The sequence below is a fragment of the Actinomadura geliboluensis genome (assembly GCF_043197915.1).
Taxonomy (GTDB): Bacteria; Actinomycetota; Actinomycetes; order Streptosporangiales; family Streptosporangiaceae; genus Spirillospora; species Spirillospora geliboluensis.
This window is the reverse complement of sequence record NZ_JBICUA010000005.1, coordinates 342,578-398,846: the sequence shown is the minus strand read 5'-3', so window position 1 is coordinate 398,846 and position 56,269 is coordinate 342,578. Positions and strand designations below refer to the sequence as shown.

Sequence of the window (56,269 nt, the reverse complement as noted above, 5' to 3'; positions counted from 1 at the left end):
TCCGCGGGTCGGCCTGCGGGACGCGGCGCGACAGGTCCCCGGCCGCGATCGCGCCCGCCGTCTCCTCGACCGCGGCGAGCGGCCGCAGGCTGGCCCGCACCACCCACACGCCGAGCGCGACCAGGACGCCGAGCACCAGCAGCCCCACGATCGCGTCGATCACCACGAGCCGCTGCACCGTGCGGTCGACCTCGTCCATGCTGAACGCGAGGACGATGATCCCGCCCGGGATCGGCTCGGCGAGGATCCGCCACTGCGAACCGCCGGTGCCGCGTACCGTGAACGGCCGGTCGATGTGCTCGCGCAGGTCCGCGGGCAGCTTCGGGTGGCCGGTCTCGCTCCACGCCGGGTTCTGCCCGAGGGCGTGGCCGTCGTCGGTGCGGACCTGCCCGTACATCTCGCTCGGGATGCGGACGTCGATGTTGACCTCGCCGCGCCGCAGCTGCGGGACGACCTGCTCGACCGCCCGCCCCACCGAGCTGCGCAGCTGGTCGTCGGCCCGGCCCACCAGGTACTGGCGCAGCACCGACGCGCCCGCCGCGCTCATCACCGTCATCCCGAACGTGACGAGCACGAGCATCCCGGCGATCAGCTTGACGCGCAGCGACGTCCGCCCCCACAGCCGCCCCAGGGCGCGGCGCGGCGACCGCGACATCAGCCCGATCTCGACGGCTCGCGCAGGACGTACCCCACACCGCGCAGCGTGTGGATGAGGCGCGGTTCGGCGTTGTCCACCTTGCGGCGCAGCGCGGACACGTACGACTCCACGATCCCCGCGTCGCCGCGGAAGTCGTAGTTCCACACGTGGTCGAGGATCTGCGCCTTCGACACGACGCGGCCCGCGTTGGCCATGAAGTAGCGCAGCAGCTTGAACTCGGTCGGGGACAGCTGGATGGGCCTGCCGCGCCGCCACACCTCGTGGCTGTCCTCGTCCAGCTCCACGTCCGCGAACACCAGCCGGGGCGGCGGCTCGGCCGCGCCGCCGCGGAACCGGCGCAGCACCGCCCGGATGCGGGCGATGACCTCCTCCAGGCTGAACGGCTTGGTGACGTAGTCGTCGCCGCCGATCGTCAGCCCCTTGATGCGGTCCTGGACGGCGTCGCGCGCCGTCAGGAACAGCACCGGGGTGTGGTCGCCGCCGGACCGCAGCCGCCGCGCGACGTCGAACCCGTCGATGTCGGGCAGCATCACGTCCAGCACGATCAGGTCGGGGCGGTGCCGCCGCGCCGACTGCACCGCGTCCGCCCCGTTCGTGGCCGTGACCACGTCGAACCCGGTGAAGCGCAGGCTGCCGGCGAGCAGCTCCAGGATGTTGGGCTCGTCCTCGACGACGAGCAGGGTCGCCTCCGCCGCCGCCTTGCCGCCGCCGTTCGCCGTCCGTTCAGACAATTGCCCAGTCCCCCTCCACATCATCGCCGAGGATTCCAGCCGAACCTGAACGTCCCCTGAATGGCGGCCGAGGATACGTTGAGCGCCGCCCCCGGTCCGACTGGAAGCGCGACTGGACAGGGTAGGCGAGTCCGCGCGGGCGGGGGTCAGCGCTGGAGGGCGCGGATGGCCCGCATCGCCTCGCGGCGGGCGTCGCCGGACAGGACGTCGATGTAGACGCGGCCGTCCAGGTGGCCGCACTCGTGCTGGAGGCAGCGGGCGAAGTAGCCGGTGCCCTCGACGCGGACGGGCCTGCCCTTCACGTCCACGCCCTCGACGACGGCGTGCGCGTACCGCGGCGTCTCGAACCGCAGGCCGGGGACCGACAGGCAGCCCTCCGACTCGACGAGCTGCTCGCCGTCGGCGGCGACCAGCACCGGGTTGGCGACGTGGCCGATGTGGCGGCGCCCCTTGTCGTCCTCGCAGTCGTACACGAACAGGCGCAGGCCGACGCCGATCTGGTTCGCGGCCAGGCCGGCGCCCTCCTCCTCGTACATGGTGACGAACATGTCGTCGACGAGGCGCTCCAGAGAGGCGTCGAACGTCCGGACCGGGTCGCATTCGGTGCGCAGTACAGGGTCGCCGAGAAGCCTGACCGGGCGGGCGGTCCCGCCCCGCGGATGGGTCCTTTTCCTCACGGCGAAGATCCTACAAAGCGGGCGGGGGGGGGGGGGGGGGGGGGGGGGGGGGGGGGGGGGCGCCCCCCCCCCCCCCCCCCGCCCCCGCCCCCCCCCCCCCCCCCCCCCCCCCCCCCCCCCCCCCCCCCCCGGACGGACGGGCCGGTGCCGCGGCCCGGCTCCGCTACAGCTCGATCGGGCCGCGGGGCTGCTGCGGCGGGACCGGGGGGTGCACCGGGGCGGCGTCCTCGACCGGGCGCGGGGCGGGCTTGGCCTGCGGCGGCGCGGCGGAGGCGGACGGCGCGGACGACCCGGACGGCGCGGACGGCGCGGACGGCCCCGCGGGCTCGGCCGACGTCGGCTCGGGCTTCTTGATCGACGGCGCGGCGGGCGGGGCGGCGGCCGACGCCGGCTTGGGCGCCGGGCTCGGGGCCGGGGCGGGGGCCGACGCGGGCTTCGGCGACGCGGGCGCCGGAGCCGTGGCCGGCTTGGCCGTCGCGACCGGTGCCGGCTTGGCGGCGGGCGCGGGCTGCGCGGGCGGGGCCTGCTTGCGCGGGCTGCTCTGCCGGACGGCGTCCTCGACCATCTTCTCCAGCGGGCCGGCCTCGTTCTCGGCGGTCAGCAGCCGGTGCAGCGTGTCGCTGATCTCGGTGAGCCGCTGCAGGGCCTGGGTGTGGTTCTTGGTGAGCGCGGTGAGCCGCTGCGTGGCGCCCTCGTTGATCACGCTGGCGCGGCGCTCGGACGCGGTGAGGGTGCGCTCGGCCTCCAGCCGCGCGCTCGTCACCGTCTGCTCGGCCTCCTGCTTCGCCGACGACAGGACGCTCTCCGACTCCTTCTTGGCGGAGGCGAGCACGTGGTCGGCCTTCTCCTGCGCCTGGGCGAGGTTCTTGTCGGCGTGCGCGCGCGCCTCGTCGATGATGCGCTTGGACTCGTGCTCGGCGTCCTCGCGGATCTCGGCGCCCTTGGCCTCGGCCTGGGCGACCTTGTCCTGGGCCTCGTCCTCGGCCAGGTTGATGATCTGGCGGAGGCGGTCGCTCAGGTCGTCGCCGGTGGGCTTGCGCGCCTCCCTGAGCTCGGCCATCTCGCGGCGGAGGCGCTCACCGTCGTCCTGGGCGCGGGCGAGGCGCGCCTCCAGTTCGCGGTGCTTCTGCTGGGCGCGGGCGATGTAGTCGTCGACCTGGCGGCGGTTGTAGCCGCGCATGACGATCTCGAACGACTCGTCTTGGAGGAGGTTGGGCAGGATCTCGGCTTCGTTGCTCATGGTGCCTTGGGGGGTCGTTGGCGGGGGTCATCACCCCGTCAGGGTCGGACGCGATAACAAGCCTCACCCGCCTGAGCGGGCCCACAGGATACGGACGTACCACACGGACGCACGGATACGTCAGGACGACTCTTGTCCGGTCCACCCCTTTCGCGCAACCGGAACACGCTTCTTGCTGCCGTTTCTTCTTGCCGACAGGCTCGACAAACTATCCAATCCGGTCAAATCCGATGCCCCCCGGTCCCCGGGCGGGGCGGGCCGCGTCCTAGCATCGGCGGCATGAGCTACCTGGGAGCGTTGGGCGCGGACCGGCCGAAGATCGACCCGTCGGCGTGGGTCGCGCCCGGCGCGGTCGTCGTCGGGCGGGTGACGCTGGGCCGCGCGTCCAGCGTCTGGTACGGCTCGGTGCTGCGCGCCGAGGACGAGGAGATCGTCGTCGGCGACGAGTGCAACATCCAGGACCTCAGCTGCCTGCACTGCGACCCGGGGATGCCCGCCGTCCTGGAAGACCGGGTCAGCCTCGGCCACAAGGCGATGGTGCACGGCGCCCACGTCGAGACCGGCGCGCTCATCGGGATCGGCGCGATCGTGCTGAACGGCGCCCGCGTCGGGGCCGGCACGCTGATCGCGGCGGGCGCGCTGGTGCCGCCCGGCAAGAAGATCCCGGCCGGGGTGCTGGTCGCCGGGACGCCGGGCAAGATCGTCCGGGAGCTGACCGACGACGACCGGCTCGTCCTGGAGCACACCCCCACGGTCTACATGGAGAAGGCCGAGCGGCACCGCGCCGCCGAGTGGCAGTGACGTCAAGCCCCCCTTGATCTCGCGCTGACCTGCGGCGACGCTACTTCCGCGCCGGTCAGGAACCCGCCGGGCGGGTTCTGCTGACTACGATGACCATCGTGGTGTGGGGACCGGGCTATGGCAGCGCTCCGCCGCCCAGCCCGCAGCGGGGGCAGGATCCGTTCACGGAGGCGGAGCGCGACACGCGGGCGATGGTGGCCGCCGCGTGGTGGCCGTCGGCGCCCCCGCAGCAGCGCCACCACGCCATCGGCGGCCGCATGCTCGTGCTCCCCGACGGGACATGGTGGCTGTTCGGCGCGTGGGCCCGCTGGTACCGGCTGCACCCGTCCGACGGCCAGTGGTACCTGTGCCCACCGCCCCGCACGCCCGCCGTCCGGATGGCGGCCAGGCCCGCGCAGCAGGGCGCCGGCCAGGTGCCGAACCTGCCACCGCACGTCGTCCCCGCCGGGCCCGACTTCGGCTACGACCCGCCCAAGGGGCTGCCTTTCGTCGGGCACGGGTTCGCGACGGACCTGACCTCGCGCGTGCGGTCGACGGTCGAGTCCGCCGCCACGCTCGCCGCCCCCGACTACCCGCACTGGTGGCCCGACTTCACCGGCGAGACGCCCTCGACCGTCGCGGCCGCGTGGGGCGTGATGCTGTGGTGCTCGGCCGCCCCGGCGTTCGACGCGCGGCTCGACGCGCAGATGCTCGACCTCTGGAAGCCCTACCGGGCCCGCCCCCTCCCCGACGTGGACGGCCCGCGCTGGCTCACCCCGCCCACCCTGGAGAGCCTCGTCGCGCTGTACGCGGAGCGGCTCCGGGCCAGCCGGGTGGACGCGGCGGTCGTCGTCCTGCGGACGATGTGGGCCGTCGCCAGCGCGCTCCGCGAGGACGTCCGGTTCCAGATGCGGGCGGACGCCCTGCTCGCCATCCTCAGCACCACGCTCGCCAACCCGACCGTCGACTACGGCGCGCTGCCGTACGGCGACCAGGCGATCGTCCAGCAGTGGCTCACCCGCTGCCCGCCGCACCTCGTCCCGTCGCTGCGGAACGAGAGCTCGCCGGGAGACAACTTCCGGCACGCGTTCTACACGCTCAGCGACCTGATCGCCGAGCTGTCCGGCGACCCGGCCGACCCGGCCTACCTGGAGCCGCGCCTGGTCGCGGCGGCGCTGCTCGCCGCCGACCTGAACGTCGTCCGCAAGGACATGGTCGGCACGATCGTCCCGTGGCTGGACCCGGAGATCCGGTACACGGTGCAGGCGGTGGCGGAGCAGAAGGGGCATCCGCTGCGCCGGCTCTGGCCCTCCGACATGCGCCTCCCCGAGCCGCTGCGCTCGGCGGCCGGGTCCGGGCAGGGCGCCGAGTCGCTGCTGGCCGCGATGTACGAGGCCGACCTGGCGTGGTGCCGGCTCGGCGGGATGCCCGCCCGGCCGCGCGGCTTCCCCGTCCCGACCGCGATCATCGCCGGGATCATCGGGCGCAACCGGGCCCGCGCCACGGCCGCGTCCACGATGGCCACGCCGCAGCCGAACCCGGCCCCGGCGCAGCCGTCGCCGCTCGCGATGCAGAGCCAGCCCGGCCTCGCGCCCGGCGCGCCGCCGCAGCCGCAGGGCGCGCCGTCCGAGCCCGACCGGCCGTTCGTGCAGCCGCCCGCGCAGCCGGGCCGGGAGGACGCGCCCGCCGCGCACCAGCAGCCCGGCCCCGGCCAGCAGGCCGCGTTCGCCTCGCCGGATCCGCTGCTCGGCACTCCCTCCGGCCAGGACGAGGCGGAGGCGAGCGCCGCCCCGCCCTACACCGAACTCGGCTTCCAGCGCCCCGGCCCGGCCGCGCCGCCGCCCTCGCCTGTACAGGCGCCTGCGCAGCCGCCCGTGCCCATGCAGAGCCCGGCGCCGCCCCCGCCGGTCCAGAGCCCGGCACCGGTGCAGGCCGCGGCTCCGCAGCCGGACCCGCAGCTCGGCGGCTTCTCCCCGCAGGAGGAGGCGCAGGACGAGGACTTCGTCCCGCCTTACACGCAGCTCGGCTACCAGCCGGCGGACGCAGCACCGGCACCGGCGCCCGCGCCGCTCCAGGCGCAGCCCCCGCCGCCGCCCGTCCGGCAACCGGAACCGCCCGCGCCTCCGGCCCCGCCGGAGCCGCAGGCGACCACGTTCGACGCGTACTCGACGCGCGTCGAGGGCCAGGGGTCGCCGCAGCCCGGCCCGCCCGCGCAGACCCCGACGCCTCCCCCGCCGGCGAACCAGCCGCCCGGGACGCGCATCCTCGGCCCCGGCGACCTCGAAGACGACCCGCCCGCAGCGCCACAGCCCGTCCCCGGCGGTTCCGTGGCGCCCCCGCCGGGGACGAAGGTCATGTCCAAGACGATGGTGGGCGACTTCGACTTCCTGGACGACACACCGTCCCCGGAGCGTCCCGTCGACGAGATCCCGCCGCCGAGCGACCGCAGCACCCGCCGCGTCCTGGAGCGGTTCGGGTTCGGGTTCGTCTACGGGGAGCACGACGCGTCGGTGCTGCTCGGCGACGTCCGCGCGCAGGCCGAGGAGTGGAACAAGCCGACCGGCGACCAGGCCGAGGCGACCCGCGTGGACGGCGCGCCCAGCGCGATCAAGTCGGGCGTGCCCGCGGTGCTGCTCGTCGGCGACCCGCACTCGGGGCAGCGCCGGCTGTCCCGGATGATCGCGCTGACGCTGGCGAACGCGGGCCTCGGCGACGGGTCGATCCGCGCGCACGACGCCGAGGACGTCCGGAACGCGCCGCCGGAGCGGATCGGGCAGCTGCTCGCCCAGCCGGGCCCGGTGATCCTGTTCGAGCGGCTGGACGTCGCGATCGCCGACGCCGCCGACCCGGGCGCCGTCGTCGGGGCGGTGCGCCGCGCCCGCCGCGACCCGGTGAACACCACCCCAGTGATCGCGACGTGCGAGCCGCGCGCGTACCGGCGGCTGCTGCAGGAGCACCCGAAGCTCGTGCAGGCGTTCCGCGTCCACCGGCTGCCCGACTTCGGCGACCTCGACAACCGGATGACGCTGCTGCACCTGCTCGCGGACGAGCGGCGCGTCACGATCGGCGCGGCGGCGCTGGAGGCCGTCCGGGCCGACCTGGAGCGGCTCCGGGGTCCCGGCGACCTGGTCAACGCCCGCCTCGTCGAGGCGTACCTGGACCAGGCGGCGCAGCGGAACATGGAGCGCGCCGGGGCGTCCCACGACCGGCTCGTGCTGACCCCGGACGACCTCGCAGGCGTCGCGGAGGGCATCGAGCCCGCGCTGCGGCCGCCCGGCGACATCGGCGGCTACCTGCGGCAGCTCGACCAGCTCACCGGGCTGGAGGACGTCAAGGCGGCGGTGCACGAGCTGGCCGACGAGGCGGCGCTCGCCGCCGACCGCGCGCGGTACGGCGTGTCCGGCGACGACCCCCGCCATCTGGTGTTCACCGGCCCGCCCGGCACCGGGAAGACGACCGTGGCGGGGCTGGTCGGCGGCGTCTACGCGGCGCTGGGGCTGCTGCAGTCGGGGCACGTGGTGGCGTGCCGTCCCGTCCACCTGGCCGGGCGCGACCAGGTCGACACCCGCAACCGCGTCGGGGCCATGGTCGACCAGGCGCTCGGCGGGGTGCTGCTCATCCAGGAGGCGTACCGGCTCGACCGGGCGCCCGCCGTCGTGGACGAGCTGCTCCGCCGGATGCACCAGTCCGGCGCCCGGTTCATCGTGGTCTGCTCCAGCCCGGCGGCGGAGATGGAGGGCTTCCTCGCGGGCAACCCGGCGTTCCGCGCGGAGTTCGGCCGCGTCATGGAGTTCACCGGGATGGGCGACCGCGACATGGTGCGGCTGTTCCAGAGCTACGCCGAACGCGACCTCTACATGCTGGACGAGGAGCTGCGCGTCGAGCTGCTGTCCCGCTTCGCCGCGATGCGCGAGGACCCCCGGTTCGCCTACGCCCGCACCGTCCGCGCCCTGTTCGAGCAGACGGTGGCCCGCCAGGCGGCCCGCCTCGCCGGCGCCGACGTCAACGCCGCGACCGTCGCCCGCCTCACGGCCCGCGACCTCCCCGAAACCCCCTTGGAGCAGCTGCTCGGCGACTTCCGCGCGGGGTCGTGAGCGGCCGGGCGTCCCCCGTTTGGCGGGACGGTGGCATCAGATGGGCATCACCCGGGAAGACCAGTCGTCAGGGTGGCCCTCGAATGGCCCTCTTGGGTCATGTGCCCGTCGGGGGCGTGCGCGTAGCCTCGACTTGGGTGTGGGGAACGAACGGGAGGTGGACGCGGTGCGCCAGAACCTTGATCTGCGCGTCCACGACCGTGTTGCGCTGGACGAGATCGAACTCTATGCCGAGATGCTCAGTGCGGTGGCGGCGGCAGAGCGGCCGCTGACCATCGCGGAAATCGACATGGTGCTCGGAGTACGGTCCGACGAAGCCGGTCGTCGCGAGCTGACGCCGCAGGACTAGAAGCAGGTCCCGGGCTCGCTGGATCCGGGGACGCCGAGATTCGGGGCGTCCCCGGTTCGTCATTTCCGGCCCCCCGTCACCGCCGTCCCGCCGCAGGTCACGGGCGGGCGATGTAAGGAATCTCACTTCCGGTCGCCCCCGGCCGGCCCGCCGGGTCGCCGGGAGGCCCGCAACCGGCGGGCGTTCCTCCAGATAGCCCGCGGCGGCAAGGGTATGTACCTGCCGATCTAGGGCAATCTTGTAGGTGAGAGGATGGGTGACACCAGCCGAAGCTGGGGCAAAGGTTCTTTTTACGGCGGGTAGCGCCTACGATCCTCTGCGGACTGTTCCAGCACATCAGGAGAACGACGTGCGCTTGCGTCTCACGCCGCGTGAGGACAGCTTCTACGACATGTTCACCGACTCGGCGAACAACCTGGTCACCGGCGCCAGGCTCCTCGTGGAACTCATCAGCGACGGCGCCGACCGGGCGGCCATCGCGGAGAAGATGCGCGCCTGCGAGCACGCGGGCGACGAATGCACCCACGCGATCATGCGCCGCCTGAACGAAACGTTCATCACGCCGTTCGACCGCGAGGACATCTACCAGCTCGCCTCGTCCATAGACGACGTCATGGACGAGATGGAGGAGGCCGCCGACCTCGTCGTCCTCTACAAGATCGAAGAGTTCCCCAAGGGCATCGTCGCCATGGTGGAGGTCCTCGAGCGCGCCGCCGAGCTGACCGCCGAGGCCATGCCGCGGCTGCGCTCGATGAAAGAGCTCAACGAGTACTGGATCGAGATCAACCGGCTCGAGAACCAGGGCGACCAGGTGTACCGCAAGCTGCTGGCACAGCTGTTCAGCGGCGAGTACGACACGCTGACCGTGCTGAAGCTGAAGCAGGTCATCGACCGGCTGGAGGACGCCGCCGACGCGTTCGAGCACGTCGCGAACACGGTCGAGACCATCGCGGTCAAGGAATCATGAGCGCAGCCAAGGATCCCGGCGTGACCGTCACCCGGGACCCGTCCGCGGAGGACGATCCCGCCTCCCTTGGCGAGCAGGCCACGCGCCGGGTCACCGGCCGGGCCTGGCTGCTGCTGCTGGCCGGCATCCTGCTGGTCATGATCGGCGGCGCGCTCGGGCTCCGGTCCGACGCGCAGATGGCCGTCCTCGTCCTCGTCGTGGTCGTGGCGCTGGTCTTCGACTACACCAACGGCTTCCACGACGCCGCCAACGCGATCGCCACCGCCGTCTCGACCCGCGCGCTGACACCGCGCGTCGCGCTCGGCATGGCCGCCGCCATGAACATGATCGGCGCGCTGCTCGGCGTCGGCGTCGCCAAGACCGTCAGCGAGGTCATCACTCCCCCGTCCGGGCTGCACGGCCTCACCGTCGTCGCCGCGGGCGTGCTCGGCGCCATCACCTGGAACCTCATCACCTGGTACTTCGGGCTGCCGTCGTCGTCCTCCCACGCCCTCATCGGCGGCGTGGTCGGCGCCGGTCTGGCCTCGATGTCGTCGGTGAACTGGCACACCGTGGTCGAGAAGGTCGCCGTCCCGATGGTGCTGTCACCGGTCGTCGGGTTCTGCCTCGCCTACCTCGCCATGGTGGCCATCCTGTGGATCTTCCGGCGGGCCAACCCCAGCCGGATAGGCCGCCGGTTCCGCATCGCGCAGACCATGTCCGCCGCGTCCCTCGCGCTCGGGCACGGCCTGCAGGACGCGCAGAAGACCATGGGCATCATCGTCCTCGCGCTCGTCACCACCGGGCACGCGGACGGCAGCACCGTCCCCTGGTGGGTGGTCATCGTCTGCGCGGGCGCCCTGTCCGCCGGAACGTACGCGGGCGGCTGGCGCATCATGCGCACGCTCGGCCGCAAGGTCATCGAAGTCGACCCGCCGAAGGGCTTCGCCGCCGAAGCGACCGCCTCCGTCGTCCTCTACACCACCGCGTTCATCTGGCACGCTCCAATCTCCACCACCCACACGATCACTTCGGCGATCATGGGAGCGGGCGCCACCAAGCGCCTCTCCGCCGTCCGCTGGGGCGTCGCCGGCAACATCCTCGTCGCCTGGGTCCTCACCATGCCGGCGGCCGCACTGGTCGCCGCCGTCGTCTACTACGCGGTCCACTTCTTCGGCGCGTGATCTCCCAGGGGGGCGACCCCCTGGAACCCCCGTCACGAGCCGGTCGATCCTCACGCCACGGTGCGGGTGTGTTGTGACCGTGCAGGTTCGCGGCGTGTCGCTGCGGTCGCCCGGCTCGGCGGGCAGGCCCGCTGCGCTCGCTGGCGCTCGCTCCGCGTGCCTGCCCGCGACCGGTGGCTGAGGCTCCTGAGTGAGGCGGGCGTGGCCCGGGCCGCTGGGCGGTCCGGGCCACGCTGTTTCTTTGGGGTGGGGTTGGTGGCGTCTTACTGGCCGGTGATGCGGTTCAGGGGCGGGGGTGCGATGGTGCCCTGGGTGTTGAAGTAGGCGACGAAGGTGTCCAGGTCTACGGCGCCCAGGGCCTGGTTCTGGCCTTCGGTGAAGACGGTGAAGCCGTCGCCGCCGCCCAGGAGGAAGTTGTTCGCGGCGACCTTGTAGGTGGTGGACGGGTCGATCGGGGTCCCGTCGATGGTGATGGCGGAGACGCGGTCGCCGACGGGCTTGGCGCGGTCGATGGTGAAGCGCAGGTTCGCCGACGGCTGGAGGATCTTCTCGCCGGCGGGCGTCCACTGCTGTTCGAGGAGGGCGTCGAGCTGCGCGCCGGTCAGGGACGTCACGCCCATCACGTTGCTGAACGGCTGGACGGCGAACGCCTCGCCGTAGGTGACGACGCCGTCGCCCTCGGAGCCGCTCTCGGCGTAGGTGAGGTCGGTGCGGACGCCGCCGGGGTTCATCAGCGCGACCTGCGCGCCGAGGTCCTTGGTGCCGGCGAGCTGGGCGTCGGCGATGACGTCGCCGAGCGCGGTCTCGCCCGCCGGGGAGGGGGTGCGGGTCAGGTCCGCGGTGATCTTGCCGATGGGCTTGTCTGCGATGGCGGAGACGCGGTCCTTCCAGGTCTGGACGAACGTCTCCGTCGGCCGGTCCGGCTTGATGTCGCGCGTGACGACGTGGTTGTCGGCCTTCACCGAGGAGCGGACGATGTCGCCGGTGCGCCGGTTCACCTTGAGGTTCACCTCGGTGATGACGCGGCCGAAGGAGGAGCCGGAGGAGAACAGGCGCGGCTGCCCGTTCGGGTCCTTGACCGAGCAGACGTACTGCTGGTGGGTGTGGCCGGAGAGGACCATGTCGATCTCCGGGTCGGCCTGCCGCGCGATGCGCGAGCCGGCGCCGGGGACGATGCCGCACTCGTCGGGGCGGGAGCCGTCCTTCACCTGGTCGCCCTCGTGGACGAGCAGCACCATCGCGCGGACGTGGCGGCGCTTCAGCTCGCGGGCGGCGCGGTTCGCGGCGGCGACCTCGTCGTCGAACGTCAGGCCCTTGACGCCCTCGGGGGTGACGATGCTCGGGGTGGTCTTGGTTACGACGCCGATGAAGCCGACCCGGACGCCGTTGATGCGGCGGATCGTCCACGGCTTCATGGCGGGGCGGCCCTGCTCCTTCAGCACGTTGGCGGCGAGGTAGTCGAACTTCGCGCCGGGCCAGGCGCCTTCGGGCGAGCAGCCGTCGACGGGGTGGCAGCCGCCGTTCTGGATGCGCAGCAGCTCCTGGTAGCCCTCGTCGAACTCGTGGTTGCCGACCGCGGAGGCCGTGACGCCGATGTCGCCGAGGAACTGCACCGAGGGCTCGTCGTGGTAGGCGGCGGAGATCAGCGGTGAGGCGCCGATCAGGTCGCCCTGGGCGACGGTGAGGGTGTCGCGGTTCCGCAACTGCTTGAGGTGGGCCGCGATGTAGGCGGCGCCGCCCGCGAGGACGGTGTTGCCGTCCTCGTCGACGGCCCTGCCCGAGCTCCCGGAGGGCGGCTCCAGGTTGCCGTGGAAGTCGTTGAGCGCGAGGAGCCGCACGGACGCCGTCGGCGCGGGGTGGGCGGCGGCGGGTTGCGCGGCCGGGCCCATGACCGTCAGCCCCGCCGCGGCGCAGGCCAGGATGGTGCGTCGTCGAGTCATTCTGCGGACGGTAGGTTCGCCCGGCATACGGATCCCGGCGGCGCGGTGACGTTTTTGTGACAAATCGATCAGGACCCCCGGACGATCTTCCTCGTGGTCGCGGCGCATAGGGTGGCGGCGTGGGTGAGCTGCGGGCGCGCGGAACGCTGGGTGAGGCCGAGGCCGCGGAGGCGCTGGCGCTGGTCGAGGCGGCGGAGCGGGCCGACGGGGTCGGGCCGCTGTCGGAGCATGCCCTGCTGGCGTTGCGTGGCGGGCGGTCGGGCTTGGCGGTCGTCGAGGGCGGGGCCGTGGTGGCTTACGCGCATTTCGACCCGGCTTCGGAGGACGAGCCCGCGGCGGGCGAGCTGGTCGTCCATCCGGAGTTCCGGCGCCGGGGGCATGGGCGCGTGCTGCTGCGGGCGCTGCGCGATGAGGCCGGTGGGTCGGTGCGGGTGTGGGCGCATGGCGATCTTCCGGCCGCGGCGGCGCTGGCGGGTTCGGAGGGGATGGCGCGGGTCCGTGCGCTGTTCCAGTTGCGGCGTCCGGCGTCCGATCCGCTGCCCGAGGTGCGCGTTGCCGACGGGGTGGGCATTCGCGCCTTCGAGCCCGGGCGGGACGAGGAGGCGTGGCTCGCGGTGAACGCGCGGGCCTTCGCCGACCATCCCGAGCAGGGGGCCTGGACCATGGACGACGTCCAGGCGCGCGAGGCCGAGGGCTGGTTCGATCCCGCCGGGTTCTTCCTCGCCGAGCGGGAGGGGCGGCTCGCCGGGTTCCACTGGACGAAGGTGCACCCCGGCAAGATCGGCGAGGTCTACGTCGTGGGCGTCGATCCCGACGCGCAGGGCCTCGGGCTCGGGCGCACGCTGACCCTGGTGGGTCTGCATCATCTGCGGTCCGTAGGGATGGACCAGATCATGCTGTACGTGGACGAGTCGAACGTCGCGGCCGTCCGCCTGTACGAGTCGCTGGGCTTCACGCGGTACGCCGTCGACGTCATGTACGCCTGACCCCCGGCACCCCCGGCGCCAAACCCGGTTGAGCGAGTCTCGACCGGGTTTTTTGCTGCCTGAGCTGCGCCGTTAACCCGGCGTCCATCCCAAATCGGGGCATTCTTCGTGATCGTGCTCGGCCGCGTTCATCTGCCGTTCACCTGGATCGGGGCGGCTGGTCACCTCGCCTGCTTAGCGTCGCATTCGACGGCGAACCCACCGTCCGACACGCCTCACGACGGTGTGCGAAGACGGCGCGGGCAGACCCGGCCGACGAAATCTAAGAGGAGACCCTCCGGTGAAGAACGGTTCCCGACTCGCCGCCCTGGGCGGTGTGGTCGTCGCGGGCGCGCTGGCCCTGTCCGCCTGCGGGAGCGACAACAACACGACCGCGAGCTCGAGCAGCGCGCCGGCCGGCGACATCGACTGCGCCAAGGCCAGCGTCAACGCGGCCGGGTCGAGCGCGCAGAAGAACGCGATCGAGGAGTGGACGAAGCTCTACGCCAGCAAGTGCGCGGGCGCCAACCTGAACTACAACCCGAGCGGTTCGGGCGCCGGCATCCAGGCGTTCACCAGCGGGCAGGTGTCGTTCGCCGGCTCCGACTCGGCGCTCAAGCCCGAGGAGGCCGCCGCCGCGCAGAAGCGCTGCCAGGGCGGCGCCGCGCTGAACCTGCCGATGGTCGTCGGCCCGGTCGCGGTCGTCTACAACGTGCAGGGCGTGGACGGGCTGAAGCTGTCGCCCGAGAACATCGCCAAGATCTTCTCCGGCAAGATCAAGAAGTGGAACGATCCCGCGATCGCCGGGGAGAACGCGGGCGCCAAGCTGCCCGCCTCCGACATCAAGCCGATCTACCGCTCGGACGAGTCCGGCACGACGGACAACTTCACGAACTACCTGAACACGGTCGTCCCGAACGTCTGGACCTGGGAGAAGGCCAAGAAGTGGCCGAACTCCACCGGCCAGGGCGCGGCCAAGTCCGACGGCGTCACCAGCCAGGTGAAGAACACCCAGGGCGCCATCTCCTACGTGGAGATGTCGTACGCCGAGAACAACAAGCTGCAGACCGCCCACGTGAAGAACGGCGCCGGCGAGTACACCGAGCTGTCGCCGGAGAGCGCGTCCAAGGCCGTCGCCGGGGCGAAGGTCACCGGCACCGGCAACGACGTCGCGCTGGAGATCGACTACACGACCAAGGAGCCGGGCGCCTACCCGATCGTCCTGGTCACCTACGAGATCGCGTGTGAGAAGGGGCTGCCCGCCGAGCAGGCCGGGTTCGTCAAGTCCTTCCTCACCTACACCTCCAGCGCGGACGGTCAGAAGATCCTCACCGACCTCGGGTACGCCCCGCTGCCGCAGAGCGTGCTCACCAAGGTCCAGGCGTCCGTGAAGGCCCTGTCCTGACCGAGCGCGACGGTTCCCGCAGCCCCGCCGCCGACGACCTCGGCGGCGGGGCCGACGTGGGTTCCGACGTCATCCAAGGAGGTTCCCCCATGACCACCGAGACCGGCGTCGAGGCGCGCGCCGGCACCCGGGACCGCGCCGCCGCGGCGATGGGCACCGGACGGGCCGGAGACAAGATCTTCGCCGGGGCCGCCCGCGGCTCCGGCATCGCCGTGCTGGCGATCGTCGCCGCGATCGCGGCGTTCCTCGTCTGGAAGGCGATCCCCGCCCTGCGGGCCAACGAGGCGAACTTCCTCACCAGCGAGGAGTGGAACCCGAACGCGACGCCGCCGGAGTTCGGCATCGCGCAGCTGGCGTTCGGCACGGTGATCTCGTCGCTGCTCGCGATGCTCATGGCGACGCCGGTGGCGATCGGGATCGCGCTGTTCATCTCGTTCTACTCGCCGCGCCGGCTGGCGTCCGGGCTCGGCTACGTCGTCGACCTGCTCGCCGCCGTGCCCAGCATCGTGTACGGCCTGTGGGGCCTCGCGTTCCTGTCCCAGCACATGGAGGGGATCAGCAAGGCGCTCAACGCGGGCCTCGGCTGGATCCCGCTGTTCGGCGGCGACAGCCCCGGCAAGAACTCGATCTTCACCGCCTCGGTGGTGCTGGCGATCATGATCCTGCCGATCATCTCGTCCATCTCCCGGGAGGTGTTCCTCCAGGTCCCGCGGGCCAATGTGGAGGCGGCCCTGGCGATCGGCGCGACCCGCTGGGAGATGATTCGGATGGCGGTGCTGCCCTACGGGCGGTCCGGCATGATCGGCGCCTCGATGCTCGGCCTCGGCCGCGCGATGGGCGAGACGATCGCCGTCGCGATGGTGCTGACGTTCGTCCCCGGGATCAACTGGCACCTCCTGGAGAACGGCGGCGCGACGTTCGCCGCGAACATCGCCAACAGCTTCGCCGAGGCGTCCGTCACCGGGCGCGGCGCGCTGATCGCCTCCGGCCTCGTGCTGTTCGTGATCACCCTGGTCGTCAACATCGCCGCCCGCGCGGTCGTCGCACGGCGGAAGGAGTTCGCGTGACCACCGTCTCCACCCGCAAGGGCGGGAGCCTCACCTCGGTGTCGGCGGGGCGCAAGATCAAGGACCGGCTCGTCCAGGGGCTGGTCTATCTGGCGTTCGCGCTCGCCGTCGTCCCGCTGGTCTCGGTGCTGTGGACGGTCGTCGTCAACGGCGCCAAGCGGCTCGACCCCACGTTCTTCCAGTTCTCGATGAACGCGGTCAGCGGCAGCGACCCCGGCGGCGGCGCCTACCACGCCATCATCGGCACCCTGGAGCAGGTCGCGATCACCACCGTGATCGCCGTGCCGCTCGCCCTGCTCACCGCGATCTACCTGGTCGAGTACGCCGGCAACGGGCGGCTCGGCAAGCTGATCAGCTTCACCGTGGACGTGATGACGGGCATCCCGTCGATCGTCGCGGGCCTGTTCGTGCTGGCGCTGTGGCTGCTCACGATGGGCTTCGGCTTCTCCGGCTTCGCCGGGGCGCTGTCGCTGACGATCCTGATGATCCCGACCGTGGTGCGCGCCGCGGAGGAGATGCTGAAGCTCGTCCCGAACGACCTGCGCGAGGCGTCCTACGCGCTGGGCGTGCCGCGCTGGCGGACGATCTGCTTCGTCGTCCTGCCGACGGCGATGACGGGGATCGTCACCGGCGTGATGCTGGCCGTCGCCCGCGTGATGGGCGAGACCGCGCCGCTGCTGCTCACGATCTTCTTCACCAAGGCGATCAACAACGACCCGTTCACCGGCCCGCAGGCGTCCCTGCCCACCTTCATCTGGGAGCAGGCCGCCGACCCCAACCAGCACTCGATCGACCGGGCCTGGACGGGCGCGCTCGTGCTGATCGGGATCATCATGCTGCTCAACCTGGTCGCCCGCCTCGTCGCCCGGCGCACCGCGCCCACGAGCCGCTGACCCTCAGAAAGGAAAACCCCATGGCCAAGCGGATCGACGTCTCCGGGCTCCACGCCTACTACGGCGGCGTCCACGCCATCGAGGACATCTCGATGACGATCGAGCCGCGCTCGGTGACCGCGTTCATCGGGCCGTCGGGCTGCGGCAAGTCCACCTTCCTGCGCACGCTGAACCGGATGCACGAGGTCATCCCGGGCGCGCGCGTCGAGGGGAAGGTCATGCTGGACGACGAGGACCTGTACGACTCGTCCGTCGACCCCGTCGCGGTGCGCCGCGTCGTCGGCATGGTGTTCCAGCGGCCCAACCCGTTCCCCACCATGTCGATCTACGACAACGTCGCCGCCGGGCTGAAGCTGAACGGCGTGCGGCGCAAGTCCCGGCTGGACGAGATCGTCGAGGAGTCGCTGCGCGGCGCCAACCTGTGGAACGAGGTCAAGGACCGGCTCGGCAAGCCCGGTGCGGGGCTGTCCGGCGGGCAGCAGCAGCGGCTGTGCATCGCCCGCGCGATCGCCGTCCAGCCGCAGGTGCTGCTGATGGACGAGCCGTGCTCCGCGCTCGACCCGATCTCCACGCTCGCGATCGAGGACCTGATCGACAAGCTGAAGACCCAGTACACGATCGTGATCGTCACGCACAACATGCAGCAGGCGGCCCGGGTCAGCGACCGCACGGCGTTCTTCAACATCGCCGGCACCGGCAAGCCGGGCAAGCTCATCGAGATCGACGACACCAGCAAGATCTTCGCGAACCCGGAGCAGAAGGCCACCGAGGACTACATCACCGGCCGCTTCGGCTGATCCCCGGCCGCCGGCCGCTCCGCTCGCGGTGCCCCCGTGGAACCGTCCGCGGGGGCGTCACGCCGTGCCCGGCGGGAGTGCCGCGCGCCCCGCTCCTTTGAGATCATCTGGAGCGACCGCGTACGCGCACGTCCGAGTGGAAGCGGGACGATGGCAGACCCCCTGCGTGAAGGCGACCCGGCCCGGGTCGGCCCCTACCGGCTGTACGGTCGCCTCGGCCAGGGCGGCATGGGCCAGGTGTTCCTGGGCCGCTCGCGCGGCGGCCACGCGGTCGCCGTGAAGGTCGCCCGGCCGGAGCTGGCCGGGGACGCGCAGTTCCGCCGCCGCTTCACCGCCAAGGTCGCCGCCGCCCGGAAGGTGGGCGGCTTCTACACCGCGCACGTCGTGGACGCCGACCCGGATGCCGACCCGCCCTGGCTCGCCAGCGCCTACATCGCCGGGCCGTCCCTGCACCGGGCGGTCGCCGACCACGGCCCGCTTCCCGCGGAGTCGGTCGCGGCGCTGGGCGCCGGGCTGGCCGAGGGGCTGGCGGCGGTCCACGCGTGCGGGCTGGTGCACCGCGATCTCAAGCCCGCCAACGTGATCCTCGCCCAGGACGGGCCCCGGCTGATCGACTTCGGCATCGCCCGCGCCCTGGACGCGACGTCGTACACGCAGACGTCCGCGGTGCTGGGCACCGCGGCGTTCATGTCGCCCGAGCAGGCGACGGCGCGGCCGGCCGGGCCGGAGAGCGACGTGTTCTCGCTCGGCTGCGTCCTCGCGTTCGCCGCGACGGGCCGCAGCCCGTTCGGGGAGGGGCCGGGCCACGCGGTCATCTACCGGATCGTGCACGCCGAACCCGACCTGGCGGGCGTGCCCGGACCGCTGGCGGGCCTGGTGGCGGCCTGCCTGGCCAAGGACCCGGCCGCCCGTCCGTCGACCTCGCGGATCCTGGAGGAGCTCGCCGGGCCACCCCCGCCCGATGGGGACGGCGCCGGGCGGGGGTGGCTGCCGGAGGCCGTCACCGAGGTCGTCACCCGGCACCGGACGCGTGTCGCGACACTGCTGGAACCTCGTCCTCGTCCCGCGGCCGAGACGGCGAAGGCCCGTCCCGCACGTGCGAAGGTGCCCGCTTCCGGGTTCCGGGGTTCGCTGCCGGGGAGCGACGCGGCACCGAAGAAGGCATGGGCGAGCGCGGCGGGCATCCTCGTGCTCGTGGCCACGGTCGCCGTCCTGTACGTCTATCCCCAGCCGTACTCCGTCTGGCTCAGCAGCCTGCTGAGCGGCGGGGCCTCCGGGGTCGATCTGCGGGATTGCGCCACCGACGTCGGCGGCGACCTGGCCGCGGTCCCCTGCTGGTCTCCCGCCGCCGAGTACAAGGCCACCCTCATCGTCCACTGGGGACGGGATCAGCCGGGCGAAACCCATGACCCGGAGGAGGAGTGCGAGAAGGCGGAGGGATGGGTGCGCGCCATCGAGGCCGACAACCAGATGGCGTGCCTGGTGCCCCTCCGCTGAGCCGCGCGGCAGGGGCTCGCGGCCACGGCGCCCCTGGGGAGGGGACGCCGTGGCTCGGAGCGAGCGGTCAGACCTGCTCCCAGAGGGCGGGGACGTTCGGCGGGGTCCAGCCGGGCAGGGCGGTGTGCGCCTGGAGGCACCGGTAGGACGCGCCGTCGTAGGTGACGACGTCGCCCACGTTGTAGGCGGTGCCGACGGTCCACGTCCCGCTCGGGTCGCCGGGGTCGCCGGGGCCCGGGTCGTCCACGCGTCCGCCGACGTTCACGCCGGCCCACGCGTTGGCGGTCGCGGCGTACTCGGCGCTGGTCGCCCCGTACAGGCCGGACGCGGCGGCGAGGGTGGCGCGGCGCGCGTCGGCGTAATCGGTGGTCGGCCGCATCTCCTCGGTGAGGGCCTTGTACCAGATCGCGGCGGCCTTCTCCCGGCCGATGCCGGTGACGGGCTGCCCGTCGGCGGTCGGCGAGTTGTACTGGACGCCGTTGATCACCTTCGAGCCGCTGCCCTCGGACAGCAGGTAGAAGAAGTGGTTCGCGATGCCCGAGGAGTAGTGGACGTCGACGTTCCCGGCGTTCGGCGACCAGTTGTCGAGCGAGCTGCCGTCCTTGCTGGGACGGTCCATGTACCGCAGCGGCGCGCCGTCGCCGCGGATGTTCAGCTTCTCGCCGATGAGGTAGTCGCCCACGTCGCTGGCGTTGTTCGACCAGAACTCCATGGCGGTGGCCATGATGTCGGACGTCGCCTCGTTCAGCCCGCCGGACTCGCCCTGGTAGATGAGGCCCGCCGTGTTGGACGTGACGCCGTGCGTCATCTCGTGCCCGGCGACGTCCAGCTCGGTCAGCGGCCTGCTGTTGCCCTGGCCGTCCCCGTACGTCATGCAGAAGCACGAGTCGTCCCAGAAGGCGTTGACGTAGCCGCTGCTGTAGTGGACGCGCGAGTAGGCGCCCACGCCGTCGCCGCGGATGCCGGACCGTCCGAAGACGTTCTTGTAGAAGTCCCAGGTCTCGCCGGCGCCGTAGGCGGCGTCGACGGCCGCGGTCTGGGGGTTGCTCGGCGAGCCGGTGCCCCAGACGTCGTCGCTGTCGGTGAACAGCGTGCCGCGGCCGGACGTGGCGCCGTTGAGGTTGGTGGTGTCGTGGTTGCCGCGGCCGGTGTCGCGCAGGACGTAGGAGCCGCCGGAGCTGGTGGTGCCGAGCTGGACCGTGCCGGAGTACTGGCTGTTGCCGGTGCCGGTCTGCACGCCCTGCCACTCGATGATCTTCTTGCCGGTGAGGGCGTCGGTGACGACGTGCAGCCGGTTGGGCGTGCCGTCCCGCTGCGTCCCGCCGACGACGGTCTCCCAGGCGAGGACGGGCTCGCCGTCCGCCGTCCAGACGACCTTGCGCGGGGCGACGCTGCCCGCCGCCTCCGGTGTCGCCGGACGGGTGGACGCGAGCGTCTTCGGCGCCGTGTCGACCTTCAGCGGGCGGGTCGCGTCCTGGGTGACGCGCGTGATCGAGCCGGACGGGGCCCGGTGGACGATGAGGTCGCCGCCGAGGACGGGCAGCCCGTCGTAGGTGCGCGTGTAGTGGGTGTGGGTGGTGCCGTCGTTGTCCTTGACGACGGTCTTCGCCTTCAACTCGACCTTGTCGCCGAGCTTCAACTGGGAGGCGGTCGCGTCCTGCTGCGCCTTGGCCTGGCCGACGAGCGCCTTGTACTCCTTGGCGCTCACCTTGGCGGGGAGCTGGCCGGGGTTGCCGGGGCCGGGGGCCTGCACCGGGGCGGCCTGGGCGGGGGCGGCGGTGGCCGTCCCCGCCTGGAGGCCGAGCGCGGCGGTCGCCGCGGCGGTGACGAGCGCGCTGCTCAGGGCGGCGCGCCGCAGGGCCGCGCGCCGGTGGGCGCGCGCGGGGGTGGTGGATCTCACGCGGTGACTCCTTCGGGGCTCGCCCCGGCGCGCGCGGTGGCGCCCGCCGGGGCTCCGGAGTGGTGGGCGGGTTCGCCTCGGGAACGTTCGCATGCATTTCCGGGCAAGTCACCGGATAGTTCGCGACGCTAGGGAAGCCGTAGGGACGCCGTCCGCAACGCAAGGGGAATCCCTACCGGGGCGGGGATGGACTACCGGGTGAGGGTGGCCTCCGGCCCGTCGAGCCCGTCGAGCCCGGCGACCAGCGCGCCGAGTTGCGCGCGCGAGCGGATGCCGAGTTTGCGGTAGATGCGGGTGAGCGACGCCTCGACGGTCTTCACGCTGAGGAACAGCCGGGTCGCCACCTGCTGGTTGGTGGCGCCCTGCCCGACGAGCACCGCGATCCGCCGCTCGCCGTCGCTGAGCGCCGCGTGGCCGGGCGGCGGCGCGGGCCCGTCCCGGAGCCCGGTGTCCAGCCGCGCGAGCCGGTGCCGGGCGCGCTCCACCCAGGGCCGCGCCTCGCAGCGGACGAAGGTCTCCAGCGCCGCCGAGGCGGCCTCCCGGGCGGTGCTCACGCGCCGCCGGCTGCGTTCGACCCGGGCCAGTTCGAGGAGGCAGTGCCCGGCCTCCAGGGGCTGGCCGAGCCGCTCGAACAGCGCCGCCGTGCGGCGCAGCAGCGCGACGGCCGCGTCCGGTTCGCCGCTCGCGGCGAGCAGGCACGCCTCGGCGCGGTCCAGCCGCCCGGTGACGCCGATGCCGCGCGCCCGGTCGGCGACGGCGGCGCGGGTCGCGCGGATCACCTCCGCCGCCCGCTCGGTGTCGCCGAGGGCGACGAGCCCCTGCGCCAGGTCGCCGTGCCTGCGCAGGACGAGCGGCGACAGCGGCCCGCGCCCGTCGCCGAGCACGTCGATGCGCTCCAGCGCCTCGACGCCCTCGCGCACCTCCCCCAGCCGCATCCGCGCCACGCCCAGCACGTGCAGCAGGCGGCTCTGGAAGATGACGTCGTTCTCCTGCTCGGACGCCCGCAGCCCCCGTTCGGCGAGCGCCACCGCGCGCCGGACGCTGCCGCCGGCCAGTTCGGCCAGCGCGCCGTGGTACCAGGCGGGGCCCGGGCTGAGCGCGGCCTCCTCCGTGATGCGCATGGCCCGGTCGGCGAAGTCGAGCGCCTCCCTGCACCGGCCCGTGAGGACGGCGACCTCCGACAGGTTCCGCAGGACGTGCACGACCTCCTCCCCGGACCCGCGTTCGACGAGCGCGAGCATCCGCAGCAGGTCTTCACGGGCCTCGGCCAGCCGGTCCTCGAACACGGCGCAGTACGCGGCCAGGTAGCGCGGCGTCATGTGCAGTTGGCCGTCCAGGGGCGGCTCTGGGAGGCGCCGGGCGCGGCGCAGGTCGGTGGCGTAGTCGTCCCGTCCCTCGATGAGTGCGATGTTGGCCCGGATGGCGAGCACCTTGGCTTCGAGGGCCGTGTCGCCGGTCGCGCGTGCGTGCGCCAGTGCTCCGTTGGCCTCGTGCTCAGCGCGCGCGGGCGCACCGTTCACCAGCGCGCCGAGCGCCATGCGCAGCCGTAGCGGCCCGAGCAGCGCCGGGTCGCCGTCCGCGTCCACCAGTGCGGCGGCGAACACCTCGCCCATCTCTGCGAGGCCCTGCCCGGACAGGTCCAGCAGTGCGAGCCTGACCCGCACCCGCTGCGCGCGGGACGCGTCGGCGGCGAGCACCGCCTCGGCGGCCCGGTGCACCAGGTCGGGCAGGCCGCCGTTGGCGCCCGTCTCGGCCGCCGCGACCAGCCATTCCAGCCGCTCGGCGGCGGGCTCGGCCGGGGACCGGTCGGCGGCCAGCCGGTACAGCTCGGCGGCCATCCGGTGCGACCCCTGCCGGACGGCCCGCTCGGCGGCGGTGACCAGCGAATGGGCCAGTTCGGCGTCCGGGCCGGGGTCGGCGAGGGCGCGGTGCCGGGTCCGGCCCGCCGCGTCCGGCACGGCGGCGGCCAGGGCCCGGTGCACCCGCGCGAGGTGCGGCGCGCCGGCGGACTCGGCGAGGACCGTCCCGACGGCGGGCGGCGTGAACCGGATGCCGCCGCCCTCGGTGATGAGCAGCCCGAGCCCGGCGGCGAGCCGGACGTCCCGGACCGCCCCGGCGCGGCCGGCCCGGCACAGCAGGTCGGTCGTCGGCCGGATCGCGAGCGCCGCCGTCAGCAGCGTCTCGCGGGCCTCGGCGGGCAGCCGCGCCAGCCGCTCCTCGATCACCGACCGGACCCGCTGCGGCAGCGGCGCGGGCCGCCAGTGCCGCGGGATGCGGTCGGTGAACGCGCCGCCGAGCGCGAGCGCGAGGTAGGGGTTGCCGCCGGAGTCGGAGTGCAGCGTGTTCACCACCCGCACCGGCAGCCCGTAGCTGTCGAACATCTCGGCCAGCTCGTCCGGGCCGAGCGGCGGGACGGGCAGGTGGAGGGCGTCGGGGGCCGGGGCCCAGGGCGCGCCGCTCCCCTCGCCCGCGGCGAACCCGTCCGGCCAGCGCCCGGCGGCGACGGCGCGCACGCCCCGCGCCGCGAGCCGTCCCACCGCGTAGCGGACGGCGTCGGCCGACTCGGCGTCCAGCCACTGCGCGTCGTCGACGAGCAGGAGCACGGGGCGCTCCTCGGCGCACCGGGCGAGCAGCCCGCGGAACGACAGCCGGCAGGCCACATGGTCCGCGTCCGGATCGGGACGCGGGTGCGGGGCGGGCTCGGGCAGGCCGGTCAGCCGCTCGCGGGGCAGCGGATCGGTGAGCGGGCCGGGCAGCTGGTCGAGCAGTTCCGCGAGCCCCGAGCAGGGCACCCACCGCTCCGTCTCGGTCCCGGCGGTCCGCAGCACCAGCTCGCCGCGCGCGGCCGCCGCGGCCCCGGCGGCCTCCAGCAGCGCCGTCTTGCCGATGCCGCTGGGGCCGGTCAGCACGACGCTGCCGTTCGCCGCGAGGCGGGACTCCAGGGCCGTGAGCAGTGCGGACCGCCCGGCCGGCGCGGGCGGCATCCCCTGGCGGACCACCGGCGGCGCGGCGCGGACGTCCATTGATCGCTCCCTTCAGGAGAAATCGGACGCCGCCTTGACGATAACCAGCGCGGGACCCCGTCACAACGCCGCCGTTCCACCCAGTGGCCCGTCCCGCCGGGGCGGCGGGACGGGCGGGCGGGTCCGGCTCAGCCGAACTGCTCGATGAACGGCGCCTTCTTGGTGGGCTCGGTCGCGGTGCCGGTGCTCACGACGGCGGCCGTGCCGGGGCGGGCGTCGGCGTCGGACGCCTGGACGGTGCCGGTGCGCGCCGGGCCCTCCAGGGTCGTCCAGGACGAGCCGTCGTAGTGCAGGTACCGGGTCTTGGTGCCGGTCGTGACCGGCAGCACGACCACGCCGCCCTGCCCGTCGGACGACATCCCGGCGCCGGTCGCGTTCAGCGGGAGGTCGACGGTCGTCCACGAGGTGCCGTCGTAGTGCTGGATCGCGTTGGTGATCTGGGCGTTCTGCCGGACGCGCAGCACGTGGACGTTCGTCGGCGAGTCGGCGACGATGCGGTACAGGGTGCCCTGGAAGCCGAGGGCGCCGAGCGAGCCGGGGACGTCGATCCGCTCCCAGGACGTCCCGTCGAAGTGCATGACCAGCCCGGTCGCGGACGTCCCGGACTCAGCGGTCGTCCCGGCGAGCCAGACGTCGTCGGCGGCGCGGACGTCCACGGCCGTGATCGACGAGGAGGGCGGCAGCGGGACCTGCGGGTCGACCCACGCGCTGCCGGTCCAGCGGAGGACGGCGCTCGGGCCGCCGTTGAACTGGTTGAGCCCGGCGATGGAGTAGGCGGCGCCGTCGGGGGCGGCGGACACGGCGTTCGGGAAGCCCACCAGCGGATAGGAGACCTGGCTCCACGCGGTGCCGTTCCAGTAGAGGCCGACCGTTCCACCCAGGTTGTATCCGATGACCCACGCCTTGGACGGCCCGGACACGGCCACATCGACGGGAGTGAAGCCGACCGGGCTCTGCTGGGCGGTCCAGCCGGAGCCCGTCCAGCGGACGATCTTGGCCTCCGGGCCGAAGAGGTTGCCGGCGGCGCCGACGGCCCAGCCGGCGCCCCCGGCGCCGAAGTCGACCCGGTCGAGCGAGCCGTTGTAGGCCGTCGCTCCGGTGGCCGCGTCCGTCCAGCCGGCGGCGTGCGCGGGGGCGGCCGCCGCGACCGTCCCGGCGGCGCAGGCCAGGGCGGTGGCGACCGCCAGTGCCGCGTTGCGTCTCATGGGCTTCCTTTCAAGATCACAGCAAGCCCGGGTCAGCGTACGCGATCACTTACTCGACGCCGAGAGAAACCCCGGCGCCCGGCCGGAACAGGCCGTCCCCGCACACGCGAAGCGCCCGGAACCGCGGTGGGTTCCGGGCGCCTCGGCACGGGAGGGGCGGTTACTCGCCCTTCCAGTTCGGCTTGCGCTTCTCGGCGAACGCCGCCGGGCCCTCCTGGGCGTCCTTGGAGGTGAAGACCGGCAGGGTGATCTCCTGCTGCTTCTTCCACGCCTCCTCGGTCGTCCAGTCCGCGGACTCGACGATGACCTTCTTGGTCGCCGCGAGCGCCAGCGGCGCGTTCTCGGCGACCTTGAGGGCCAGCTCCTTGGCCGCGGCGAGCGCGCCGCCGGACTCGGCGAGCCGGTTGACGAACCCGAGCTCGGCCATCCGCTCCGCCGGGTACTTGTCGCCGGTGAGGGCGATCTCCATGGCGATGTGGTACGGGATGCGCTGCGGCAGCCGCAGCAGCCCGCCGCCCGCCGCGACCAGGCCGCGCTTCGGCTCGGGCAGCCCGAACTGGGCGTCCCGGGCCGCGACGATCATGTCGCAGGACAGCGCGACCTCGCAGCCGCCGGCCAGCGCGTAGCCCTCGATCGCGGCGATCATCGGCTTGGCCGGCGGGCGCTCGGTGAGGCCCGCGAACCCGCGTCCCTCGACGACGGGGTTGTCGCCGGTCAGGAAGCCCTTCAGGTCCATCCCGGCGCAGAACGTCCCGCCCGCGCCGGTGAGGATGCCGATGGACAGGTCCTTGCGGGACTCCAGCTCCTCGACGGCCGCCGCGATGCCCCGCGCCACCTCGCCGTTGACCGCGTTGCGGGCCTCCGGGCGGTTGATGGTGATGACGAGGACGGCGCCGTCTTCCTCCGTCAGAACAGCGTCGGTCATTCAGTGCCTCACTTGGGCTGGAAGCGGATGCCGCCGTCGAAGCGGATCGTCTCGCCGTTCATGTAGTCGTTCTCGATCAGGGACTTGACGAGGTGCGCGAACTCCGACGCCTTGCCCATCCGCTTCGGGAACGGGACGGGCGCGGCGAGCTTGGCCTTGAACGCCTCGGCCTGCTCGCCGGAGCCGTAGATCGGGGTGTCGATGATGCCCGGGCAGATGGTGTTGACCCGGACGCCGATCGCGGCGAGGTCGCGGGCCGCCGGCAGCGTCATGCCGATGATGCCGCCCTTGGACGCGGAGTAGGCGATCTGCCCGGTCTGGCCCTCGAGGCCGGCGATGGACGCGGTGTTGATCACCACGCCGCGCAGGCCGTCGGCGTCGGCGGGCTCGGTCTTGGAGATGGCGGCGGCGCCGATCCGCATCAGGTTGAAGGTGCCGATCAGGTTGACCCGGATGACGGTCTCGTAGGAGGCCAGGTCGTGCGGGGAGCCGTCGCGGTTCACGGTCCGCGACGCCCAGCCGATCCCGGCGCTGTTGACGATGACGCGCAGCGGGGCGCCGGTGTCGACGGCGGCCTGGACGGCGGCCTGCACCTGCTCCTCGCTGGACACGTCGGTCTTGACGAAGACGCCGCCGACCTCGTCGGCGAGGGCCTTGCCCCTGTCCTCGTTCAGGTCGGCGACGACCACCTTGGCGCCTTCGGCGGCCAGCGCGCGGACGGTGGCCTCACCGAGGCCGCTCGCGCCACCGGATACGACGGCGGAAACTCCGTTCAGGTCCATAAGCGACACCTTACGTGAGGGACCGAATGTGGTTCGGGGTGATGCTATCCAGACGTCGGCGCGCGCTCCGCTCACACCCCGGCGGATCGCCGAGCGCGTTATTACTCACGGGTTACAATAGGGCCCGCGTTTGCTCAGCGCAGCTCCGGGCACCCGCGTCATGTGGACGGCGGGGTCGATCCCGGGAGGAACCGAGCATGAGCGAACGTCCGGCACAGAGCCAGTCCTACCCCGGCAGGACCGGGGAGATGGCACCCGAACCGCGCGACGAGATGCGCGACTACCTCGGCAGCGACCTGCTGCACGGGCGGCGCGCGCTGATCACCGGCGGCGACTCGGGGATCGGGCGCGCCACCGCGATCGCGTTCGCCAAGGAGGGCGCCGACGTCGCCATCACCTACCTGGAAGAGGACGACGACGCCCGGCACACCGCGAGCCTGGTCGAGGACGCGGGGCGGCGCTGCGTCATGCTCGGCGGCGACATGGCCGAGGAGCGGCACTGCCGGGAGGTCGTCGAGCACACCGTCAGGCAGCTCGGCGGACTGGACGTGCTCGTCCTGCACCACGGCACGCAGACGCCGGTGAAGGACGTCCGGGAGATCGACGGCGAGCAGCTGCGCCGGACGTTCGAGGTGAACGTGTTCGCGGTGTTCTGGACGATCCAGGAGGCCCTCGACCACATGGGGCCAGGCTCGTCCATCATCATCACCGGGTCCATCAACGGGCTGCGGGGCAACAAGACGCTCATCGACTACTCCGCCAGCAAGGGCGCGGTGATGTCGCTCACCGCGAGCCTCGCCCAGAACCTGATGGACCGCGAGATCCGCGTCAACTGCGTCGCGCCGGGCCCGGTGTGGACGCCGCTGATCCCGGCGACGTTCGACGCCGAGCGCGTGGAGTCCTTCGGTAAGAACGCGCCTATGGGGCGTGCCGCCGATCCCGATGAGATCGCGCCGTCCTACGTGTTCTTCGCTGCCAACCGCCAGTCGTCCTATTACACGGGGCAGACGCTCGTACCCGCCGGTGGGGAGATTCACCCGGGCTGATGGAGCTGCAACGTAGCGACCCTGGGGAACCCGGCTACGGACGGCGCAGAGCCGGCAAGGGCTTCGTATACCTGGGGCCTGACGGTCGTCCCCTGCAAGACCCCACTGAGAAGGCACGCATCCGATCGCTCGTCATACCGCCCGCCTGGAAGGACGTCTGGATCTGCCCAGAGCCGGACGGCCACATCCAAGCGATGGGCACCGACGCGGCAGGACGCCGCCAGTACCTCTACCACGAGGCATGGCGGGAGCAGCGCGACCAGGAGAAGCACGAGCACGTCCTGGAGCTGGCCGAGCGCCTGCCCAAGGTGCGGCACACGCTCGACGAGCACCTGACCGGGCGCGGCTACACCCGCGAGCGGGTGCTCGCCGCCGCCGTCCGGCTCATCGACCTCGGCTTCTTCCGCATCGGCGGCGAGTCGTACGCGGCGGAGAACGGCACGTTCGGGCTCGCGACCGTCCTGCGCGAGCACGTCACCTGCCGCCGCGACGAGGTGACGTTCGAGTACCCGGCCAAGGGCTCGAAGGACCTGTACCGCGCGGTCGCCGAGGAGAACGTGTGCAAGGTCGTCAGCGGCCTCAAGCGGCGCCCCGGCGACGACCCCGAGCTGCTCGCCTACCGGACGCGGGACGGCTGGCACGACGTCACCGCGTCCGACATCAACGACTTCGTCCGCGAGGTGACCGGCGGCGACTTCACCGCCAAGGACTTCCGCACCTGGCACGCCACCGTCCTCGCCGCGGTCGGCCTCGCGGTGTCGGTCCGCGCCGACGGCGGCGACGCCGCCCGCCGGCGCGCCATCGTCCGGGTCGTGAAGGAGGTCGCCGCCTACCTCGGCAACACCCCGGCCGTCGCGCGCGCCTCCTACATCGACCCGCGCGTCATCGAGCGCTACGAGGCCGGCGAGACGATCGCGCCCGCGCTCGGCCGGCTGGGCGTCGAGGCGTCGGTGGGCGAGCTGGCGACGCAGGGCCCGGTCGAGCAGGCCGTCCTCGACCTGCTGCGCCCGACCGCGTGACGGGGAGCGGTCGGACAGTGGGGCGGCGTCGGGCGGTGGGACGGCCGGGAGATCACTCCCCTCCACGCGATCTCGCGGCCGTCCCACCGGCCCGTCTCCCAGGGGCGAACGTCAGTCTCCTAGAGGCGAACGTCACCAGGCCGACACCCGTTCCCGGACGCGATGCGGATCCGCGGACTCAGGCGCCTCCAGGGAGTACACGGCGTAGGCGTGCTGCAGCACCGGCAGCGCCACGTTCCGCACCCGCATCCCGCCGGACGTGAGGCCCCGCTCCGTCCCCTTGTGCGCGTGGCCGTGCACGGCGAGGTCGACGCCCGCCGCGTCGATCGCCTCCCCCAGCAGGTAGCTGCCGAGGAACGGGTAGATCTCCAGCGGCTCCCCTTCGAGGGTGTCGGCGGACGGCGAGTAGTGCGTGAGCGCGACCGTGACGTCGGCGTCCAGCTCCGTGAGCGACAGGTGCAGCCGGTCGGCGAAGTCCTTGGTGTGCCGGATGAACGCCTTCATCTCCGGCTCGCCGAAGTCGCTGGCGCAGCGGCCCTCGAACCCGCCGCCGAACCCCTTGCCGCCCGCGATGCCGAGGGTCGTCCCGGTGCAGTCCAGCACCGTGCCGTCCCCTTCGAGGACGGTCACGCCCGCCTCCCGCAGGACGCCGGTGATCTCGTCCTCGGCGTCGGAGTGGTAGTCGTGGTTGCCGAGCACGGCGACCACCGGCAGCCCGAGGTCGCGCAGCACGCCGGCGGCGATCCGGCCCTCCTCGGCCGTGCCGTGCCGGGTCAGGTCGCCCGCGACCAGGAACACGTCCGCCTGGTCGGCGAGCGTGGCGAGGTGCGCCCGGTACTCCCCGGCCACCTCCGGCCCGACGTGCAGGTCCCCCGCGGCGGCGACACGGATCATGAGATCTGCTCCTCTCCGTCCGGCTCCGGCACCGCGACGACGTGCAGCTCGTTGCAGATTTCGCGGCCCTCGGCGGCCTCCCGCGCCGCCTCCTCGACGGCCCGGCGCCGCTCCTCGCTCACCACCTCGCCGCGCAGGTGCACGACGTCCCCGCGGACGTCCACCCGGATGCCGAGCTCGTACGCCTCCGCGGTGAGCCGCTCCTGGATGTGCGCGGCCAGGTATCCCGACATGTCGGCCATGGCCTGCCCCCTTCCGGTCACAGCGCCTCCCTCACAGCACGTCCTCCTCGATCACGTCCAGCCGGGCCAGCAGCGTCAGGAACGCGTACGCGTACGGCGACTCCGCGGTCTCCGCGGCGACCCGCCGCCAGTCCACCTGCTCCCGCAGCGCCCGGCCGACGTGCAGGAACCCGCTGAAGTCGCAGGCGGTCTCGGTGAACGCCAGCAGCCGCATGACCATCAGGTCGGTGGCCGGCAGGACCGGCATGAACACCGCGCCCACCGTCATCTCCGCGGCCCGGCCCAGCAGCTCGCCGTCCACCGGACGGCCGGACGGCGTGTGGATCAGGTCGATGACGTGCTCGCCGTCGTGGGCCTTCTCCAGCCAGTTCTCCGGGCTCTCCAGATGCGTCATGCCCGCGGCGGCGAGCGCGTCCAGCGCCGCCTGGACGTCCCGCTCCCGCAGCACGAAGTCGACGTCGTGCGTCGACACCGCCGCGCCGTGCGCGTACGCCGCGAAGCCGCCCGCGAGCGCGTACCCGACGCCGGCGTCGCGGAGGGCGGCCGCCGCGCGCTTCAGGGCGGTCAGCAGATCGTCCGCCACGCCGCCCAGGCCGGGCCCCGGTCCCGCGGTGCCGGACCCGCGCGTCGCGGCCTTCGGGTGCGTCTGCACGTCCCCCACGCGCTCCCCTGGTCGATTGCGCTCGCGGTGGCGGTACCCGGGGAGGCGCCGGTCATGCCTCTCCGGTCACCCTGCGGGGCGGTACCCGGCGGGCGGCGTGGGGGTCGTGCCCAGGCAGGTCGCGACGGGATCCTCGATCGAGCACCAGCCGGGCGCGCGCACCGGCACGTACCCGGACGGGACGCCCCGGTTCGCGATGATCGAGCGGTAGGCGGGAACGGCGTCGGTCGGACGGCGCGCCAGGGTCGGGTCAGTCAGCGCGTCCACCGTGTAGAGGCCGAACCGTGGCCGGTAACTGCCCCACTCGTAGTTGTCGGTGAGGCTCCAGTAGTTGTAGCCCATCATCTTCACGCCGTCGGCCATCGCGCGCTGGATCCAGTAGATGTGGTCGCGGAGATGGTCCGTGCGCGTGTAGCCGTCCGGGCGCGGCTTGCCGTCGTCGGTCGGCATGCCGCTCTCGACCACGTAGACCGGTAGGTGCGGTAGGCGGCGCTGGTAGTTCTTCAGGACGTAGTACAGCCCCTCCGGTTCTGGGTCGATCTTCCAGAACTCGCCGGTGAGCGAGTACACCGCGGTGAGGTTCTGCAGGTTCGCGCCGTAGTAGTAGTCGATGCCGATGAAGTCGAGCTTGTCGGTGACGTCGTTGAACATGGCCGCGTCGAAGATGCCGTTGAGGGCCGTCCCGTAGGCGACGTTGCTCGACACCAGGGCGCCCGGGTCGACCGTGTGGATCATGTCGTACGCGGCCCGGTGCGTCTTGATGAGGGCGTCGCGCATCTTCAGCATCTGCCCGAGGTCCATCGGGCGGGTGGTGAGCTCCTTGTAGATGTAGGCGCTGGCCTCGTTGAAGGTGATCCAGATGACGCCCTGGCCCTTGTAGCGGTCGACGACGTAGCGGGCGTTGCGGAGCCAGTCGTCCCGCGTGCGGGGGTCGTCCCAGGCGCCCTGGTCGGCGACCCAGCCGGGATACACCCAGTGGTCGAGGGTGAGCATGGGCCGCATGCCGTTCGCCTTGATGCGGCGGATGAGGTCGTCGTAGTAGGCGAGCGCCTTCAGGTCGCGGTGGCCGCGGCGCGGTTCTACGCGGGCCCACTCGATGGACGTCCGGAAGACGTTCACACCGAGGCCCTTGGCGAGCTTCAGGTCGGACGGGTAGCGGTGCAGGAAGTCGACGGAGTCGCCGTAGGGGTCGGTGACGCCCGGCGCCTTGCGGTCGGCATAGCGCGTCCAGTTGCTGTCGGGGAAGTGCCCCTCGCTCTGGAAGCCGGACGTGGACACGCCCCAGAGGAAGCCGGGCGGGAACTTCGCGGTCGGTGGACCGCCGTCGGCGAGGGCCGGCGGCGCCACCACGAGCCCGACGACCAGGACGAGACCTGACACCACACGGCCGAACACAGGGCTCCCTTCGCCGGGCGGAACCTGCCCTCTCCTTCGGACTACAGGCGGCCGGATCCGGTCCGTCAAGCCCTCGGCCGGGCCGGATCCGGTGCTCGCGTCCGTCCGCAACCGGCCACCCCGCCCCGCCGCGTCCGGCGACCGAAAGGAGACATGAACCACATTTACCGATACGTGATACACGCCACAGGCCATTACGGAGCGTCAAGGGGTTTTCCACAGAACGACATTCCACTTACCGGGCGGCGCGCGGCGGGCCACCATGAAATGGATCTTCTTTCCGAGAAAGGTGACCTAGTTCACACTTCCCCCATGGTGCTCGAAATCAGCGCAGGCCACGACAGGGGCGACCGCCCCTTTCCCGGCGCCCGCCCCCATCGGAATGACCGGAGTGATTTGCCATGCCGACCCGACTCTGCATACGTTCCTGCCGGTTCATGCGGCACTGCAGCCGCCCGGATAACAGAACACGCACCCGACGCGCGGCTCGCGGCCTGCACGGCCGCCTCCACGGGCCGGGCCCGGCCCCCCAGGCCGTCCGCCCGCGGACCCACCGCTCGAAAGCCGCCGTCGGAAGCCGAATCCGTGCAGACGAGAGGCACGGAACCGGAAGCGGCCACCGTTTCCCGCGTCCCGCCGAATGGACGCGGCGGAATGGCCGCGGCATCCCGACCCGCAAGGAAACCCCTCGCGGTGACGGCTGCCCGGTAGGCATCACCCGCGAGATCTGGAGTCATTCTGCATACCCCCCGAAACCCCCTGAAGACCGGAATCACCACCGGCGGGCTCGCGCTCACCGCGACCGCGGCGCTCGGCGCGTCCGTCCTCACGGCCGGTCCCGCCGAGGCGGCGGCACCGCCGCGGCAGGCCGCGGTCGTGACCACGGCCGCGAAGGTCTCCGCACAGCAGTCCCGCGCCGCCAAGCAGCGGCAGCGCGCGGCCTACGCCGTGAACTACGCGGTGAAGCAGATCGGCGACCCCTACCGCTACGGCGGCACGGGCCCCGGCTCCTGGGACTGCTCCGGCCTCGCCGGCGGCGCCTGGCGCAAGGCGGGCGTGAAACTGCCCCGCACCAGCCAGCAGATCTACCGCTCCGTCAAGAAGAAGGTCTCCTGGAAGGGCGCCGTGAAGGGCGACCTGCTGTTCTTCTACAGCGGCCGCACCCACATGGGCGTCTACGCGGGCCACGGCTACATGATCCACGCGCCCAGCTCCGGCAAGCGCGTCAAGAAGATCAAGCTGACCAAGTACTACAAGCGCAACTTCTCCGGCGCCGTCCGCCCGGGCCTCTAGCCCAGGCCGGCCCCGGCACCGCCAGGCCCCGCAGGAGTCGCGACGTCCCCCGCGCGCGCCGTGCGGGGCCTCCGGCGGTCAGGCCCTCGCCAGAGGGCTCAGCCAAGGGCGGGGTAGTCGGTGTAGCCGCGCCGGTCGCCCCCGTAGAAGGTCGAGCGGTCGGCCTCGTTGTAGGGGCCGCCGGCCGCGATGCGGGCGGGCAGGTCGGGGTTGGCGAGCCACAGCTCGCCGAACGCGATCGCGTCCGCCACGCCCTCCCGCAGCGCCTCGGCGCCCTCCTCCGGCCGCGCGGGGAACGACTCCGGCGTCGGATGCGGGTTCAGGATCAGCGTCCCCGGCCACTCGGCCCGGATGCGGCGGGTCATGTCGCGGTTCAGCTCCTCCATGACGTGCAGGTACGCGAGGCCCAGCGAGGCGAGCCGGGCGACGAGGGCCGAGTACAGCTCCGGCGTGTCGCTCTCGCTGACGCCGCCCGACGTGCCGCCCGGCGACACCCGGAGCCCGACCCGCTCCGGGCCGATCGCGTCCGCCGCCGCCCGCACGGCCTCGACCGCGAACCGGATCCGGTTCTCGACCGTCCCGCCGTAGGCGTCGGTCCGGACGTTGCTCCCGTCGGCGAGGAACTGCTGGATCAGGTAGCCGTTCGCGCCGTGCAGCTCGACCCCGTCGAACCCGGCCGCGACCGCGTTGCGCGCGGCGGCGGCGAACTCCTCGACGGCCCGGCCGATGTCGTCCAGCGTCATCTCCCGCGGGACGGGGTGGTCGAGCATCCCGTCCGGCGTGTAGAGCTGGTCCCCGCTCGCGATCGGCGACGGCCCCAGCGGCAGCCCGCCGTCCGGGTACAGGACGGGGTGGCCGACACGCCCGGAGTGCATCAGCTGGGCGAAGATCGTCCCGCCCTCCTCGTGCACGGCGCCGGTCACCGCCCGCCACGCCGCCACCTGCTCGTCGGAGTGCAGGCCCGGCGTCAGGATGTACCCCTGCCCCCGGACGCTCGGCTGCGTCCCCTCGGTGATGATCAGCCCGGCGCCCGCGCGCTGCCGGTAGTACTCGGCGGTCAGCCCGGTGACGGTGCCGTCCGCGCCGGCGCGGCTGCGGGTCATCGGCGCCATCACGAGGCGGTTGCGCAGCTCCAGCTTCCCGGCCGACAGCGGCTCGAACAGTTCCCGCACGATGTCCTCCTCGGTTCGTTATCGCTGATCACGAACGTACGAACCGCCGGATACGGGGTGCATCCGTAGGCTTTCGGTATTCGGGCCCGTAGTTTGGACGCGTGCTCTACGGGCGGAACGACGAACAGGCGCGGCTCTCCGCGCTCCTCGACGGGGCGCGCGACCACCGGCGCAGCGCCGCGCTCGTCCTGCGCGGCGAGGCGGGCATCGGCAAGTCGGCGCTGCTCGCGGAGGCCGCCGCCGGGATGCCGCGGGTGCTGCGGGCGACCGGGGTCGAGGCGGAGTCCGGCATCGCGTTCGCCGGCCTGCACCAGCTGCTGTGGCCCGTCCGCGACCGGCTGGACGGCCTCCCGCCGGCCCCGGCCGCCGCGCTGCGGTCCGCGCTCCGCGAGACGTCCGCCGAACCGAGCCGCTTCGCCACCGGCCTCGCCGTGCTCACCCTGCTCGCCGACCTCGCCGAGGACGGCCTCGTGCTGTGCGTCGCCGACGACGCGCACTGGCTCGACACCGCGACCGTCGAGGCGCTGCTGTTCGCCGCGCGGCGGCTCGCGGCCGAGGGCGTCGTCATGCTGTTCGCCGCCCGCGACGACGCCTTCACCGGCACCGGCCTGCCCGAGCTGCGGCTCGGCCGGCTCGCCCGGGACGACGCCGAACGGCTGATCGCGCCGCGCGGGCTGACCCCGGTCGTCCGGGAGCGGGTGCTGCGGGAGGCGGCCGGCAACCCGCTCGCGCTGCACGAGTTCGCCGCCGCCGACGAGCGTCCCCCCGAGACCACGCCCCTGCGCGTCGCCGACCGCGTCCTCGCCTCGTTCCAGGACCAGATCGCCCGGCTGCCGGAGGGGACCCGGCAGATGCTGCTGATCGCGGCGGCGGAGGGCCGCGGCCACATGCCGAGCCTGCTCGCGGCGGCCGGCACGTTCGGCACCGGCCTCGCCGACCTGGAGGCGGCCGAGCGCGCCCGGCTCGTCGCGGTCACCGGGCGCAGCATCGTGTTCCGGCACCCGCTGATCCGGGCGGCCGCGTACCAGGGCGCGACGGCGGCGCGGCGCGTCGCCGCGCACCGGGCGCTCGCCGAGTCCGCCACCGACCTCGACTGCCGGGCGCGGCACCGCGCGTCCGCCGCGCTGGCCCCGGACGAGGACGTCGCCGCCGACCTCCAGGAGGCCGCCGAGCGCGCCCGCGTCCGCGCCGGGCACGCGACGGCGGCGGCGCTCTACCGGCAGGCCGCCGACCTCACCCCCGGCCGGTCGGCCCGCGCGGCGCGGTTCGGCGCCGCCGCCGCGCTCACCCTCCAGGCGGGCCGGCTGGACGAGGCCGACGACCTCGCCGTCCACGCCGAGAAGCTCGGCGCCGCCGACCTGGCCGCGCTCGCCCGCGTGCACGCCGCCGTCGAGTACGAGCGCGGCGACCCGCGCGCCGCGGCCCGCATGATGGTCGACCGCGCCGCCGGCGACGAGCGCGCGGAGATGCTGCGCACCGGCGCCGTGTACGGGTGGACGTCCGGCGAGCTGCACGCCGTCCGGCGCGCGTCCGAGCTGCTGCCCGGCGACCGGATGCTGCGCGGCCTCGCGCTGCTCGCGGACGGCGACTACGCGGGCGGCCTGCCGCCGCTCGCCGACGAGGTCACCGCGATACGCGACGGCGCCGGCGACCGGCTCCGCGGCGCCCAGCTCGCGCTGATCGCCGGCGCGGACGCGGCGGCGCTGGAACTGGCCGCCGCCGAGGCCGCGCACTGCCGCCGGCACGGCCTGGTCGGCGAACTGCCGGGCGTCCTGCAGATCCGCGCGCAGACGCAGATCGCGGCGGGCCGCCACGCGGACGCGGAGGCCACCGTCGCCGAGGCGGTCGCGCTGGCCCGCGACACCGGCCGCCCGCACCGCGAGGGCCGCCTCGGCGCGGTCCTCGCCCGGATCGCGGCGATCGAGGGCGACAAGGCCCGCCTCCACGAGCTGACCGCGTCCGCCCCGCCGGGCCTGGCCGACGCCGCGCTCGCCCTCCTCGACCTCGGCCTGGGCCGCTACGACGACGCGCTGCGGCGCCTCGACGAGATCGCGAACGGCCCGCACCGCCACGCCGACGTCCTGTCCGCCGCCGACCAGGTGGAGGCCGCCGTACGCGCGGGCGAGACCACCGCCGCGCAGGCAGCCCTCACCCGCTTCCGCACGTGGGCCGAGGCGAGCAAGCAGCCGTGGGCTCTCGCCGTGGCCCTGCACTGCGAGGCCCTGGTGACCGACAGCGAAGAACTGTACGTCGAGGCGATCCGGCTACATGAGCAGTCGTCGCGGCCGTTCGAGCGGGCCCGCACAGAACTCCTCTACGGCGAGCACCTGCGCCGCGCCCGCCGCCGCTCCGACGCACGCGTCCCGCTCCGCTCGGCGGCGTCCATCTTCGAACGCCTACACGCCACCCCCTGGCTGGACCGCGCGCGCGCCGAACTACGTGCCACCGGCGAATCCGGCACCGCCACCCCGACCGCCCCGGACCTCCTCGACCGCCTCACCCCGCAGGAACTCCAAGTAGTCCGCCTGGCGGCCGCAGGCACCAGCAGCCGGGAGATCGCCACCCAGCTCTTCCTGAGCCCACGCACGGTCGAGTACCACCTCTACAAGGCGTACCCGAAGCTCGGCATCTCGTCCCGCAAGGAACTCTCCCACCTGACCCTGGAGCCCGCCTGAACCCCACCGCCTCCCTACAGAGCCTCCAAGCCCTCGCCCTAGGCGACGCCTTGGGCTCCCAGTTCTTCGTACCCGCAAACCGCCCGGCCTTCGAGACGCAGACACTTCCCCCTGCCCCATGGCAATGGACGGACGACACCGAGATGGCCGCCTCCATCCACCTCGTCCTCACCCGCCATGGCTCCATCGACCAGGACGCTCTAGCGCAGAGCTTCGCCGAGCACCACGACTTCGACCGCGGCTATGGCCCGTCCACAGGGCGCCTACTGCGGCTCATCCGGGAGGGCGGCGACTGGCGCATCCTCGCAAGAGAACCGTTCGGCGGCACCGGCTCCTGGGGAAACGGCGCCGCCATGCGCGTCGCGCCCCTGGGCGCATGGTTCGTCGGCGACCCCGCTGAGGCGGCCCGCCAAGCCGTGCTCTCGGCCGAGGTCACACACCCCCACCCCGAGGCAGTAGCGGGCGCCATCGCCGTGGCCGTCGCCGCGTCCATCGCGCCGACCGACCCACCGCCGGGCAGGTTCATCGACGATGATCCTCCGGCACGTCCCGCCCGGGACGGTTCGCAAGGGCATCGAAGAGGCTCGCCGTCTGCTCACCCTCGGCGACCCGTCGACCGCGGCCGCCGTCCTCGGCAATGGCCGGCAGGTCGCCGCACATGACACGGTGCCGTTCACCCTCTGGGCCGCCGCGAAGCACCTGGGCAACTTCAAGGGCGCGTTCTGGACGACGGCCGCCGCCGGTGGGGACATCGACACGACCTGCGCGATCGTCGGCGGCATCATCGGAACGGCCCCCGCCGACTGGCTCGCCCACTGCGAACCACTACCGCCATGGGCGCTATGACAACAGGGTCCGCTTGAGGAAGGCTTCCGTAAGCCGCCACGCCCTCTCAGCAGGCTCAGGCTGGTAGAACATCGGCGCCTTGCGGTTGTGGAACGCGTGCCCACCGTCCTCCTGGACGTGGATCTCGACGTTCTCCCGCCCCTCTGCGGCGCGCTCCACCTTCGCGACGTCCTCCCTGGGGATGTAGGCGTCGTCCCCACCGAAGTGGAACTGCACAGGGGCCTGTATGGCATCGAGCTGGTCCAGAGCCCCAGGCACACCCGAGCCGTAGAACGACACAAGGGAATCGACCTCCGCCTGAGCACCCAGCAGATAGGCGAGCGTCCCGCCGAAGCAGAACCCCAGAACGCCGACCTTGCCGACGCCTGGCAGGCCCTTGAGGACGTCCAGCGCGGCCTTAGCGTCCGCTACGCCCTTCTCCCAGTCGAACTGGGAGACCATCGACATCCCCTTGGGGAGGGCCTCCTCGTTGTGGACCGTCGTCCAATTCGGCTCGATGCGCCAGAACATGTCGGGGGCCACCACCACGAACCCGAGCGCCACCAGGTCCTCGGCGACGGCCTCCATGTACTCGCCCACGCCGAAGATCTCCTGGACGAGCAGAATCCCCGGACCGCGCTCTCCCCACATCCGCAGGTCGAACTCACCGTCCGCAACAACGACCTTCTCCGTCATGTCACCCGATGATGGCGTAAACCGCACTCGCATGGGCGACGGTCACCGAATCGACCGCCATGTCGATCTCCGCGAACGCCATCGTCCGCCCGAGCTTCGACAGCTCCGCCCGCACCAGCACGTCCTTCCCCTTCACGGCCCGCTGGAACGTCGTGCTGAGCTGCACGGTCGTCATCGGCACGAACCCGCCCTTGGCACCCGAGACGGCCAGCACCACCGCCGTGTCGGCCGCCGCCATCAGCGCCTGCCCGGACAGCGCGCCGCCCTCCCGCGCCAGCCGCTCCGACCACGGCAGCCGCAGCACCGCCGTCCCGTCCCCCACCTCCTCCGGTACGAGGCCGAGGTCCAGCACCCACGGCGCGAAATTGTCACGCAGGATCTCTTCGGGCTTCACCGTCATCCCGACATGATGCACGCTGAGGACATGCACGAGGAGATCTTCCTGCCCGCGACGTACGCCGCCGGGGTCCCTTACGCCGCCTTCGCCCGCCTGCGCCGCGAATCGCCGGTCGTCCGGATCCCCGAACCCGCCGTCGGCCCCTGGCCCGCCGGCCCCGGCTACTGGGCGGTCTTCCGGCACGCCGACGTCAAGCACGTCCTGCGCTCCCCGGACCTCTTCTCGTCCAACCTCGGCGCCACCCAGATCCGCGACCCCGACACGCCCGAGGACCTCGCGTTCGTCCGCGCGATGATGCTCAACCAGGACCCGCCCGACCACTCCCGCCTGCGCCGCATCGTCGCCGCCGCCTTCACCCCCCGCGCCGTCCGCGCCCTGGAGGAGACGATCGAGGCCCGCGCCCGCGCCCTCGTCGCCTCCGCCCTCGGCGAGGACACCGACTTCGTCGAACTCGCCGCCGACCTCCCCGTCTGGACGCTCGCCCACATCATGGGCGTCCCCGACTCCGACCGCCGGCTCCTCTACGACTGGGCGTCCCGCGTCATCGGCTACCAGGACGACGAGTACGCCGGCCTCTCCACCGCCGACGCGGCCACGATGACGCCGATGGCCCACAAGGCGATGCACTACCGCCCGACCACCACCACCCACCCGGACGGCCGTCCCATCAACCCGCGCTCCTACACGGCCCTCGCCGACATGTTCGCCTACGCCCACGCCCTCGCCGCCGAGAAGCGCTCGAACCCGTCCGGCGACATCATGTCCCGCATGCTGGAGGGCGGCCTCACCACCCACGAGTTCGAGAACATGTTCTTCCTCTTCGCCGTCGCCGGGAACGAGACCCTCCGCAACGGCATCCCCGGCGGCCTCCTCACCCTCCTGGAACACCCCGCCGAACTGGCCCGCCTCCGCGCCGACCCCGCCCTCCTCCCGTCCGCCGTCGAGGAGATGCTCCGCTACTGGCCCCCTGTGATGGACTTCCGCCGCACCGCCACGACATCTATCACCCTCTCCGGCCAGAAGATCGACGCGGGCGACAAGGTGGTCGTCTACCACGCCTCCGCCAACCGGGACGAAACCGTCTTCCCGTCCCCCGACCGCTTCGACATCGCCCGCACCCCCAACGACCACGTCAGCTTCGGCTTCGGCCCCCACTTCTGCCTGGGCGCCCACCTGGCCCGCACCCAGATGCGCGCCCTCTTCCGCGAACTCCTCCCCCACGGCGTCACCCTCACCGGCACCCCCGTCCGCCTGGCCTCCAACTTCCAGAACGGCCTGAAGCACCTCCCCGTCCACCTGTCCCCCACCCCGTAACCCCGTCGCGAACCCCCCGCCGATCTCGGTACGCTTGCGGGACGGGTCGCTAGCTCAATTGGCAGAGCTCCGGACTTTTAATCCGTAGGTTGTGGGTTCGAGTCCCACGCGACCCACCACCCCTGACCAGGGCAAACACGCTCTACGCCGTGCGTGGCTGATCATGCCTGGGGCCGGGCTGGGGCCGCCCTGGGGCCCGTCATACTCCCCAGCCAAGCCCAACACCCCCGCGTCCGCCCAATCCTGACGGGGCAAGGCCGCATTCCCGCGCCGAGCCGCTCGCAGCCGCCGCGTCTCCGGTATGCGGTGGCCGAGTACGAGCAGCAGATGGCGCAGCGGAGCATACGGGGCACGGGCGAGGGCGAAGTCAACGGGATCAGCACCGATCCGGCCTTTTGAGACCCTGCGTTCTGGACAAGCAGGGCGTTGTCACCGAGGACGTCGTGAGGTCTCCGGCTCGTCTCCAGCGTCGCGGCGCCGGGTCCGTCGTTGGTCAGAATTAGAGTCCTCGCATGAACCTGGTGAATCCTGGCGTGTTCCATCGCGTGGGGTCGGTTCGAGGCGTGGCGGGGCACTCGAAGGTGAGCCGGTCATGTTGATCCTCAACGCCTCCATGGGGCAGTCGCGCTACTTCAACATGTCGTGGCCGCTGGCAGAACGGCTGCTCGACGAAGTGGCAGAGAACCGGCCGGATATCGGGCTTCCCGAGCCGGAGCCCATCGGCGACGGCGGCGTGCCAGCACACATCCTGGCAGCGACCGTGGACCTCACTGCGGCGACCTTGCCCTACGGCGGCACCCAAGCCTCCTTCACGCTGCATGCCCCGCACCGGGGCCCGCGCTGGGACCGGTGCGACAGCATCCTGGACGTCACGATCAACGCCAGAACCGGCTACGGCGCTGTGCGGTGGATGGTCTGCGCCGACACCGTGGTGCCGATCGATCCCGAGATCGCCCAGCACCTGTGGCTGTCGGACAACCCCGATCCGCCCCGCACCGATCCCAGCGTCTTCGCCGACCCATGGCTGCCCAGCTACCACCACCCCAACAGCACCCTGCCGGTCGCCCAGATCCGCGCCGCCGTCGCGGAGTTCTGCCATGCCCGCACCGGGCAGCGCCCCGCCTGCATCGACTGGACCCCGGGCGAATGGGCCGGCCACCGCCCCGACATGCCCCGGCTCGTACGCACGGCCGTCGACCCCGTCGACCCCGTCGGCTGCGAGGACCCATGGGCCGCACGCTCCGATCCCGAGCGCCCCTCCCAGCCCACCGGATAGGTCTCTTCACCTCGTCAGTCGTTCTCAGAAACGCTCGATTGCCGGAGCGTGATCACGATGCGGGCGGCGTGCCCTCGGCCTCAGCTCTTGGGTGGCAGCAGCTCGTTCGAGAACTCGGTAGACGGTGGCGCGTCCGACGGTGAATACCTCCATCAGTTCGGCGATGGTGTAGTCGCCAGTGGCGTGCATGCGTACCAGCTCGGTCTGCTGCCGGGCGGTCAGCTTGGGAGCACGTCCTTTGAGCTTGCCGCTCGAGCGTGCGATGGCCATGCCCTAGCGGGTGCGCATCTTCAGCAGGTCGGCCTCGAACTCGGCGAACACCGCGAGCATGTTGAAGAACATCTTCGACATCGGGTCCGATGGGTCGTAGACGCTGCCGCCCAGAGACAGCCGCACGCCGCGGGCTACGAGAGTGTCGCCGATGGCCTGGGCGTCGGGAACGGATCGGGCGAGCCGGTCGAGTTTCGGAACAACGAGGGGTGTCGCCGGAGCGGACGGCGGCCAGGGCTTGGTCGAGGCCGGGGCGGGCCCGGTTGGTGCCGAGGCGGGCCCGGTTGGTGCCGGTGAGTCCCTTGTGGAGGTAGACCCGGTCGTCGGGGACGCCAAGGGAAGCGAGGATCTCGCGCTGGGCGGTGAGATCTTGGAGGACGGTCGCGCCGTCATAGAGGGGCTGGTGCGGTTGGACGGTCAGTAGCGGGCCGAGGGTGCCGCGCGGGTGATCACGCCGGTCTGGGCCAGGTGCAGCACGGTGGCGGCTGGCGAGCATCGCGTCTTGCTGGTGATCGCACAGTTGTTCGTACCGTCGCCTACCGTGATGCCGCCGCGCGGCGGGTAGCCGCTGGCCTCCCATGCCTGTTCCAACATGTGTGCGGAGGCGGCGCGGAGGCGGGAGGTCGAGATGCTCACCTCGCCAATGAGGGTGCGCAGGAGCCGCAGCCAGACCCCGAGGTGGACCGGACGGGCGGGCAGGGTGACCGTCCCGGTGGTCAGCGCCTCCCAGGTGAGGCGGTCGGCGGCGGCCACGGGCACGGGGGCCGTCCGGGCGGGTGTCGGCACGCCCAGGAGGTACCCGATGCGGACAGTGCCCTCGGGTTCCAGCAGGCAGCCGTGGTTGGGGCAGCTGAGCATGAGCAGCAGCTTGGTCGTCAGCGCGACGCCGCGGTCGTGATCGGTCGCGCACTCCGGGCACACGCGGGGAGACGCTCGGTGGGGTTCCTGATCCACCGGCAGCCAGGGCAGCCACCGCCCGACGGTGTTGGTGCCGGTCTCCCCGCGACGCAGCAGGACCGAGCCCTCGCGAAGTGTAGGTGTGGAAGGCCTCGGGGCCTTGGTCGGGGTCGAACGTGTCGGCCAGCCAGGGCACCCACCCGGCGATGGCCATCAGCCGCAGCTCAGGCGTATGCGGATGCCGAGGATGAACGCGGGATGGAGCGGTGGGTGCAGACCTACCGCCGTGAACTGCTCGACCGCACTCTGATCTGGAACCGGCGTCACCTGCTCCATGCCCTCCGCGAGTTCGAGACCTTTTGCAACACCACGTCGAACAACTCAGGGAATTTGGCGTCCCGGTCGCGGATCAACAACCGTGCCCGGCAGCCGGCATCCTCCAGGTCCATGACCAGGTTCCGCGCCGCTTGGATCACCCACGCCGCGGTCGGGTGGCCGGTGGCGCCCAGGACCCGGATGCGGCGGGTGTGGGTGCTCGATGACCGCCAGCACTTACATGTTGGCGCCGGTGAGAGTCACGGTCTCCAGGAAGTCACACGTCAGCCATCTGACCGGGGACGCCGGGATTCATCATCAGATCGGGAAGGATACCTGGAACGGCAGGCGCTCCTCGGTCTGGTCGCCGATGCGGGAGAGGACCTCATCGAGCGCGATGAAATCCTCCCATACTGCTCGGCCGGTCACCTCCGACAGCCGGCCACGATGAGATCCTCCAGATCCGGCACGCGCGTTTACGGGGGTCAGCGGTTCGACACGGACGAATGGACGACCGAGGTCTTCGTACTGCGGGATGGCCGCTGGCTGTGCGTGCTAAGCCACATCACCGCAGCCGCCTCTGCTTGACGCACCTCGCATGGAAAGTGAAAGCCAGGCCGCGCGGCGTGGCGGTTCCGGCCATGCCGCGCGGCCTGAGAGTCCCGGTCATCCCTTCGGAATCACCAGATCGGGACCGTTGATCGCCTTCCCTGCGACGACACGCAGGGGTTTCGGATACCAGGTCATATCGGCGGGACCGCCGCTGTAACCGAGTTTGATCCACTGGGTGGCCAGCCCGTACAGGGCGTAGTCGACGTCCCCGGTGATACTCGCGAATGGTGCGGCGATGTCGCCGGTTCGGGCGCTGACGGCGACGACGCTCACGTACTCGTTGGGAACCACCGAGCCGATGACCTTGCCGCTCAGCTTGCCGCTCTCCGGCAGCCGGGCATCGGCGGTCGCCGTGCCCCCGACCTGGACCCTGATCGGCCGGGCGGCGAAGCGGTCGGGGGCCCCACCGGACCATTGCCACGCGTAGCGGCCGCTGAAGTCCGGGTACTGGACACGCCAGTCGTAGGGGCCGAGGCCTTCGATGGTGTAGCGCCCATTGGAGTCGGTGCAGTTCCTGCCCCATGCCTCCGGGCCGGATGGACCGGCGGGCAGCACCCAGGCGCACACTTCCTCGACAGCCTTGCCGGTGCGGGCGTCGGTGACGGTACCGGCAATGGATCCCGCCCCGTCCAACCGCACCTCGGTCTTGATGTCCTCACCGCTGGCCACGGTGAACCACACCGCCTTCTCCATGTCCCCGGTGCCGCCGTTCGAGCCGACCCACTGGCGGCCATGCACACCATCGGTGGGCGTTATGAACAGCCGGTACTTGCCTGGCCACAGTTGGGGGATGCGGAGTTTGCCGTCGCTGTCGCTGCACTCCTGGTCGAGCGTCTTGTTTCCGCGCTCGCGGGTGGCCGTCTTGTTCCCGCGCTTGCGGGTGACCGTCTTGGGGAGGGTGGCCGCCTGCTCGAACAGGCTCACACATGCGCCGGCCACCGGCTGTGCCGTCTTGGCGTCGCGGACCGTCGCGACGATCGTCGCCTCCCGCACCAGTTCGGTGGTGACACGAGTGGCCTGACCTGCCTGCACCACCACGTCGTCGATCGATCCGTAGAGGTAGCCCTCCGGCGGTGAGATCGAGAACGAATAGGTCCCGGCGAGGACGCCGTCGAACGTCGCCTTGCCCTTGGCGTCGGTCTCGGCGAAGAGCGATCGGGGACCGCCGCGTGTCGCCACGTAGGCGCCGGGCACCGGCTCGCGGCTCTTGGAGTCGAGGACGGTCACTTCGAGGTCCCCGGTGGGGAGAGCGGTCTCGGTGACGGTCGTCTCCAGGCCGGACCGCACCGTGATCGGGTCCGCCTCGTTCTGGTCCAACTTCCCGTGGGCCCACTGGATGTTGCCGTTCGAGTCGAAGGACAGCTTGTAGTCCTCCGCGTTCAGCCCGGTGAACCTGAACGCTCCGTCGGCATCGGTGATCTCGCGGCCCCGGGAGTTGCCCGAAGCGTCGTGCACTTCCACCGCGGCGCCGGCGACCCCGGCGCCGGAAGCGGTCACGAACCGGCCGGAGATCGAGCCGTATTCGATCGGCTTCAGGGCCAGCGAGGCGGTGCCGGGAGAGGTCACCGGATCGGCCGAGGCCTGATCGGACTTGTCGAATGCCCACTGGTCTTGGTAATCGGTAGCCGTCACTTTGATCCGGTACTCGCCCGGTGCCAGCCATTGCAGATGGTACTGGCCGGAATCATCGGTGTTCGCACCGCCGGAGACGCCGCCGGAGGCGCCGTAGGCCTCGACCCAGGCACCCGCCACAGGTTGGCCGGTCTTCGCGTCGGTGATCGTTCCGGTGATTCCATCGCTGTCCGCATATGCGGGTACGGACAGGAAACTTCCCGCCATGATGATGGCGACGGTCGCAATTAACCATAGGCAGCGTCGAATGAACACGGGCCCCCTCCATCCGCTCGCCCTACTACGAGAATCGGCGATATAACGTAGACAACCGACGGCTCTGTTCGGTTGACAGGCGAGCGTAAGAATCCATTGGCGCTGGCCGTATCCGGCCGCTTCACGTCCATCAAGTGGTTTGAGCAGCCGATCAGTTCGCTTCTGGTCACGCGGTCACCGGCGGTCGGCTGCGGTCGCCCTGCCAGGCCGCGCCCCTCATTGGCGTCGGCCCGGCGACGGACAGATGTCGCGGTAGCCGATGTCGGCGGTGCACCCAGCCGGGTTCTCCCAGACCGTCCGCAGTACCAGAACCCGGATGAATCCCACGGTCGGAGGCCGGCCGGGCACCGCTTCGATTTCGACTGGGCAGCGTGGCGCCGTCGCAGCAGGTTCCGGTGCCAGCGCAACACCGTTTCCGGACGTATGGCGGCCGGGGGTCAGTTGTCACTGGCACCGACACTGAGAGGGGCTTTTCCCGCGGCTGCGCGTGGCCGGCGCGCGGGTCAGGCAAGGCGGTAGGTATCAGTACGTCGGGCGACCCCGGCGGCCAAGGCGGAACCGAGGCCGTAGGTGGCGAACGGTCCAGCGAATCGCAGGCCTGGTCGTGACGGCGGGCCGGTCGACGTCGCCCGTCCCACCGGCGTTATCGTCCTGGCCGTCGACGTCCTCGGCGTCGCGGACGGCCAGGTAGCGGTTCAGCGCCCTCAGCCGAGGAAAATCGGGCTCGATGCGGACAAGCTGACCCAGGATGGCACTCGGAATACCGCGCTGATACGACTGAGTCAGGCCTTGGCGCGCTGCTGCTTGAGGCGGAGTTCTTCCTTGCGGACTTCGGCCTGGACGGCTTGTTCTCGTTCCAGCCAGTCGGGCCTTTCGGCCTTCAGGTTCTCGATCTCGGCCGTGGTGAGGGGGCCCGTGATGCCGGCGCGGGCCAGACCTGAGATGGAGACGCGCAGTTTGGCGGCGACGACCTGGCGGGGGTGGGGGCCCTCACGGCGCAGGTCCGCCAGCCACGAGGGCGGGTCGGCTTGGAGCGCGTTCAATTCGTCCCGGGAGACAGGACCTTCCTGGAACTCGGCGGGTGCTGCCGACAGCAGGATCCCCAGCTTCTTGGCCGCGGTCGCGGACTTCATGGTCTGCGGGGTCTTTGCTTTGGACGTGCCCATGCCCTCAAGGGTAGCCAGCGAAAGGGGACTGTCTGGACGTGGCTAGGGTGGCGGAGTGACCGATGGTGAGTTCCGGCTGGCCTACGTGCCGGGCGTGACGCCCGGGAAGTGGGCCGGGGTGTGGGCCGAGCGGGTCCGGGAGGTGCCGCTCCGCCTGCTGCAGACGCCGGCGGCCGAGGTCGTCCCCCTGCTGCGGAACGGCGATGTGGACGCGGCGTTCGTACGCCTGCCCGTCGACCGCGAGGGCCTCCATGTGATTCCGCTGTACCTGGAGACGACCGTGGTCGTGGTGCCAAAGGACCACGTCGTGGCCGCAGTGGAGGAGGTGGAGCTCGCCGCTCTCGCCGACGAGGACGTGTTCGAGCCACTCGATGACGTCTTGCCCTGGGACGAGCGCCCCGGGCAACCTGCCTTCACCCGTCCTGAGAGCACCGCCGGCGCGATCGAGTTGGTCGCGTCGGGAGCGGGCGTCCTGCTGCTCCCGCAGTCTCTGGCCCGCCTCCACCACCGCAAAGACCTCACCTACCGAACCGTGACCGACGCTCCTCAGTCCCAGATCGGCCTGGCCTGGCTCGATGCCGAGACGACCGACCTCATGGAGGAACTGATCGGCATCGTCCGCGGCCGCACCCCCAACAGCTCCCGTGGCCGCAAGCCCCAGCAACAGCCCACCCGGAAAAAGCCACCGCAGCAGCGCCCCGCCTCCAAGCACCGCCGCCAGAAGCGCCGCCGAAGGTGACGAGAGTCGCGCTCACCGACAACACCCCGCCATCCCCTTCGCACACCCAGGCGAGTGATCAGGGCGTCCGCGCGACAGAGGGAATCGTCAGAAGACCTCACGAGGACGCGGTCGTAGAGCCCGACACGTCATTTGCTCGGCTGGGGGATCCTGCAATTGGCGGTGGGGTTGAGACCGATGTAGTTGAGCGGACCAGAGGCCCAGGTGATACCGATCGTGGCGATTTTGGCGCAGCTGCCATCAAACTGGGCGTAGTAGTGGCGCTGCCCCGCGGCGAGCGCTCCAATGATCAGCCAGGCGACGAGCATCCACCGTCCGGACCTCATCGCTACCTCCGGTGACCGCTTCGCCGACCCTGGGGTACGACAGTAACGACAAGATCGTGCATAGTTAAGCAAGTCGGGCCGGGTGTGTCACGTCCCCCAACGTCTCGCGGGCCCGCTGTGTCCGCGACGACCCGACCATGCACAACCCACTCGGATCCCCCGGCTGGCAGCAGCGTGCGGCCGCCGCCGGAGCGGTCATCGGCGTCACCCCGACGATGAACTGGCTCGCCGCACGCAGCGCAAGCCAGTCCCCCAAGGCAACTACTGCCCCTCCTTCCACACGGACCCACCTCTGGCGGCACACCGAACGCCGCTGACCAGCCGAACACCGGTCAGCGGCTCTCACCGGCCTGGCCGATGCCCACGCCGGCCACAGGGGTTCACCTACGGCTCGGAGTTCAGCGTCCGAGGAGGCGGTTACAGTCGGCGGCATGTCGCTGACCCGGTTGGCCGTGATCGATGATGGTGATCCGCTGGCCCTTGCGGGGCCGGGGGCGGACATGGTCACCGCCTGCGGCGCCGATGTCGCCGTCGGGCCGGACGGAACCGTGATCGTCACGGAGGCCGGGGACGATCTGGAAGCCAGCGGGGTGCGTAACCACGACACGTTCGCGCTCGTGGGCCCCGTGCCGGGTGAGGTGGCCGCCCGGTTCCTGGCCGGCTGGTCCAGCGAACCATGGCTGCAATCCGGGCCCGAGTCGCAGCCGATCCACCTGTTCGTCCGAGTCCGGGAGGGCGCCCTTTATCTCGGGACGGTCGAACAGTTGCAGAGCGGTTGGGGCACTGATCCGTACATACTCGAGGACTGCGTCCTGCACATCGACCCACCTTTGGACATCGAAGTGCTGGACCGGGTGCGTCCACCTAGCACCACGCCCGGCGCCTTGCCCGGGCTGGAGTGGCTTGACCACCTCGACCGTGACCGCACCGCCGCGCTGCGGATGTTCATCGAGAGCTGGTACCCGGCTCCCGCCGAGGAGTCCGCACCCGCCACGGCGGCCGAGATACCGCCGGCGCTGGCGGAGTTCTACCGGCTCGTCCACGGACGCCCGCACGTCCTGGGCGTGCAGAACTTCATCCGCCCCTCCGCCGACCTCCACCTCGACGAAGATGGACTGCTGGAATTCGGCCACGAGAACCAGGGCGTCTTTTACTGGGCACTCGACCCGGCCGGAGACGACCCGGTCGTGTGGACCGTCGAGGCCCCTGCACGTCGACAGGCCGAGCATGAGCGGTTGAGCGGCTTCCTGGTCCAGTTCTCGTTGCACGAGGCCGTGATGAGCGCCTCCTACATCGCCTCGACCGATCCGATCCCGTGGCCGGTCGCCCGTCGGCTGACCGACACAATGCGCCGAGTACCGCTCAAAACGTGGCTGTGGTCCCAGTACGAGACCTCCTTCTACGCCGCGCCCGGCCTGATCGCCCGCCTCAGCGATCAAGGCGACGGGCAGTGCAACATATGGGTCGGCGCCAGGCACCGCAGCCTCTTGCGACCGCTCGGACATATCGGCGTGCCGTGGAGGAGCTTCGACGGGTGAGCCGCCACAAGCGGGGCGGTCGTGTTCGTTCGTCCCTCTCTCCGCGGTCTCCCGTGTGGGTGTGGCCCGAGGACGCCGGCGTCGGGGCGGGGCACGCACGCGGCGTCGGGTGGTGGCGTGCAGCAGGTGCGCGGTGGACTGGCCCGGCATCACACATTGGGGGTGGTCCGCCGGTCCGCGACCGCGTGGGCGAGTTGGTGCAGTGGCGGGCATTCGTTCCTGAATCAACGCATGAAACAGGCTCGAAGCGCTTCGCCTGGATGAAAACAGCAGCCGGCTCCTCGACGGCCCCCGTCTCGCGCCCCGGCGAATTACTGGCTCAGAGCACTGGCGCCGACCGCTTCGCCACCTTACGATGATCATGGTCTCTACCAGGAGAGGCCAAAGAGGAAGGCCAATTCATGATGTCGTGGTCGCGTAGGGTCATGTCGGTAACATTTGCTTCAGCGCTGACACTCATCGCGGTTGGGCAACCGGCGCAGGCGGCAATCAGCCAGGACAGTGGATGGGTTTACACGACCGATGGCGCCGGCAAGATCTACTTCGATGCCGACCGAAAGGGATATCCGGGCCAAGAACTTCTTATAGTATGCGACCTCAAGGCGGACGCCCGGGGCGTTACCGGGGCAGCCGAATGGAGGGTTGATCCCGTGAAGTTCGGCAAGCAGATCACTGATTCATCCAGCAGTGGCGGCTGCACTTCGTATGCCGGAAACTTCATACCAGAGGGTTATTTGCTTCACGTCTGGGTGTGCAAGTATCACACTTCGACAAACGATATCGGCAACTTTTCATACTGCAGAGTCGGTGCGGGAATAGGGTAGCTTCCAACCCGCAGGTTACGGGTCCGAGACCGACGCGACCCGCCACGCTTACCAGGGGAAACGCCGTCTACGGTTGTCTTGGTCGCTCCAAATTGGAGCGACCAAGACCGTCCTGAGTCCCAACTCCGCTCCTGCTGCCAGTGCTCGACGCGCGCCGTAGTTCACATCAGCGCACGCGGACGCCGGGCAGACGGCAACTCACCCGCGCGGCCTGATTTTCTGAGGTCAGCCCACGGCGGAGTGCCGTGTTGGATGCGGTACGCAGCCTCGCCCGGATCTGGTTCAAGGTGGCCGCCGTCAATGGCCTTCCATGGCTCTCATGCCGAGTGGCCCTGCGTCAATTGAAGGGAGCCACCTTCGTCTGGCTCACGTCTCCACGCGGGTGTGGCTATCCAGCTTGCGCATCGCCGGGCGCAGGTAGCTCTTCGCCGTCTCTGGCGCTCCCGTCGAGTGGTCCCCACATGAGCGTCCCGTAGACGGCGCCGTAGAAGTTACGGGTGACGTGGCGCGGGTCGCGCAACGGGATCGGCGGCTCGTGCTTTGAGCGGTGGCCTGCCGGGGGCTTATCGGCGCCACAGCTCCGCTCGACGTTGTGCGGCGCGCTGGTAAAGGGCCCAATCCGCCGAGTGGCTGCACCCCAGTTGCAAGGTGCGCCCTCATGGCGCAGATAAGAGGCTGTGTCGGGAGCAAGGGGGGAAGTCGAAGAGCTGCTCCCGGCCGATCATGTCCGCCTGCTTCGTATGCGTCTCCGCAGGGGCTATGGGCGTGGCCTGTTCACTGCCGCTCGATCTGGCCGCCGACTCCACGATGGTCGGACTTGGCCGGTGGACGGCGCGGGTTGGTGCCCGCGCCGTCTCGCGGGGTCAGGCTTGGGCGGTCCGCTTGGGGAGTTTCCAGCCGGGGCGCGGGAAGTGGCACGTGTAGCCGTTCGGGTACTTCTGCAGGTAGTCCTGGTGCTCGGGTTCGGCTTCCCAGAAGTCGCCGGCGGGGGTCACCTCGGTGACGACCTTGCCGGGCCACAGGCCGGAGGCGTCGACGTCGGCGATGGTGTCCTCGGCGACCTTCCGCTGCTCGTCCGAGGTGTAGAAGATCGCGGAGCGGTAGCTCGTGCCGATGTCGTTGCCCTGGCGGTTCACGGTCGTGGGGTCGTGGATCTGGAAGAAGAATTCCAGTAGCGCCCGGAAGTCGGTCTTGTCGGGGTCGTAGATGACCTCGATGGTCTCGGCGTGGGTCCCGTGGTCGCGGTAGGTGGCGTTGGGGACGTCGCCGCCGCTGTAGCCGACCCGCGTGGAGACCACTCCGGGCTCCCGGCGGAACAGCTCTTCCATCCCCCAGAAACAGCCGCCCGCGAGCAGTGCCCTCTCGGTTGCCATGTTCCCCCCCTCGTCTCCTTCGTCGACCAGTACAGCGGGCATCGCATCAACGTTATTCCATGGGTCTCCGGCGGCCGGAGGGCCCTTCGCGGGGCGCCGGGTCGCCGGCGTAGGTCCAAGCGGCCGGTGCTATTTCGTTGGGACGGGGGTGCGCAGGAGGTCTCGCCAGTCGGCGGGCCAGTTGACCAGCGCGACGATGCCCATGGCGACGAGGTAGGTCGGGGCGGCCCAGCTCTGCATCGCCGAGTCGTGGTTGACGATGTGGGTGGTGACCGCGCCGGTGAGGACGAGGATCAGCGTCGTGGCGGCGAGGAAGCGCGTCCGCTTGTCGGGGATCACGAGCAGGACGGCGGCGATGCCCTCCAGGGCGCCGACCACGAAGCGCATCCAGGACGGGTAGCCCCAGTCGGCGAACTTCACCGAGTACGCCGGGCCGAATATCGTGTCGCCCGACCAGTATTTCGTCACGGCGCCCACCGCGAACTCCAAGGCCAGGAACCAGTACAGGACGGTCGTGAGCCGTTTCGGCATTTTCTTCCTTCCGGGGAATGCGGGCAGGGGCGTCCTCCGCGCGGCGATCGCGGTGCCGTGCGGAAGACGGTTTTCGGGGTTCAGCCGCGCAGGGCGGCGATGGCCTTCTCGATACGGCGGCGGCGTGTCTCGGGCTTCTTCGCGCTTTCGATGGCGCGGACGTGCTCGCGCTTGCGGCCGTCGGTGAGCTTGTCGTAGGCGGCGCGGGCGGCGGGGTCGCCGTCCAGGGCTTGGACGAAGTCCGCGGGTTCGGCGACGACGCGCGGTTCGGTGTCGAGTTCCAGGTCGACCTCGACCTCGTCGCCGATGGCGACGCCCGCGGCCTGCCGGTTGGCGTTGCTGAGGCCGAGCAGGTGGCGGCCGCGCATGATGGCGACCCTGCTGCGCCAGGAGTGCCCGTTGACGGTGATCTTCACTCTCGGACGCGCGCCGCCGCCGAGGTCCTCGACGATCTCGGCGGGGACCTCCAGGCCGCGCATGGGCTCCGGAGGCTCCACCACGGTGCTGAACTTCATGATCTGCCCTTTCTGGGGACGCGGGCCCGGCCGTGTGCCGTGCCGGGCCCGCGCGATGTGCACGTGGTCACGCGGCGTAGGTGGTGACCTTCCACAGGTACCCGTCGGGGTCGGCGAAGTAGCCGAAGTAGCCGCCCCACGGGGCGGCGGCGGCCTCCTTGACCACGCTGCCGCCGGCCGCGACCGCCTTGCGGATCGTCTCGTCCACGGCGTCCCGCGAGTCGGGGTTGAGGTGGAAGGACGCCCCGCGGAACCCGGATCCCTCGGACGGGACGCCCGCGTCCTCTGCGGCGGCGTCCCATTCGTAGAGGGCGAGCTGCGGGACCCCCTCTCCTAGGTGGAACGACGCGAAGTGGCGGGTGTCCTTGTCGATCTTCCAGCCCAGGGCCTCGCTGTAGAACCGCTTGGCGCGGCCCATGTCGCGGACGCCGAGCATGATGGCGTTCATCTGCGCTGACACGGTGGTCTCCTCGCGGGTCGGGGCGACTGCTACTCGGCGTAGGGCTGGTCTTCGCCCTTGTCGCTGTAGGCGAGGCTCCAGATGTAGCCCTCGGGGTCGGCGAAGGTGCCGCCGTAGCCGCCCCAGGGCAGGGTGTCGGCGGGCTTGAGGATCGTCGCGCCGGCCTTCTCGGCCTCCGCCATGATCTCGTCCACGCGTGCCTGGCTGCGGACGACGTAGGTGAGGACGAGGCCGCTGAAACCGCTGCCGTCCGGGCTGGTGCCGACCTGGTCGGCCAGCCCGTCGCGGCCGTAGAAGCCGACGGGCGAGGCGCCGTCGGACTCGAAGAAGACCGAGATGCCCCAGTCGTCCTTGATCGTCCAGCCGAGCCCCTCGGTGTAGAACCGCTTGGCGCGGTCCATGTCGCGGACGCCGAGGAGGATGGAGCTCACGTGGGCCTTCATGGTTGTCTCCTTGCTGGTGAGCGGCCCGCCGGAGGCGGCGGGGGCGGACGGCCGGGTCCCGGCCGTCACATCGACGCGATCGCGCCGGTCACTTCGTATGACAGGAAATTTCGCGGGAGTGTGACAGATGGCTGAGCACGACTGGCTGAGCGCGCGGTTCGCCGAGCACCAGCGGCATTTGCAGGCGGTGGCGTACCGGATGCTGGGTTCGCGGAGCGAGGCCGAGGACGCGGTGCAGGAGGCGTGGGCGCGGGTCAGCCGCGCCGACACCGGCCAGGTGGAGAACCCCGGCGGGTGGCTGACGACCGTCGTCGCGCGGGTGTGCCTGAACATGATGGAGGCGCGCCGCAGCAGGCCCGAGGACGCCGCCGGGGCACTGCCGCCCGAGCCGGCGGCGCCTCAGGGCGGCGTCCGTCCGGTGGGCCAGGCCGGTCCGGAGGACCAGGCGCTGCTGGCCGACTCGGTGGGCGTCGCGCTGATGGTGGTGCTGGACACGCTCACGCCCGCCGAGCGGCTCGCGTTCGTCCTGCACGACATCTTCGCGGTGTCGTTCGGGGAGATCGGCCGCGTGATCGACCGGTCGCCGGCGGCGGCCCGGCAGCTCGCCAGCCGGGCGCGGCGCCGCGTGCAGGGCGCCGCCGAGGCGTCGGACGCCGCGCGGTCGGCGAAGCGGGAGGTCGTCGCGGCGTTCCTCGCGGCGGCGCGCGGCGACGACTTCCAGGGCCTGCTCGACGTCCTCGATCCCGACGCGGTGGCCGTCGGCGAGCTCCACGGCGCCGAGGCCGTGGCGTCCTTCTTCGCCGGACGGGCGCGGGCCGCGCACCTCGCCCTCGTCGACGGCGAGCCCGCGGCCGTCTGGTTCCACCACGGTGTGCCCAAGGCCGTCATCGCCTTCACCGTCGAGGACGGCCGGATCACCCGCATCGCCACCGACACCGACGCCGACCGGCTCCGCGCGCTCGACATCATCGTCCTGCCGCCGGGCCGGAAGAACCGCGATGAGCGGTAGCGTTCCGCCGATTCGCGCCGCGCGCATGAGCCTGCGGATCGCGTCCTTCTCCCTGGCCGTGGACGACCTCGATCAGGCGCTCGCCTTCTACCGGGACGTGCTCGGCTTCGAGGTGTCCGGCGACGTCCCCTCCCTGGAGGCGCCGTGCGTGGCCCTTGCACCGCCGCTGCAGCCGGACATGCGCCTCCTCCTCGTGGCGCGCCCCGCGGACCCGTCGGCCGGCCGTTGGACGGTCGCGGACGATCTCCTGCACCGCGTCGACTTCACGACCGACGACTGCGACGCCGTCTTCGAGCACCTGGAGGCCGCGGGCGCCGAGGTGATACAGGAACCGATCGACCGTCCGGGAATCCGCGACTGCGCGTTCCTCGACCCGTCCGAGAACGTCCTCCGGTTCACCCAGGCCACAAGCGCGGCGGGGCCCCGCCACCGGTGCCGGTGACGGGGCCCGTCCTCCCTGCTAGGAGCCGATCTGCGGGGCGCGGTCGGCGACCGACACCGTGAGCTGGGCCGTGGACGCCAGGACGCCCCGCGTCGAGTCGCCGTCCACGGGCAGGGCCGTGGAGGAGGTGACTACGCGGTGGGCAGTACGTCCAGCCGTTGCAGCAGTTCGCGCGCGACCGTGGCGCGCTTGGCGGCGTCGCTGCCCTCGACGATGTCGATGTTCAGGGCGAAGGGGTGCACGCGCCCGCCGCGCTCGACCCAGCCGGTCCACCAGCCGGTGCCGGGGCCGGGGGCGTTCTGCCAGCCCGACTTGGCGAACAGCGCGTACCCGTCCTTCTCCTCCTGCTTGATCAGTTCGCGAACGGTGCGCTGGTGCTCGCGCGAGGCGGGCAGGCGCGCGGCCGCCAGCCGCTCCATGAACCGGGTCTGCTCCACCGCCGAGATCTTCAGCGGACCGTCCAGCCAGAAGCGGTCCACCGCCGTCCCGGTCTCGCGGTTGCCGTAGCCGAGCCGGTGCAGCCACTGCCGTTCGCGCTTCAGGCCGATGCGGCGGGCGATGACCTGGAACGCCGCGGCGTTGGAGACGCGGACGGCCTCCCGCATCGTCATGTCCTGCTCCCATTCCGGGAACGGCTGCGGCGTCCCGTCCCAGGGGATCACCTCGTCGGGGCTCGTGACCGCGCCGGTCTCCAGGGCGACGAGCGCGTGCGGGACCTTGAAGCTGGATGCGGGGACCAGCGGCGTCCGCGCGCGCCGCCCGTCCACCACGGTCGTGGTCCGGGTCTTCACGTCCAGCAGGGCGAACGAGCCGCGCACGCCCGCCGCGTCGAAGACGGCCCGCAGGTCGTCGCGCTCGACGACGCCGGGCCGGATCTGGTCGGCCGCCGCGACGGCGACGGCACCGCGCGGGACGGAGCCCTGGGCGCCCGCGCCGCACGCGGCGGTGCCGAGGAGGGT

At 71.8% G+C, this 56,269-nt stretch carries 53 protein-coding genes, 1 tRNA gene and 1 pseudogene (2 of these 55 cut by a window edge); 26 read left to right on the top strand and 29 right to left on the bottom strand.

The genetic code is table 11. The annotated features are described in order from the left end of the window. From ACGFI1_RS19440 to ACGFI1_RS19425, 4 genes are all read right to left on the bottom strand, one after another. Positions 1-655 carry the beginning of a sensor histidine kinase gene (locus ACGFI1_RS19440; RefSeq protein ID WP_386870690.1) on the bottom strand. The gene continues 818 nt to the left of window position 1, outside the view, so only the first 655 of its 1,473 coding nucleotides appear in the window; its start codon is at positions 653-655; the stop codon falls past the left edge of the window. Then, complete coding sequence (locus tag ACGFI1_RS19435; protein WP_392786806.1) at positions 655-1,389, bottom strand: response regulator transcription factor; 735 nt, start codon at positions 1,387-1,389, stop codon at positions 655-657. Before ACGFI1_RS19435 ends, ACGFI1_RS19440 begins: the two co-directional genes overlap by 1 nt. Before the next feature lie 146 nt (positions 1,390-1,535). Then, a complete protein-coding gene (def, locus tag ACGFI1_RS19430; protein WP_386870688.1) occupies positions 1,536-2,066 on the bottom strand; it encodes a peptide deformylase in 531 nt (176 codons plus the stop codon). A gap of 163 nt (positions 2,067-2,229) precedes the next feature. Next, a complete protein-coding gene (locus tag ACGFI1_RS19425; protein WP_392786804.1) occupies positions 2,230-3,306 on the bottom strand; it encodes a DivIVA domain-containing protein in 1,077 nt (358 codons plus the stop codon). A 279-nt stretch (positions 3,307-3,585) separates the two neighbouring features. Here ACGFI1_RS19425 and ACGFI1_RS19420 point away from each other — a divergent pair, with 279 nt between their 5' ends. The 5 genes from ACGFI1_RS19420 to ACGFI1_RS19400 all read left to right on the top strand — a co-directional run bounded on the left by ACGFI1_RS19420 (position 3,586) and on the right by ACGFI1_RS19400 (position 10,659). Continuing rightward, the gene (locus ACGFI1_RS19420; RefSeq protein WP_386870684.1) at positions 3,586-4,107 is read left to right on the top strand and encodes a gamma carbonic anhydrase family protein; all 522 of its coding nucleotides are present in this window, start codon (positions 3,586-3,588) and stop codon (positions 4,105-4,107) included. Positions 4,108-4,196: 89 nt separating this feature from the next. Next, a complete protein-coding gene (locus ACGFI1_RS19415; RefSeq protein ID WP_392786802.1) occupies positions 4,197-8,180 on the top strand; it encodes an AAA family ATPase in 3,984 nt (1,327 codons plus the stop codon). Positions 8,181-8,337: 157 nt separating this feature from the next. Beyond that, positions 8,338-8,529, top strand: a complete 192-nt coding sequence (locus ACGFI1_RS19410) for a hypothetical protein (RefSeq protein WP_089327902.1) — start codon at positions 8,338-8,340, stop codon at positions 8,527-8,529. A 349-nt stretch (positions 8,530-8,878) separates the two neighbouring features. After that, complete coding sequence (locus tag ACGFI1_RS19405; RefSeq protein WP_138639406.1) at positions 8,879-9,496, top strand: DUF47 domain-containing protein; 618 nt, start codon at positions 8,879-8,881, stop codon at positions 9,494-9,496. Next, a complete protein-coding gene (locus ACGFI1_RS19400) occupies positions 9,493-10,659 on the top strand; it encodes an inorganic phosphate transporter (RefSeq protein ID WP_386870680.1) in 1,167 nt (388 codons plus the stop codon). The genes ACGFI1_RS19405 and ACGFI1_RS19400 overlap by 4 nt, the downstream gene beginning before the upstream one ends. Before the next feature lie 263 nt (positions 10,660-10,922). Here ACGFI1_RS19400 and ACGFI1_RS19395 read toward each other — a convergent pair whose 3' ends face one another. Further along, the gene (locus ACGFI1_RS19395; RefSeq protein WP_392786800.1) at positions 10,923-12,599 is read right to left on the bottom strand and encodes a bifunctional metallophosphatase/5'-nucleotidase; all 1,677 of its coding nucleotides are present in this window, start codon (positions 12,597-12,599) and stop codon (positions 10,923-10,925) included. A 119-nt stretch (positions 12,600-12,718) separates the two neighbouring features. Here ACGFI1_RS19395 and mshD point away from each other — a divergent pair, with 119 nt between their 5' ends. From mshD to ACGFI1_RS19365, 6 genes are all read left to right on the top strand, one after another. Further along, positions 12,719-13,585: a mycothiol synthase gene (mshD, locus tag ACGFI1_RS19390; RefSeq protein WP_392786798.1), complete on the top strand. Its 867-nt coding sequence runs from the start codon at positions 12,719-12,721 to the stop codon at positions 13,583-13,585. Positions 13,586-13,865: 280 nt separating this feature from the next. Further along, complete coding sequence (gene pstS, locus ACGFI1_RS19385; protein WP_138639410.1) at positions 13,866-14,969, top strand: phosphate ABC transporter substrate-binding protein PstS; 1,104 nt, start codon at positions 13,866-13,868, stop codon at positions 14,967-14,969. Positions 14,970-15,058: 89 nt separating this feature from the next. Continuing rightward, positions 15,059-16,036, top strand: coding sequence for a phosphate ABC transporter permease subunit PstC (gene pstC, locus ACGFI1_RS19380; protein ID WP_386870674.1), 978 nt, complete (start codon positions 15,059-15,061; stop codon positions 16,034-16,036). Beyond that, a complete protein-coding gene (pstA, locus tag ACGFI1_RS19375; protein WP_138639412.1) occupies positions 16,033-16,929 on the top strand; it encodes a phosphate ABC transporter permease PstA in 897 nt (298 codons plus the stop codon). Before pstC ends, pstA begins: the two co-directional genes overlap by 4 nt. A gap of 20 nt (positions 16,930-16,949) precedes the next feature. Continuing rightward, positions 16,950-17,726 (top strand): phosphate ABC transporter ATP-binding protein PstB, encoded by a 777-nt coding sequence (gene pstB, locus ACGFI1_RS19370; RefSeq protein ID WP_131943583.1) that lies wholly within the window; start codon positions 16,950-16,952, stop codon positions 17,724-17,726. A gap of 150 nt (positions 17,727-17,876) precedes the next feature. Further along, positions 17,877-19,223 (top strand): serine/threonine-protein kinase, encoded by a 1,347-nt coding sequence (locus ACGFI1_RS19365; RefSeq protein WP_392786795.1) that lies wholly within the window; start codon positions 17,877-17,879, stop codon positions 19,221-19,223. A gap of 67 nt (positions 19,224-19,290) precedes the next feature. Here the strand turns inward: ACGFI1_RS19365 and ACGFI1_RS19360 are convergent, their stop codons facing one another. From ACGFI1_RS19360 to ACGFI1_RS19340, 5 genes are all read right to left on the bottom strand, one after another. Further along, positions 19,291-21,123 (bottom strand): M4 family metallopeptidase, encoded by a 1,833-nt coding sequence (locus ACGFI1_RS19360; protein ID WP_392786792.1) that lies wholly within the window; start codon positions 21,121-21,123, stop codon positions 19,291-19,293. A 191-nt stretch (positions 21,124-21,314) separates the two neighbouring features. Then, the gene (locus ACGFI1_RS19355) at positions 21,315-24,146 is read right to left on the bottom strand and encodes a helix-turn-helix transcriptional regulator (RefSeq protein WP_392786790.1); all 2,832 of its coding nucleotides are present in this window, start codon (positions 24,144-24,146) and stop codon (positions 21,315-21,317) included. Positions 24,147-24,274: 128 nt separating this feature from the next. Then, a complete protein-coding gene (locus ACGFI1_RS19350) occupies positions 24,275-25,351 on the bottom strand; it encodes a hypothetical protein (protein WP_392786788.1) in 1,077 nt (358 codons plus the stop codon). Positions 25,352-25,511: 160 nt separating this feature from the next. Next, complete coding sequence (locus tag ACGFI1_RS19345; RefSeq protein ID WP_138641444.1) at positions 25,512-26,276, bottom strand: crotonase/enoyl-CoA hydratase family protein; 765 nt, start codon at positions 26,274-26,276, stop codon at positions 25,512-25,514. Positions 26,277-26,284: 8 nt separating this feature from the next. Continuing rightward, positions 26,285-27,058: an SDR family NAD(P)-dependent oxidoreductase gene (locus ACGFI1_RS19340; protein WP_176194724.1), complete on the bottom strand. Its 774-nt coding sequence runs from the start codon at positions 27,056-27,058 to the stop codon at positions 26,285-26,287. A 197-nt stretch (positions 27,059-27,255) separates the two neighbouring features. Here ACGFI1_RS19340 and ACGFI1_RS19335 point away from each other — a divergent pair, with 197 nt between their 5' ends. Both ACGFI1_RS19335 and ACGFI1_RS19330 read left to right on the top strand, forming a co-directional pair. Continuing rightward, positions 27,256-28,104, top strand: a complete 849-nt coding sequence (locus ACGFI1_RS19335) for an SDR family oxidoreductase (protein WP_138641442.1) — start codon at positions 27,256-27,258, stop codon at positions 28,102-28,104. After that, entirely contained in the window at positions 28,104-29,123 is a 1,020-nt protein-coding gene (locus ACGFI1_RS19330) for a DNA topoisomerase IB (RefSeq protein ID WP_138641441.1), read from the top strand. The genes ACGFI1_RS19335 and ACGFI1_RS19330 overlap by 1 nt, the downstream gene beginning before the upstream one ends. A 132-nt stretch (positions 29,124-29,255) precedes the next feature. Here ACGFI1_RS19330 and ACGFI1_RS19325 read toward each other — a convergent pair whose 3' ends face one another. The 4 genes from ACGFI1_RS19325 to ACGFI1_RS19310 all read right to left on the bottom strand — a co-directional run bounded on the left by ACGFI1_RS19325 (position 29,256) and on the right by ACGFI1_RS19310 (position 32,315). Then, the gene (locus ACGFI1_RS19325) at positions 29,256-30,017 is read right to left on the bottom strand and encodes a metallophosphoesterase family protein (protein WP_392786785.1); all 762 of its coding nucleotides are present in this window, start codon (positions 30,015-30,017) and stop codon (positions 29,256-29,258) included. After that, on the bottom strand, positions 30,014-30,280 hold the full coding sequence (locus tag ACGFI1_RS19320) for a BON domain-containing protein (protein WP_392786782.1): 267 nt from the start codon (positions 30,278-30,280) through the stop codon (positions 30,014-30,016). The genes ACGFI1_RS19325 and ACGFI1_RS19320 overlap by 4 nt, the downstream gene beginning before the upstream one ends. A gap of 10 nt (positions 30,281-30,290) precedes the next feature. Beyond that, positions 30,291-30,920, bottom strand: a complete 630-nt coding sequence (locus ACGFI1_RS19315) for a hypothetical protein (RefSeq protein ID WP_386870660.1) — start codon at positions 30,918-30,920, stop codon at positions 30,291-30,293. A gap of 66 nt (positions 30,921-30,986) precedes the next feature. Continuing rightward, a complete protein-coding gene (locus tag ACGFI1_RS19310) occupies positions 30,987-32,315 on the bottom strand; it encodes a family 1 glycosylhydrolase (protein WP_392786781.1) in 1,329 nt (442 codons plus the stop codon). Positions 32,316-33,191: 876 nt separating this feature from the next. Here ACGFI1_RS19310 and ACGFI1_RS19305 point away from each other — a divergent pair. Further along, positions 33,192-33,608, top strand: coding sequence for a C40 family peptidase (locus ACGFI1_RS19305; RefSeq protein WP_392786779.1), 417 nt, complete (start codon positions 33,192-33,194; stop codon positions 33,606-33,608). A 98-nt stretch (positions 33,609-33,706) separates the two neighbouring features. Here the strand turns inward: ACGFI1_RS19305 and ACGFI1_RS19300 are convergent, their stop codons facing one another. Next, entirely contained in the window at positions 33,707-34,780 is a 1,074-nt protein-coding gene (locus tag ACGFI1_RS19300; RefSeq protein ID WP_392786776.1) for an alkene reductase, read from the bottom strand. A gap of 101 nt (positions 34,781-34,881) precedes the next feature. Here ACGFI1_RS19300 and ACGFI1_RS19295 point away from each other — a divergent pair, with 101 nt between their 5' ends. The 3 genes and pseudogenes from ACGFI1_RS19295 to ACGFI1_RS19285 all read left to right on the top strand — a co-directional run bounded on the left by ACGFI1_RS19295 (position 34,882) and on the right by ACGFI1_RS19285 (position 38,301). Next, positions 34,882-37,455, top strand: coding sequence for a helix-turn-helix transcriptional regulator (locus ACGFI1_RS19295; protein WP_392786774.1), 2,574 nt, complete (start codon positions 34,882-34,884; stop codon positions 37,453-37,455). Between the two features lie 50 nt (positions 37,456-37,505). Further along, positions 37,506-37,928, top strand: a pseudogene (locus tag ACGFI1_RS19290) (ADP-ribosylglycohydrolase family protein); the annotation flags it as partial. Between the two features lie 58 nt (positions 37,929-37,986). Further along, positions 37,987-38,301 (top strand): ADP-ribosylglycohydrolase family protein, encoded by a 315-nt coding sequence (locus tag ACGFI1_RS19285; RefSeq protein WP_392786771.1) that lies wholly within the window; start codon positions 37,987-37,989, stop codon positions 38,299-38,301. On the opposite strand, the gene ACGFI1_RS19280 is transcribed toward ACGFI1_RS19285, so the two are convergent. Further along, on the bottom strand, positions 38,296-38,976 hold the full coding sequence (locus ACGFI1_RS19280) for a dienelactone hydrolase family protein (RefSeq protein ID WP_392786769.1): 681 nt from the start codon (positions 38,974-38,976) through the stop codon (positions 38,296-38,298). The two genes, ACGFI1_RS19285 and ACGFI1_RS19280, sit on opposite strands and share 6 nt — an antisense overlap. A gap of 1 nt (position 38,977) precedes the next feature. Continuing rightward, entirely contained in the window at positions 38,978-39,376 is a 399-nt protein-coding gene (locus ACGFI1_RS19275; protein ID WP_176194714.1) for a PaaI family thioesterase, read from the bottom strand. Between the two features lie 6 nt (positions 39,377-39,382). Between ACGFI1_RS19275 and ACGFI1_RS19270 the strand changes: the two genes are divergently transcribed. From ACGFI1_RS19270 to ACGFI1_RS19260, 3 genes are all read left to right on the top strand, one after another. Next, a complete protein-coding gene (locus tag ACGFI1_RS19270; protein WP_392786767.1) occupies positions 39,383-40,687 on the top strand; it encodes a cytochrome P450 in 1,305 nt (434 codons plus the stop codon). A gap of 43 nt (positions 40,688-40,730) precedes the next feature. Beyond that, a tRNA-Lys gene (locus tag ACGFI1_RS19265) sits at positions 40,731-40,806 on the top strand. Positions 40,807-41,279: 473 nt separating this feature from the next. Beyond that, positions 41,280-41,963, top strand: coding sequence for an Imm1 family immunity protein (locus tag ACGFI1_RS19260; RefSeq protein WP_392786765.1), 684 nt, complete (start codon positions 41,280-41,282; stop codon positions 41,961-41,963). Positions 41,964-41,987: 24 nt separating this feature from the next. Here the strand turns inward: ACGFI1_RS19260 and ACGFI1_RS19255 are convergent, their stop codons facing one another. From ACGFI1_RS19255 to ACGFI1_RS19245, 3 genes are read right to left on the bottom strand one after another with little or no spacing between them, the layout of a single operon-like run. Further along, a complete protein-coding gene (locus ACGFI1_RS19255; protein ID WP_392786763.1) occupies positions 41,988-42,233 on the bottom strand; it encodes a helix-turn-helix domain-containing protein in 246 nt (81 codons plus the stop codon). A gap of 3 nt (positions 42,234-42,236) precedes the next feature. After that, a complete protein-coding gene (locus tag ACGFI1_RS19250; RefSeq protein WP_392786761.1) occupies positions 42,237-42,626 on the bottom strand; it encodes a recombinase family protein in 390 nt (129 codons plus the stop codon). Between the two features lie 24 nt (positions 42,627-42,650). Further along, positions 42,651-43,154: a hypothetical protein gene (locus ACGFI1_RS19245; RefSeq protein ID WP_392786759.1), complete on the bottom strand. Its 504-nt coding sequence runs from the start codon at positions 43,152-43,154 to the stop codon at positions 42,651-42,653. Positions 43,155-43,400: 246 nt separating this feature from the next. Between ACGFI1_RS19245 and ACGFI1_RS19240 the strand changes: the two genes are divergently transcribed. Beyond that, a complete protein-coding gene (locus tag ACGFI1_RS19240) occupies positions 43,401-44,033 on the top strand; it encodes a hypothetical protein (RefSeq protein WP_392786757.1) in 633 nt (210 codons plus the stop codon). Between the two features lie 78 nt (positions 44,034-44,111). On the opposite strand, the gene ACGFI1_RS19235 is transcribed toward ACGFI1_RS19240, so the two are convergent. Together ACGFI1_RS19235 and ACGFI1_RS19230 are read right to left on the bottom strand one after the other, a co-directional pair. Beyond that, entirely contained in the window at positions 44,112-45,944 is a 1,833-nt protein-coding gene (locus tag ACGFI1_RS19235) for an MSCRAMM family protein (protein ID WP_392786755.1), read from the bottom strand. A gap of 782 nt (positions 45,945-46,726) precedes the next feature. After that, on the bottom strand, positions 46,727-47,110 hold the full coding sequence (locus tag ACGFI1_RS19230) for a DUF5997 family protein (RefSeq protein WP_386870630.1): 384 nt from the start codon (positions 47,108-47,110) through the stop codon (positions 46,727-46,729). Positions 47,111-47,165: 55 nt separating this feature from the next. Here ACGFI1_RS19230 and ACGFI1_RS19225 point away from each other — a divergent pair, with 55 nt between their 5' ends. Then, the gene (locus ACGFI1_RS19225; RefSeq protein ID WP_392786753.1) at positions 47,166-47,849 is read left to right on the top strand and encodes a LysR substrate-binding domain-containing protein; all 684 of its coding nucleotides are present in this window, start codon (positions 47,166-47,168) and stop codon (positions 47,847-47,849) included. Between the two features lie 128 nt (positions 47,850-47,977). On the opposite strand, the gene ACGFI1_RS19220 is transcribed toward ACGFI1_RS19225, so the two are convergent. After that, positions 47,978-48,157 (bottom strand): hypothetical protein, encoded by a 180-nt coding sequence (locus tag ACGFI1_RS19220; protein WP_240807735.1) that lies wholly within the window; start codon positions 48,155-48,157, stop codon positions 47,978-47,980. A 449-nt stretch (positions 48,158-48,606) separates the two neighbouring features. On the opposite strand from ACGFI1_RS19220, the gene ACGFI1_RS19215 reads away from it, so the two are divergent. Together ACGFI1_RS19215 and ACGFI1_RS19210 are read left to right on the top strand one after the other, a co-directional pair. Continuing rightward, positions 48,607-49,713 carry a hypothetical protein gene (locus tag ACGFI1_RS19215; protein WP_392786751.1) on the top strand — a complete coding sequence of 369 codons (1,107 nt, stop codon included), beginning with the start codon at positions 48,607-48,609 and terminating at the stop codon, positions 49,711-49,713. A gap of 425 nt (positions 49,714-50,138) precedes the next feature. Then, complete coding sequence (locus ACGFI1_RS19210) at positions 50,139-50,537, top strand: hypothetical protein (protein WP_386870624.1); 399 nt, start codon at positions 50,139-50,141, stop codon at positions 50,535-50,537. A gap of 863 nt (positions 50,538-51,400) precedes the next feature. Here ACGFI1_RS19210 and msrA read toward each other — a convergent pair. The 5 genes from msrA to ACGFI1_RS19185 all read right to left on the bottom strand — a co-directional run bounded on the left by msrA (position 51,401) and on the right by ACGFI1_RS19185 (position 53,859). Next, positions 51,401-51,910, bottom strand: a complete 510-nt coding sequence (msrA, locus tag ACGFI1_RS19205; RefSeq protein WP_138637393.1) for a peptide-methionine (S)-S-oxide reductase MsrA — start codon at positions 51,908-51,910, stop codon at positions 51,401-51,403. A 129-nt stretch (positions 51,911-52,039) separates the two neighbouring features. Continuing rightward, positions 52,040-52,441: a DoxX family protein gene (locus tag ACGFI1_RS19200; protein WP_386870620.1), complete on the bottom strand. Its 402-nt coding sequence runs from the start codon at positions 52,439-52,441 to the stop codon at positions 52,040-52,042. A gap of 80 nt (positions 52,442-52,521) precedes the next feature. Then, a complete protein-coding gene (locus ACGFI1_RS19195) occupies positions 52,522-52,956 on the bottom strand; it encodes a YdeI/OmpD-associated family protein (protein WP_392744972.1) in 435 nt (144 codons plus the stop codon). A 67-nt stretch (positions 52,957-53,023) separates the two neighbouring features. Beyond that, positions 53,024-53,416 (bottom strand): VOC family protein, encoded by a 393-nt coding sequence (locus ACGFI1_RS19190; protein ID WP_392786749.1) that lies wholly within the window; start codon positions 53,414-53,416, stop codon positions 53,024-53,026. A gap of 29 nt (positions 53,417-53,445) precedes the next feature. Beyond that, positions 53,446-53,859, bottom strand: a complete 414-nt coding sequence (locus ACGFI1_RS19185) for a VOC family protein (RefSeq protein WP_386870614.1) — start codon at positions 53,857-53,859, stop codon at positions 53,446-53,448. Between the two features lie 127 nt (positions 53,860-53,986). Between ACGFI1_RS19185 and ACGFI1_RS19180 the strand changes: the two genes are divergently transcribed. Then, positions 53,987-54,868, top strand: coding sequence for a sigma-70 family RNA polymerase sigma factor (locus ACGFI1_RS19180; RefSeq protein ID WP_386870612.1), 882 nt, complete (start codon positions 53,987-53,989; stop codon positions 54,866-54,868). Further along, positions 54,858-55,310: a VOC family protein gene (locus tag ACGFI1_RS19175; protein ID WP_392786747.1), complete on the top strand. Its 453-nt coding sequence runs from the start codon at positions 54,858-54,860 to the stop codon at positions 55,308-55,310. The genes ACGFI1_RS19180 and ACGFI1_RS19175 overlap by 11 nt, the downstream gene beginning before the upstream one ends. Before the next feature lie 131 nt (positions 55,311-55,441). Here the strand turns inward: ACGFI1_RS19175 and blaOXA are convergent, their stop codons facing one another. Then, positions 55,442-56,269, bottom strand: the 3' portion of a protein-coding gene (gene blaOXA, locus ACGFI1_RS19170; protein ID WP_392786745.1) for a class D beta-lactamase. It continues 63 nt past the right edge of the window; 828 of the gene's 891 nt are visible here — the last part of the coding sequence; its start codon lies off the right edge, out of view; the stop codon is at positions 55,442-55,444.

Excerpts from the sequence above, each read along its gene's own strand:
- ACGFI1_RS19425 (WP_392786804.1), bottom strand. The coding sequence starts at position 3,306 with ATGAGCAACGAAGCCGAGATCCTGCCCAACCTCCTCCAAGACGAGTCG.
- ACGFI1_RS19420 (WP_386870684.1), top strand. The coding sequence starts at position 3,586 with ATGAGCTACCTGGGAGCGTTGGGCGCGGACCGGCCGAAGATCGACCCG.
- ACGFI1_RS19415 (WP_392786802.1), top strand. The coding sequence starts at position 4,197 with ATGACCATCGTGGTGTGGGGACCGGGCTATGGCAGCGCTCCGCCGCCC.
- ACGFI1_RS19400 (WP_386870680.1), top strand. The coding sequence starts at position 9,493 with ATGAGCGCAGCCAAGGATCCCGGCGTGACCGTCACCCGGGACCCGTCC.
- ACGFI1_RS19395 (WP_392786800.1), bottom strand. The coding sequence starts at position 12,599 with ATGACTCGACGACGCACCATCCTGGCCTGCGCCGCGGCGGGGCTGACG.
- pstC (WP_386870674.1), top strand. The coding sequence starts at position 15,059 with ATGACCACCGAGACCGGCGTCGAGGCGCGCGCCGGCACCCGGGACCGC.
- pstB (WP_131943583.1), top strand. The coding sequence starts at position 16,950 with ATGGCCAAGCGGATCGACGTCTCCGGGCTCCACGCCTACTACGGCGGC.
- ACGFI1_RS19365 (WP_392786795.1), top strand. The coding sequence starts at position 17,877 with ATGGCAGACCCCCTGCGTGAAGGCGACCCGGCCCGGGTCGGCCCCTAC.
- ACGFI1_RS19355 (WP_392786790.1), bottom strand. The coding sequence starts at position 24,146 with ATGGACGTCCGCGCCGCGCCGCCGGTGGTCCGCCAGGGGATGCCGCCC.
- ACGFI1_RS19350 (WP_392786788.1), bottom strand. The coding sequence starts at position 25,351 with ATGAGACGCAACGCGGCACTGGCGGTCGCCACCGCCCTGGCCTGCGCC.
- ACGFI1_RS19345 (WP_138641444.1), bottom strand. The coding sequence starts at position 26,276 with ATGACCGACGCTGTTCTGACGGAGGAAGACGGCGCCGTCCTCGTCATC.
- ACGFI1_RS19340 (WP_176194724.1), bottom strand. The coding sequence starts at position 27,058 with ATGGACCTGAACGGAGTTTCCGCCGTCGTATCCGGTGGCGCGAGCGGC.
- ACGFI1_RS19335 (WP_138641442.1), top strand. The coding sequence starts at position 27,256 with ATGAGCGAACGTCCGGCACAGAGCCAGTCCTACCCCGGCAGGACCGGG.
- ACGFI1_RS19330 (WP_138641441.1), top strand. The coding sequence starts at position 28,104 with ATGGAGCTGCAACGTAGCGACCCTGGGGAACCCGGCTACGGACGGCGC.
- ACGFI1_RS19325 (WP_392786785.1), bottom strand. The coding sequence starts at position 30,017 with ATGATCCGTGTCGCCGCCGCGGGGGACCTGCACGTCGGGCCGGAGGTG.
- ACGFI1_RS19285 (WP_392786771.1), top strand. The coding sequence starts at position 37,987 with ATGATCCTCCGGCACGTCCCGCCCGGGACGGTTCGCAAGGGCATCGAA.
- ACGFI1_RS19280 (WP_392786769.1), bottom strand. The coding sequence starts at position 38,976 with ATGACGGAGAAGGTCGTTGTTGCGGACGGTGAGTTCGACCTGCGGATG.
- ACGFI1_RS19275 (WP_176194714.1), bottom strand. The coding sequence starts at position 39,376 with ATGACGGTGAAGCCCGAAGAGATCCTGCGTGACAATTTCGCGCCGTGG.
- ACGFI1_RS19270 (WP_392786767.1), top strand. The coding sequence starts at position 39,383 with ATGATGCACGCTGAGGACATGCACGAGGAGATCTTCCTGCCCGCGACG.
- ACGFI1_RS19260 (WP_392786765.1), top strand. The coding sequence starts at position 41,280 with ATGTTGATCCTCAACGCCTCCATGGGGCAGTCGCGCTACTTCAACATG.
- ACGFI1_RS19255 (WP_392786763.1), bottom strand. The coding sequence starts at position 42,233 with ATGGCCATCGCACGCTCGAGCGGCAAGCTCAAAGGACGTGCTCCCAAG.
- ACGFI1_RS19250 (WP_392786761.1), bottom strand. The coding sequence starts at position 42,626 with ATGACGGCGCGACCGTCCTCCAAGATCTCACCGCCCAGCGCGAGATCC.
- ACGFI1_RS19230 (WP_386870630.1), bottom strand. The coding sequence starts at position 47,110 with ATGGGCACGTCCAAAGCAAAGACCCCGCAGACCATGAAGTCCGCGACC.
- ACGFI1_RS19220 (WP_240807735.1), bottom strand. The coding sequence starts at position 48,157 with ATGCTCGTCGCCTGGCTGATCATTGGAGCGCTCGCCGCGGGGCAGCGC.
- ACGFI1_RS19215 (WP_392786751.1), top strand. The coding sequence starts at position 48,607 with ATGTCGCTGACCCGGTTGGCCGTGATCGATGATGGTGATCCGCTGGCC.
- ACGFI1_RS19210 (WP_386870624.1), top strand. The coding sequence starts at position 50,139 with ATGTCGGTAACATTTGCTTCAGCGCTGACACTCATCGCGGTTGGGCAA.
- msrA (WP_138637393.1), bottom strand. The coding sequence starts at position 51,910 with ATGGCAACCGAGAGGGCACTGCTCGCGGGCGGCTGTTTCTGGGGGATG.
- ACGFI1_RS19200 (WP_386870620.1), bottom strand. The coding sequence starts at position 52,441 with ATGCCGAAACGGCTCACGACCGTCCTGTACTGGTTCCTGGCCTTGGAG.
- ACGFI1_RS19195 (WP_392744972.1), bottom strand. The coding sequence starts at position 52,956 with ATGAAGTTCAGCACCGTGGTGGAGCCTCCGGAGCCCATGCGCGGCCTG.
- ACGFI1_RS19185 (WP_386870614.1), bottom strand. The coding sequence starts at position 53,859 with ATGAAGGCCCACGTGAGCTCCATCCTCCTCGGCGTCCGCGACATGGAC.
- ACGFI1_RS19180 (WP_386870612.1), top strand. The coding sequence starts at position 53,987 with ATGGCTGAGCACGACTGGCTGAGCGCGCGGTTCGCCGAGCACCAGCGG.
- ACGFI1_RS19175 (WP_392786747.1), top strand. The coding sequence starts at position 54,858 with ATGAGCGGTAGCGTTCCGCCGATTCGCGCCGCGCGCATGAGCCTGCGG.